The following is a 57,671-nucleotide window of genomic DNA, read 5'->3' as shown; positions in this document are numbered from 1 at the left end:
GGTTCCGCGCGCCGCGTGACCATCTCCAAGGACGACACCACGATCGTCGACGGTGCCGGCAGCTCCGACGAGGTCCTCGGCCGCGTCAACCAGATCAAGGCCGAGATCGAGTCCACGGACTCGGACTGGGACCGCGAGAAGCTGCAGGAGCGCCTGGCGAAGCTCGCCGGCGGCGTCTGCGTCATCAAGGTCGGCGCCGCCACCGAGGTGGAGCTCAAGGAGAAGAAGCACCGCCTCGAGGACGCCATCTCGGCGACCCGCGCCGCGGTCGAGGAGGGCATCGTCTCCGGCGGTGGCTCCGCGCTCGTCCACGCCGTGAAGGTGCTGGAGGACAACCTGGGTCTGTCCGGCGACGAGGGCACGGGTGTCGCGGTCGTCCGCCGCGCCGCCGTCGAGCCGCTGCGCTGGATCGCCGAGAACGCCGGCCTCGAGGGCTACGTCATCACCTCGAAGGTGGCGGAGCTGGAGAAGGGCAACGGCTTCAACGCCGCCACCGGCGAGTACGGCGACCTGGTCAAGGCCGGCGTCATCGACCCGGTCAAGGTCACCCGCTCCGCGCTGGAGAACGCCGCTTCCATCGCCTCCCTGCTGCTCACGACCGAGACCCTGGTCGTCGAGAAGCCGGCCGACGAAGAGGCCGACGCCGGTCACGGCCACGGTCACGGCCACAGCCACTGACCTGCCGAGTAGCTGAACGGGCCCCGGTCGCCACCGTCAACGCGGTGGTGACCGGGGCCTTTTCCGTGCTCAGGGCCTTTTCCGTGACCGGGACTACTGCATCGCGCCGAGTTCCTTCATCAGGCGCATGGCGTCGTAGTGCCACCAGCCTTCCTTGATCATGCCGTTCTCGCACCGGAAGACCGTCGTGCCGGTCATCGTGCAGGTCTTGCCGGTCGGGGCGATCCCCATGAACTCGCCCTTGTGCTTGCCGGTCCAGGTCCACATGGTGGTGACGTAGTCCTCCTGCGCCATCTGGGCGTCCCGCGTGAAGGTGAAGTCGAAGGCGCTGCGCCACATCTGCACGTCCTCGCGCATGCCGTCGGGGCCCCTCTTGTCCATGGGGTTGCCGATGTCGTGATCGCGGTAGTCCGCCGCGAAGATCTCGTCGGCGGCGGACATGTCGCCCTTCATCGCGAGGTCGTCGAACATGCGGTTCGCGAGCAGGGTGTTGAGGTGTTCGTCGCGGATGACGTCCAGGTTGGTGAACCGGGGCATCCCGTCGCAGAGGGCCACCATCTCCTGGAACATCTTGTCCGTCTCCGGGAGATGAGAGTTCTTCATGGCATCTTCGTACGACGGGAATTCGACGACGTCGACGAAGTGCGTGTCGGATTCCCGGTCCCGGCCCACCACGGTGTGGGACACGGTGCGCTTGCCCTGCGTCTTCGCCAGGTACCGGTCGAAGACCTCGTTGACCGCCTCGGGCATGCTGGTCTCGTAATCGACTATTTGTACGAATGTCATGGCGTCTCCCGGGCTGGATTGGATACGTCCATTTTAGGGAGATTTCACCCGATTGGCCGGTTTTCGGGACCGGCCTACCCGTTGGTCACTTGGCGCTCACCCGGACTACTGGGGGCCGTACTTGCGGCCCGTACGCGAGGACACCCCGCCCAGCAGCCCGCGCGGCGTCAGCTTCACCACGCCCATCAGCGCCTTGTACCGCGGATCCGGGATCGAGACCGTCTTGCCGCGCGCCAGGTCGTCCAGGGCCGAGGCCACCAGCTTGTCCGCGTCCAGCCACATCCAGTTGGGGATGTTGTCCGTGCCCATGCCGGCGCGCTCGTGGAACTCCGTCCGTACGAAGCCGGGGCACAGCGCCATCAGCCGTACGCCGGATCCCGCCAGGTCCTTCGCCGCGCCCTGCGTGAACTGCACGACCCAGGCCTTGCTCGCCCCGTACGTGCCGCGCGGCACGAAGGCCGCCACCGAAGCCACGTTGACGACGCCGCCGCGGCCGCGCGAGCGCATCGATGCGGTGGCCGCCGAGGTCAGCCGCAGGACGGCCTCGATGTGCACCTTCAGCATCGTCAGCTCGTCGGCCATGGAGACCTCGAGGTAGCGGCCCTTGTTGCCGAAGCCCGCGTTGTTGACCAGCAGGTCCACCGGGTGCGTCCGGTCGCCGAGGCGCTGCTCGACCGCCGCGATGCCCTCGTCGGTGGACAGGTCGGCGGTCAGTACCTCGGCCTCGATGCCGTGCCGGTCGTGCAGCTCGGTGGCCTGCTCGCCGAGCCGCTTCGTGTCGCGGGCCACCAGTACGAGGTTGTGGCCCTGGGCGGCGAGCCGCCGGGCGAATGCGGCGCCGATGCCCGCCGTGGATCCCGTAATCAACGCAGTCGTCATAGGCGCAACCTAGCCGCCCTGGGTGACAGCTCAAGGGGAGCCCGCCGGGCGGTACCCCTTCGTGACGGTTCCCGCCGCCCGCCGTCGCTTCCCGCTGCGGAACCGCTACTTCCGGCTACATTCGCCCTGCTCCCGGGCGCTCCCGGGCCATTTGCCGGGTCGCTCGCCGGGCTACTTCCCGTACTGGTCCGCGTACTTCTCCCCGTACTTCTCCATGTACGCGCGGACCGTCTCGTGCGCCTGCGGCTCCATCGCCTCGCCCGCCGCCAGCGTGCGCGGGAGCAGCGACCGGTCCGTGGTGAAGGCCCGGAACCAGAGTTCCACCGTCACGTCGTGGTCCGGGCGGTGGACGATCTCGATGCCGTCGCCGGGGGAGACCGGACCCTCCTGGACCACGCGCAGGTACGCACCCGGCCGCGCGGCCTGCGCGTACCGCTTGACCCAGGCCCTCTCGCCGAGGGCGCTCTGGAAGGTCCGGCACGGGATGCGGGCCGAGGCCACCTCGAGGACGAGGTCCGCGCCGATCCGCCAGCGCTCCCCGAGCAGCGCACCGGTCAGGTCGATGCCGGAGGTGGTGAGGTTCTCGCCGAAGAGCCCGGCGGGCAGTTCGCGGCCCAGCTCGCCCTCCCACCAGTCCAGGTCTTCGCGCGCGTAGGCGTAGACGGCCTGGTGCTCCCCGCCGTGGTGGCGCAGGTCGCAGACGGCGTCGCCCTCGAGGCCGCTGCCGCCGACGCCCTTGGGCCCCGGGGCGGAGACCCGGACCGGGCCGGGCGCCGGGCGCTTGCCGATGCCGGTGAATCCGCCCGCCGCGTCGGTGTAGTCGACGGCCGTCGCGCGGCCGAGGTTCACGGAGAGGACGCGCGTGGGGGCTACGGGGGCGATGAGGAGGGCCATGGAGCACACGCTAACCCAGGTTCTCAAAGGAGCGCAGGAGTATTCGCGCTCTGCTCAAAGCTGGGCTTATGCTCGGAGGATGATCGAGGCACGTCATCTCCGGGTGCTGCGCGCCGTGGCCGGTACCGGGTCCTTCTCCGCCGCCGCCCGCGAGCTCGGGTGCACCCAGCCCGCCGTCTCCCAGCAGATGAAGGCGCTGGAGCAGTCGGCCGGCACCCCGCTGCTCGTCCGGGCCGGCCGCGAGATGCGGCTGACCCAGGCCGGTACGGCCCTGGTGCGGCACGCCGCCGGGATCCTCGCCGGGCTGACCGCCGCCGAAGAGGAGGTCGCGGCGATCGCCGGGCTGCGCGCGGGCCGGGTCCGGCTGGTGTCCTTCCCCAGCGGGAGCTCCACCCTGGTGCCGACCGCGCTGGCCGCGATGCGCGCCGAGCACCCCGGTACGCGGATCTCGCTGGTCGAGGCGGAGCCGCCGCGGTCGGTGGAGATGCTGCGCGAGGGCGACTGCGACCTGGCGCTGGCCTTCCGGTACGGCGGGGCCGCGGGATCGGCCGCCGAGTGGGAAGACCTCGTGGTGCGGCCGCTGCTGACGGACCGGCTCGTCGGGCTGGTCCCGGACGGGCACCGGCTGGCCGGGGCCGAGCGGGTGGGCATGGCGGACCTCGCCGACGAGCCCTGGATCGCGGGCTGTCCGCGCTGCCGCCGCCATCTCGTGGAGGTGTGCGAGGAGGTGGGCTTCACCCCGCGCATCGACTTCGCGACCGACGACTACCCGGCCGTGGTCGGCCTGGTCGGCGCCGGGCTGGGCGTCGCGGTGCTGCCGGAACTCGCGGTGGAGTCCGTACGGGCCAAGGGCGTGAGCACGGTGGCCGTCGAACCTGCCGTGGAGCGGGAGGTCGTGGCGCTGACCCTGCCCGACCTGGCGCGGGTGCCGGCCGTGGCGGCGACGCTGGCCGAGCTGGAACGGGCCGCCACGCGCTGACCCATGCCCGTACGGCGGTACGGGGATACGGCCGAACGCGTGGCGTTCCGGTTCACGTACAGGTCGAAGAAACGTTCCTTCGTGCGTTTCGGCGAATCTCGCGGATCAGTGCGGGGGGATGGGGCCGATCGTGCTCGACGCGGGGATCAGGCGATGGCGTGCGCGCCCCATCAGCTCTTCGCGCTCGTCTTCGGTGAGCCCGCCCCACACCCCGTAGGGCTCGCGGACGGCCAGTGCGTGCGCGGCGCATTCCGAGCGCACCGGGCATCTCATGCAGACCTCTTTAGCCGAGGCCTCGCGCGCACTCCTCGCCGCGCCCCGCTCGCCTTCCGGGTGGAAGAAGAGGGAGCTGTCGACCCCTCGGCAGGCGGCGAGCAGCTGCCAGTCCCAGAGGTCGGCGTTCGGTCCGGGGAGGCGGGAGAAATCTGCCATGGGTAGTCCTCTTGGTGCCGGTACTGAGACGGATACGGTCCAAGTCTCCACACCTACTGTCGGAGTAGATGTAAATATGACTCATTGGGAATCTAGCCTCAGACACGTGCCAAACGGAAGAAAAGCCGCCAAATAGGGCATAGCTCCAGATGGAGGACACGCGGCGAGTGGCACCCGCGTCGTGATCGCTTCCTCACGTAGAGTGCCGAAGGTGTCCGTCCGACCCGTAACTCTTTCGAGTGACCATCGTTGAGAGTGCGAAGGCGGTTGAACCAAGAAGTTCCCGGACAGGTGTCCGAGGGCATCGACCGCACAGGTGACGATACGTACCAGCCTGGAGGCTCAAGGTGACGCGCATCAGCAGCTGCGGAGGGCGGTCATGACTTCCGTCCTCGTCTGCGACGACTCCCCGCTTGCCCGAGAGGCGCTCCGTCGCGCGGTTGCCACCGTGCCCGGCGTCGAGCGTGTGACGACGGCTGCCAACGGCGAGGAAGTCCTCCGCCGCTGGGGTGCCGACCGCTCCGACCTGATTCTGATGGATGTACGGATGCCGGGGCTCGGCGGTGTGGAGACGGTGCGCCGGCTGCTCTCGGCCGACCCGGGCGCCCGCATCATCATGCTGACGGTCGCCGAGGACCTGGACGGCGTGGCCCTCGCGGTCGCCGCCGGCGCCCGGGGCTATCTGCACAAGGACGCCTCGCGCGCCGAACTGCGGGCCACGGTCACCCAGGCCCTCGCCGACCCGACCTGGCGACTGGCCCCGCGCCGGCTCCGCTCGGCCGAGATGGGCGCCGCGCCCACGCTCACCGCGCGCGAGATCCAGGTCCTGGAGGGCATGAGCCACGGCCGGTCCAACGCGGAGATCGGGCGCGAGCTCTTCCTCTCCGAGGACACGGTCAAGACGCACGCCCGCCGGCTGTTCAAGAAGCTGGGCGCCTCGGACCGGGCGCACGCCGTGGCGCTCGGGTTCCGCTGGGGTCTGGTCCGCTGACCGCGAGCCCGCAGGCCGGACGCTGAGAGCGGTCCCGTCCGCCACCGGCGGGCGGGGCGGCATGCAGCGGACCCGTCCGGACCCGTCCGGTCCCGTGTCCCGTACGGTCCGTCCCGTCTGTTTCCGTCCCGTCGTACCCGGTGCGCACCAGGGGATCGGCGGGGCACAATCCGGGGGACGTGTCGCTTCGCGCGCGATGCCGCATGCTTGAGGTGTGGCGCATTTTCTGGGATGGGGCCTCGGGGAGTACTCGGTCGAGCGGGAGGGGAGGGCGCAGTGATGGGTTCAGGCGCACCCGCTCATAACGCTTCGACGCACAACACGGGCCGTGGCGGCGCGAATGCTCCGGCGCCAAGGCACCATGGATTGATGCGCGACGACGAGGCCGTGGGGTCACCCGCGGCCACAGGCTCCACCGGCGCCGCCAAGGGCGGCAGCGCCGGGGCTGTCAGCGCGCTCGTACGCCGTGCGGTGAACGGTGACGAGCAGGCGACGCACGACCTGCTCGCCTTCGTGCACCCGCTGGCCATCCGCTACTGCCGCACCCGGCTCTCGCGCCTTCCGGGCGACGCCCGCCACTTCGTGGAGGACCTGGCGCAGGAGGTGTGCGTCGCCGTCCTGATGGCGCTCCCGCGGTACCGGGACACCGGGCGCCCCTTCGAGGCCTTCGTCTTCGCCATCGCCGCGCACAAGGTCGCCGACCTGCAGCGGGCCGCCATGCGGCACCCGGGCAGCACGGCCGTGCCCTCCGACGAGATGCCCGAGCGGCCGGACGACTCGCTGGGTCCGGAGGAGCGGGCGCTGCTGAGCAGCGACGCCGCCTGGGCCAAGAAGCTGCTGGCCAACCTTCCGGAGAACCAGCGCGAGCTCCTCGTACTGCGGGTGGCGGTCGGGCTGACGGCCGAGGAGACCGGGCAGATGCTCGGGATGTCCCCGGGTGCGGTGCGGGTGGCCCAGCACCGTGCGCTCAGCCGCCTGCGCGCGCTCGCCGAGCAGTAGGCAGGCGTCGCCGGGTTTTCGCCGGCGATCAATAGGAGGAAGACACGAAACTTGGGCTTGACCCAGCTCGTGGAATGAGACGCGTCGCGATCCCGTTAGCATGGAGACCCGCGCTGAGCAAGACCATTTGGGAAGGTGTCATGACTGTGAACGCCGACGGAGTGCCCGACAAATTCGCCACACTCGGCCTCACGTATGACGACGTCCTGCTGCTGCCGGGCTCGTCCGACATGGCGCCGGACGAGATCGACACCTCCTCCCTCATCTCCCGGAACGTGCGCGTCAACGTTCCGCTGCTGTCCGCCGCCATGGACAAGGTCACCGAGGCCCGCATGGCCATCGCGATGGCCCGCCAGGGCGGCGTCGGCGTACTGCACCGCAACCTGTCGATCGCCGACCAGGCGAACCAGGTGGACCTGGTCAAGCGCTCCGAGTCCGGCATGGTCACCGACCCGATCACGGTGCACCCCGACGCGACGCTGCGCGAGGCCGACGAGCTCTGCGCGAAGTTCCGCATCTCCGGCGTCCCGGTCACCGACCCGGCGGGCAAGCTGCTCGGCATCGTCACCAACCGCGACATGGCCTTCGAGTCGGACCGCAGCCGCCAGGTGCGCGAGGTCATGACCCCGATGCCGCTGGTCACGGGCAAGGTCGGCATCTCCGGCGTGGACGCCATGGAGCTGCTGCGCCGTCACAAGATCGAGAAGCTTCCGCTGGTCGACGACGCGGGCATCCTCAAGGGCCTCATCACGGTCAAGGACTTCGTCAAGGCCGAGAAGTACCCGAACGCCGCCAAGGACAAGGACGGCCGCCTCCTGGTCGGCGCCGCGGTCGGCGTCGCCGGCGACGCGTACGAGCGCGCCCAGGCCCTGATCGAGGCGGGCGCCGACTTCATCGTCGTCGACACCGCCCACGGCCACTCCCGCCTGGTCGGCGACATGGTCGCCAAGATCAAGTCGAACTCCTCCGTCGACGTCATCGGCGGCAACGTCGCCACCCGCGACGGCGCCCAGGCGCTGATCGACGCCGGCTGCGACGGCATCAAGGTCGGCGTCGGCCCCGGCTCCATCTGCACCACCCGCGTCGTCGCCGGCATCGGCGTCCCGCAGGTCACCGCCATCTACGAGGCCTCGCTCGCCGCGAAGGCGGCCGGCGTCCCGGTCATCGGCGACGGCGGCCTGCAGTACTCCGGCGACATCGCGAAGGCGCTCGTCGCGGGCGCCGACACGGTGATGCTCGGCTCGCTCCTCGCGGGCTGCGAGGAGTCCCCGGGCGAGCTGCTCTTCATCAACGGCAAGCAGTTCAAGTCGTACCGCGGCATGGGCTCGCTCGGCGCGATGCAGTCCCGTGGCGACCAGCGCTCCTTCTCGAAGGACCGCTACTTCCAGGAGGGCGTGGGCGGCGACGACAAGCTCATCCCCGAGGGCATCGAGGGCCAGGTCCCGTACCGCGGCCCGCTCTCCGCGGTCGTGCACCAGCTCGTCGGCGGCCTGCGCCAGTCGATGTTCTACGTCGGCGGCCGTACGGTGCCGGAGCTGCAGGACCGCGGCCGCTTCGTCCGGATCACCTCGGCGGGCCTCAAGGAGAGCCACCCGCACGACATCCAGATGACGGTCGAGGCGCCGAACTACAGCCGCAAGGGCTGAACCGACAGCGCATGAGGGGGCGGGTCCATCCGGACCCGCCCCCTTCGCCGTGCCCGAGCGTGCGTCCGTACAGCGGTCACCGGAACGCGGGGCGCCGGGGTTCGGGGATACTGGACGGGCAGACCCAGAGGAAAGGCCACCACACGTGACTGAGATCGAGATCGGGCGCGGCAAGCGCGGCCGCAGGGCGTACGCGTTCGACGACATCGCCATCGTCCCGAGCCGGCGTACGCGGGACCCGAAGGAGGTCTCGATCGCCTGGCAGATCGACGCCTACCGCTTCGAGCTCCCGTTCCTGGCCGCCCCCATGGACTCGGTCGTCTCCCCGCAGACCGCCATCCGCATCGGCGAGCTCGGCGGCCTCGGCGTGCTGAACCTCGAAGGCCTGTGGACCCGGTACGAGGACCCGCAGCCGCTGCTCGACGAGATCACGGAGCTGGACGAGGAGTCCGCCACCCGTCGTCTCCAGGAGATCTACTCCGCCCCGATCCAGGCGGACCTGATCCGGCAGCGCATCAAGGAGGTCCGCGACTCCGGTGTCGTCACCGCCGCCGCGCTCTCCCCGCAGCGCACCGCCGAGTTCTCCAAGGCCGTCGTCGACGCGGGCGTGGACATCTTCGTGATCCGCGGCACCACCGTGTCGGCGGAGCACGTCTCCGGCGCCGCCGAGCCGCTGAACCTGAAGCAGTTCATCTACGAGCTCGACGTCCCGGTCATCGTCGGCGGCTGCGCCACGTACACCGCGGCCCTGCACCTGATGCGCACCGGCGCCGCGGGTGTCCTGGTCGGCTTCGGCGGCGGCGCCGCGCACACCACGCGCAACGTGCTCGGCATCCAGGTCCCGATGGCCACCGCCGTCGCGGACGTGGCCGCGGCCCGCCGCGACTACATGGACGAGTCCGGCGGCCGCTACGTGCACGTCATCGCCGACGGCGGCGTGGGCTGGTCCGGCGACATCCCGAAGGCCGTCGCCTGCGGCGCCGACGCCGTGATGATGGGCTCCCCGCTGGCCCGTGCCACCGACGCGCCCGGCAAGGGCCACCACTGGGGCATGGAGGCCGTCCACGAGGACGTGCCGCGCGGCAAGAAGGTCGACCTGGGCACGGTCGGCACCACCGAGGAGATCCTCACCGGCCCGTCGCACATCTCGGACGGCTCGATGAACCTCTTCGGCGCGCTGCGCCGCTCGATGGCCACCACCGGCTACAGCGAGCTCAAGGAGTTCCAGCGGGTCGAGGTCACGATCGCGGACTCGCAGCACAGCCGCTGACCCGTACGCGCGCCAAGGGCCGGCTCCCCCGAGGGGGAGCCGGCCCTTGGCCGTTCATCCGGTCAGTTCTTGCCCTTGAGCCGGCGGTCCAGGCAGACGCCCCACGGGATCAGGAAGACGCCCGCGAGGAGCAGCCACTTGAGCAGGTCCTGCGCGACGTCCTGGGGTATGTGGTCGTGATCGTCACCCAGGGCGAGGGCCGTCAGGAGCGCCGACCCGCCGACGAGCAGCCCGGGTACGCCGAGCACCCACAGCAGTGCGGTGTACCAGACGGAGCGCCGGGCGGGCGCGGCCGCCGGTGCGGGCCCGGCCGGCTGCGGGATCCGCGACGGGTGGCGGGGCGGCATCGCGACCACCGCCGAGGGCGGGACGGCCGCGTCGATCACCGCCAGTTCGGCGGGGGTGATCCGGTGGTAGAGGGGCGGCTCGACGGTGACGGTGAAGCCGTCGTGGCCGACCAGGTGGCGGGCGCCGTCCGGGTAGACCTGCATCAGGGAGCATGCGTCGTAGCGGACGGTGACCCGCTGGCCCGGCGAGACCCGGCTGACGCCGTCCTCGGCCAGGCGCAGGAAGACGCCCGGGTCCGCCACCGCCGGGTGGCGCCGGCCGCTGACGATCTCCGGGGAGTCGGTGGGCGCGGCTGCCGGCCCGGCCCAGTCCACGCCCCGGCCGGGCACCTGCCACAGGGCGTCGTCCCACACGGCGCGGGCGACCCGGTGCAGGTCGGCGACGGTGACCGCCTCGATCTCGGCCTTCGCCTCGGCGACGGTCAGGTTGCGGTGGCCCAGCAGCAGGTTCACGGCATGCCCGGGGAGCATGGAGCCGGCGAGCTCCGGCGTCTCGAACTGCGCCAGCGCGGATGCCCGTACGGAGTCCAGGTCGGCCTGTTCGATCCGGCCGGCCCGGAGCTTCGCGAAGACGTCGACGAACGCGCCGACCAGGGCGTCCTGCTTCTGCGGGAGTGCGTCGGCGTACGCGGTGACGGTCGCGGAGTCGGCGTCGCGCGGGGAGTAGTCGCCGAGCGCGGTGTAGGAGTAGCCGCCCTTCTGGCGCAGCTCGCGGAACAGCTCCTTGCCCAGGACCTCGGCGAACAGGCCCGCTTCGGTGGAACGGGGGACGACGGCGGTCAGGACGACGCCGCGCTCGTCGCCCTGGAAGTAGGCGGGGGTGGCGGGCAGCGCGGAGGTGGCCGCCGGGGCCGGGTGCCACTCGCCGCTCGGGAGCGTGAGGTCGAGACCCTCGGGGACGGTGTCGCCGGTGATCCACAGGACGGCGTTCCGGGCGGTGAACCGGGTCTGCGCCCACGCGCGGACGTCGTCCGCGGTCAGGCGGTACAGGCCCGTCTCGGCGTAGCCGGTGAGTCCGTACGAGCGGGAGCCGTAGCGCCACAGGGTGGCGGCGTGGGCCGGGCCGCGGCCCTTGCCGGCGGCCTCGGTGCGCAGGATCTCCTTCTCGGTCTCCAGCCGGTCCATCGGGAGGTCGCGCAGCGCCGCGCACACGCCGTTGAGGTACTCGACCACGTCGGCGGGGGTGCCGGTGACGTGGAAGTGGGTGTACGCGGCGGCGGTGGCGCCGTTGTGGTGCAGGTCGCCGAGGCCGTGCCGGTGCAGCGCGAGGTGCTCGACCAGGTGGGTGATGCCGCTGGTGGCGAGGGTCTCGTCGGCGCGGCCGACGCGGAAGAGGAGCCCGGCGGTGAGGAGCCCCGAGCGGGGCGCGAGGACGGTGCGGATGCCGTCCACGGTGGTGGTGGTGATGCCGTCGGCGTCGGTCGTGGGTGCCGTGGTGTCCGTGTCCATCGTGTCCCCCTCAGCCCTTGGCCAGGGCGGTCTTGCGGTGGCGGGTGAACGCGGCCTCGTGGTCGGAGCCGCCGATGTAGCCCCACGGGAACTCGCTCGCGCGGTCGCCGAGGGCGCGGAAGTGCGCAGCCGCCTCGGCGTGCCGGCCGGCCGCGCAGTGCGCGGCGGCGAAGGCGCTGTGCGCGCCGACGAGCTGGTCCGCCTCGGCACGGGCCGCCGGGTGCAGGACCGAGCGGGCGGCGGCGTCGAGGAGGGCCTGCCGGGTGTCCGCGCCGCGCAGATACGTTTCCGCAGCCCGGTCGCCCGCCCGCTCCCGCAGCTCCACGTACTGCTCCATCTGCGCGATCGCCACCAGGGCGCCGTTCGGGCTCCCGGGCGGCGCGGCCTGCGCGCACTCCTCGGCGAAGCGGTGCGCGGACTCCCATGTTCCGCCCCACTTGGGGCAGATCTGCTGGAGCAGCTGCTGCTGGCCGGAGTAGTGGTGCGGGTGGTGCTCGGCGAGCCGGGCGTAGCGGCGCCGGGTCTCGCCCGGGCCGAGTTCGAGGCCGCGCGAGGTGATGACGCGCAGGTACCAGGCGAGCGCGTACCGCGGGTGCTCGGCGCAGACGTCGATGAGCAGCATCTCCGCGCGCCGCAGGTGGGCGTGGAACGCGTCGAACTGCTGCCGCGTCACGTGCTGGGCGCGGTACCCGGAGCGGATGGCCCAGCCGGCCTGGATCAGCCGGTCGGCGAGCAGGGACCGGGCCAGCGGGTCCCGCGGGTCGCGCTCCACGGCCTGCTGCAGGAACCCGTCGCAGTCGGAGATGTCGGCGACGACCCGGCAGGCGAGGGCGCGGTCGTCCTCGTCGGGGTGCGCCTCGAAGACGGCCGACACGGCGGCCCGGTCGTGGCGCAGGACGGCCTCGCGCAGGGCGCCGAGGGCGGGGACGCGGTCGGCGGGTTCGAAGACGGGCCGGCCGGGCGGGGGGTGAGCAGACACGCGCGGATCATATGGCCGCGGCACCGGTCGCCAACAGGGATTTCTGCCGAACGTGCCTGCTCAGGGAGTCCCTTGGAGCGATCAGTCGCTGATCTTCTTGGCCGTGCCGAAGGCGACGAAGCCGCCGATGACGAGGAAGACGTAGTCCATCGCCTCCGCGCCCTCCTGCCAGATGTCGTTGAGGCCGCCGACGCCCGCGTGGCTCAGGACGTCGCCGAGGCCGACGTTGCCGTAGTCGGCCAGCGCCAGCGCGATGTAGAACAGCTGGCCGAGGTAGACGGCGCCGAGCGAGAGGATCGCGCCGACCACGGGGAGCACGGGGTTCTTGCCGCCGAGCTTTCCGGCGGCGAAGCCGACCAGGATGCCCACGCCGACCGCCGCGTAGCCGACCTGGCGGTCGATCGCGTTCATGATCCCGCCGTACGCAGCGGCCGCGGCCAGGGCGGCGACCACGGCCGCGACGATGCCGAGGCCGATGTTGCCGGTCCGGGCGGGCTCGGCCGGGTACGGGACGGCCGGGGTCACGGAGTCGGGCGCGGGCGGCTGGATGTGCTGGCTCATGGAGAAATCCCCCCCAGGGATTCGGGCATACGCGTGGGCGTGCGCAGGAAACGCAGGGCACCGAGGACGTATGTGCGAGATAAGTCGCCGCAGGCTAGCAGTCGGCTGCGACATCCGGAGAAGGGATTTGGGCGTGGTCAGAGCCGGTGCGCCGCGCCCGCCGGGCTGGCGCCGCGGGTGTCCAGCAGCAACTGTGCCTTCACCGCCAGACCTTGGAGGTCGTACGTGCGGTGGTGCTGGAGCAGGATCGTCAGATCGGCGTTCGCGGCGGCCTCGTACAACGATTCGGCACGGGGGACGGGCTGGTCCCTGACGCGCCATCCGGCGATGTACGGGTCGTGGTAGCTGATCAGCGCGCCGAGGTCGAGGAGGCGGCTGGCGATCTCGCAGGCCGGAGAGCCCTCCTGGTCGCCCAGATCCGGCTTGTACGTGACGCCGAGCAGCAGGACCCGGGCCCCGCGGGCCGATTTCCCGTGCTCGTTCAGCAGGGTGGCGGAGCGCTGGATGACGTACTGGGGCATCCGGCTGTTGATCTCCTGCGCCAGCCCGACCATGCGCAGGGGGTGGCCCGGGGTGCGGGTGGTGTGGGGGAGGTAGTTGGGGTCGAGGGGGACGCTGTGGCCGCCGACTCCCGGGCCGGGCCGGAAGGCCTGGAATCCGTACGGCTTGGTCTCGGCGCAGCGGATGACGTCCCACAGGTCGACGCCGAGGTCGTGGCAGAGCACCGCCATCTCGTTCATGAGCGCGATGTTGACGTGCCGGTAGTTGGTCTCCAGGAGCTGTACGGTCTCGGCCTCGCGCAGGCCGCGCGCGCGGACCACCTTCTCGGTGAGGCGGGCGTAGAAGGCGTGCGCGGACTCGGTGCAGGCGGGGGTGAGCCCGCCGATCACCTTGGGGGTGTTGGCGACGCCGTGGGTCCGGTTGCCCGGGTCGAAGCGGCTGGGGGAGTACGCCAGGTGGAAGTCCCGGCCGGCGCGCAGCCCGGAGCCGGCCTCGAGGATCGGGCGCAGGTAGTCCTCGGTGACGCCGGGGTGGGCGGCTGATTCGAGGATGACGGTGGTGTGCGGGCGCAGCCGGGCGGCGAGCGTGCGGCCCGCCTCGCCGACGGCGGAGAGGTCGAGCGCGCGGTCGGCGCCGAGCTGGGTGGGGGCGCAGATGACGGCGGTGCGGACCCGGCCGAGTTCGGCGGGGTTGGTGGTGACCCGGAAGCCGGCGGCCGACATGCGACGGACCTCGGCGGCGGTGAGGGTGGAGTCCGTGACCGGACCGCTGTCGTAGCCGACCGTCTCGATTCCGGCGGCGACGGCCGCCTGGGCCAGCGGGAGGCCGAGGTGGCCGAGTCCGATGACGGCGAGATCTGCGGGCATGGGGTGCCGTCCCTTCCCTGGCATGCATGAGGGGGCTGGGTGCGCAAGTCCTGTGGACCGTGCGGGTCCAGGTGTGGAGCTGGCGCGATGTCAGACTAGGCGTATATATGACCGATGTGTCGTATTACGGGGTGATGGTCGCCGTTGTGTTGTCCACAGGCGGTGGCTGAGTCGGGTGCGGCGGGTCAGAATCGAGGGCGGGGGATGTGAGTGGGATCACCCGCACCGAGCGGGTAACACCCGCACCGAACGGGAGGCAGCCGTGAGGACAGCGACACTGGGGCCGGTCCAGCGCGAAGAGGCGCTCGCCCGGATGGCCGAGCGGGAACTGGACGTGCTGGTGGTGGGCGCGGGCGTGGTGGGCGCCGGCACCGCCCTCGACGCCGCGACCAGAGGCCTCTCGACGGGGCTGGTGGAGGCCCGGGACTGGGCGTCCGGCACCTCCAGCCGGTCGAGCAAACTGATCCACGGCGGCCTGCGGTACCTGGAGATGCTGGACTTCGCGCTCGTGCGGGAGGCCCTGAAGGAGCGCGGCCTGCTGCTGGAGCGGCTGGCCCCGCACCTGGTGAAGCCCGTGCCGTTCCTGTACCCGTTGCAGCACAAGGGCTGGGAGCGGTTCTACGCCGGATCGGGCGTCGCGCTGTACGACGCGATGTCGGTGTCCAGCGGGCACGGGCGGGGGCTGCCGGTGCACCGGCACCTGTCGCGCAAGCGCGCGCTGCGGGTCGCTCCGGCGCTGCGCAAGGACGCGCTGGTGGGGGCCCTGCAGTACTACGACGCCCAGATGGACGATGCGCGGTACGTGGCCACGCTGGTGCGCACGGCGGCGGCGTACGGGGCGCAGTGCGCCAACCGGGCGAGGGTGGTCGGCTTCCTGCGCGAGGGGGAGCGGGTCGTCGGGGCGCGGGTGCAGGACGTGGAGGGCGGCGGCGAGTACGAGATCCGCGCGCGGCAGATCGTGAACGCGACGGGGGTGTGGACGGACGACACGCAGGCCCTGATCGGGGAGCGGGGGCAGTTCCACGTCCGGGCGTCGAAGGGGATCCACCTGGTCGTCCCGAAGGACCGGATCCACTCCTCGACGGGCCTGATCCTGAGGACGGAGAAGTCCGTGCTCTTCGTCATCCCGTGGGGGCGGAGCTGGATCGTGGGGACCACGGACACGGACTGGGACCTGGACAAGGCGCATCCGGCGGCGTCCAGCGCGGACATCGACTACCTGCTGGAGCGGGTGAACTCGGTGCTGGCGGTGCCGCTGACGCGGGACGACGTGCAGGGGGTGTACGCGGGCCTGCGGCCGCTGCTGGCCGGGGAGTCGGACGCGACGAGCAAGCTCTCGCGCGAGCACACGGTGGCGCATCCCGCGCCGGGGCTGGTGGTGGTCGCGGGCGGCAAGTACACGACGTACCGGGTCATGGCGAAGGACGCGGTGGACGAGGCGGTGCACGGGCTGGACCAGCGGGTCGCGGAGTGCGTGACGGAGGACGTGCCGCTGGTGGGAGCGGAGGGGTACCGGGCGCTGTGGAACGGGCGGGCCGGGACGGCGGCCCGGACGGGCCTTCATGTGGTGCGGGTGGAACACCTGTTGAACCGGTACGGCTCGATGACGGACGAACTGCTGGACCTGATCGCGGCGGACCCCGGGCTGGCGAAGCCGCTGGGCGGGGCGGACGACTACCTGCGGGCGGAAGTGGTCTACGCGGCCTCGCACGAGGGGGCGCGGCACCTGGACGACGTGCTGACGCGGCGGACGCGGATCTCGATCGAGACGTTCGACCGGGGGACGCGGTCGGCGAGGGAGTGTGCGGAGCTGATGGCTCCGGTCCTGGGGTGGGACAAGCAGCAGATCGAGAAGGAAGTGGAACACTACGAGAAGCGGGTACAGGCGGAACGGGAATCGCAGCGTCAGCCGGACGACCAGACGGCGGATGCGGCGCGGTTGGGGGCTCCGGACATCGTTCCGTTGTAACTCCGGGATGCAGAGGGGGGAACCGCGGACCCGGGGCGCCCGTCCGTTGCGGAGTGAGGAACAATGAGGGTTCCGCCGGGGCGGGTTACCGCGCGGGTTCTCCCGGGGCGGGCCACCGGGGACCCCGGAGGCTGCCGGGGCAGCCGGAGCAGGCGGCACGATCGCAGAGGGGACGCATGTCGAAGCCGGAGCACACCGAGTCGCCCACCGAGTCGCCTGCGGCGAAGCAGGACCGGGCGAAGCCTGTGTCGGCGGAGCCGGAGTCGCCGACGGCGAAGCCTGACGCGCTGCAAGCTGCAAAGCCTGACGCGCCGCAAGCTGCAAAGCCTGACGCTGCGAAGCCTGCCGCCCCGCCTGCGGCGAAGCCGGACCTGGGCAAGCCCGCTGCTGCCGCCGAGCCGGCGGAGCCGGAGGCCGAGAAGCCTGCTGCGGCAAAGGCGGATCTGAGCAAGCCCGCGGCTGCTGCCGGGTCGGCGGCTGCTGCCACTGGCGCCGCCGAGGCGGGTAAGTCCGCCCCGGGCGGGGCCGGTAGCGGTGCGCCCGCGGGCGCGAAGCCTGCCGGCGCGCCTGCCGCGGCGTCTGCCGAGCCGGCCGAGCCGGAGGACAAGAAGCCTGTTGCGGCGAAGCCCGCGGCGGCGGGGAATTCCGTCGTCGAGAAGGCCGATGCCGTTGCGGCCGCCGTCAAGGCGGCTGCCGCCAAGGCCGCCGAGGGCGCGGGAGCCGAGGGGCGGCTGCTCGCGCGGCGCTACCGGCTGCGCGAAGTGCTCGGCAAGGGCGGCATGGGCACCGTCTGGCGCGCCGAGGACGAGACCCTCGGCCGGACGGTCGCCGTCAAGGAACTCCGCTTCACCAGCGGCGTCGACGAGGACGAGAAGCGCCGCCTCATCACCCGCACCCTGCGCGAAGCCAAGGCCATTGCCCGGATCCGCAGCGGCGGCGCCGTCACCGTCTTCGACGTCGTCGACGAGGACGGCCGCCCGTGGATCGTCATGGAGCTCATCGAGGGTCCCTCGCTCGCCGAGTTCATCCGTGAACAGGGCCCGCTGACCCCCCACCGCGCCGCCGAGGTCGGCCTCGCCGTACTCGACGTGCTCCGCGCCGCGCACGGCCAGGGCATCCTGCACCGGGACGTGAAGCCGTCCAACGTGCTCATCGCCCGCACCGGCCGCGTCGTCCTCACCGACTTCGGCATCGCCCAGGTCGAGGGCGACCCCTCCGTCACCTCCACCGGCATGCTCGTCGGCGCCCCCTCGTACATCTCCCCGGAGCGCGCCCGCGGCCAGAAGCCCGGCCCGCCCGCCGACATGTGGTCCCTCGGCGGACTGCTCTACGCCGCCGTCGAGGGCGTGCCCCCGTACGACAAGGGGTCCGCGCTCGCCACCCTCACCGCCGTGATGACCGAGCCGGTGGATCCGCCCAAGAACGCGGGTCCGCTGACCGAGGTCATCTACGGCCTGCTGGCCAAGGACCCGGCCCGTCGCCTCGACGACGCGCGCGCCCGGGCGATGCTCACCGCCGTCGTCAACGCGCCGGAGCCGGCCCCCGCCCCGGTCCTCGCCCCGGCCGTCGAGGAGACCCGGCAGATCTCGCTGGCCGACGCCAAGGAGGCCGCGGCCAAGGTCACCGCCGAAAAGGCCGCCGAGAAGGCGGAGAAGAAGGAGCGCGAGCGGCTCGAGCGCGAGCAGCGCGACCGGGCCCGCGCTGCGCTGAAGGCGACCCGCAAGGCTGCGGCAGCCGCAGCGGCCACGACGGCGGCCTCGGCGGCCGAGCCCCCGGCGACGGGCAAGCGCTCGCCGGTCGCGGCGCCGCTCACCGACGTCATGTCCCGCCGCACCATCGCCCTCGCGATAGCGGGTGTGGTCGTCGTGCTCGCCGTCATCGGATCCCTGATCGCGTACGCGTTCAGCGGTGACGACCCGTCCGGCAAGAAGGAAGAGGGCAAGGGCGGCCCGGGTACGACGGCTTCCGGCACGCCGAACCCCAGCGCGTCCGGCAAGACCGGCGACACCAACGCCACCGCGGGCAAGGGCGGCAGCGGCAGCACCACCGGCACCGGCACCGGCACCGGCGGCACCGAGCCGAGCCAGGGGCAGTCCCCGGGCGGGCAGCAGGGCCAGGGGCAGGGCCAGGGCCAGAGTCAGGGCCAAGGTCAGAGCCAGGGCCAGGGCACCTCGCCGGGCGGTCCCGGAGGCGGACTGCCGGACGGCTACGCCAAGGTGACGGACCCTGGGTTCCACTTCTCCATGGCGATGCCGTCGGGCTTCAAGGTGACGGGCATAGCCGGTGAGAACTCCGGCGCCATATACAGCCGCGACGGCGGCTTCCCCCGCATCCAGGTCGACTACACGGCCAGCCCCGGCAACGACGCCCGCGCCGCGTGGGCGGAAGCGGTCGCCGGAACGGCGAGCTCCAGCACGAACTACCGGACGATCCGGATCGACGCGACGGAGTACAACGGCTACCCGACCGTCGCCGACTGGGAGTTCGAGCGGGAGCAGAAGGGCATCAAGGTCCGGGTGCTCAACCGCGGCTTCAAGGTGGACGCGAAGCACGGATACGCCATCATGATCAGCTGCGCGGCGGACCAGTGGGACGGTCCGGAGTGCACGACGATGCGCAACACGGCGTTCGCGACCTTCCAGCCGCTCGGCTGAGCAGCCGCTCGCCACGAGCCTTCCCAGGCCCGGGACGCGGGCGCCCTGCGCGACGTATCGTGGCTGCGGGGCCATGGGACACCTGCGCCCCCAGCACTCGGGGGAGGCGGAGTGGAGGACTACGCGGGCCGGATCCTGGCCGACCGCTACCGTCTGCCGCTGCCGCCGTCGGACGAGTACGAGCTGGTCGAGACCCGCGCCTTCGACACGCGCAGCGGGCAGGAAGTCCTGGTACGGCAGGTGCCGTTGCCGGAGCTCGTGGATGCCGAGCTGCTGGACGGCGATGCGACCACCGGGGGCGCGGCTCGGGCCCCGATGACGGCGGGGCGCCGGGCGGCCGGCGATCTGCCGGCCGTGCGCAGGGCCATCGCCGCCGCGCAGGCGGCCGCGTCCGTGCCGGACCATCCGCGGCTGGACCAGGTCTTCGACGTGTTCGCCGAGGGCGGGTCGCTGTGGATAGTGAGCGAGTTGGTGCCCGCGCGTCCGCTGGCCGCGCTGATCGCCGATGAACCGCTCAGCCCGTACCGGGCGGCGGAGGTCGCCGCGGACGTGCTGACCGCCTTGCGGGTGCTGCACGCGCACGGCTGGACGCACCGGAACATCACGGTCCGGACCGTGTTGATATGCGAGGACGGGAGGGTCGTGCTGACGGGGCTGGCGGCGGGTGCCGCCGAGGACGCCCTGTGCGGCTACGACCCGGTCCCGCCGAACCCGGGCGAGTCCGCCGGCCGGACCCCGCCCCCGCCCGACGCCGCCCCGGCCCGGGGCTGGGGCTCGCCCCCCGCGGCTTCCCCGAACCCCGGGGCCGGTCCGGTCCGGGGCACGCCGCCCCCGGCGTCACCGAACTCGGGTACGGCCGCCTTAGCCGCGGGTCCGGTCCGGGACGCGGCGCCGAACCCCGGCGGGGATCAGGGCTGGGGCACGCCGCCCGGTGCGGGGACGGACTCCCAGGGGCCCACGGACTCCCAGGGGCCCGGTGCGGGGCTTGCCGTACGGGACTCCCAGGGCGGGGACCCGGACGGGTCGGCGGGCGCCGGGCGGGATGCCCGTCCGGCCGCCGGCGGTTACGCGCCCCTCGTGGCGCCCGGGTACGACACCGGACCGCGCTACTCCGACCACATCACCCCCCGTGCGACGGGGGAGCGGCCCGACCCCAAGGCCGCCGCCCGGGCCGGGGCCATCGCCGCGTACCGAGCGGGAGCACAGGCCGCCGCCGCGCGGGTCACCGAGCAGCGCAAGGGCGGATCCGAGCCCGCGCCGGAGCCGAGGCCGCAGGGGTCGAACCTCCCGCAGGGGTACTCGTACCCGTACGGCGGCCCGGAGACCGGTACGAGCGCGCCGTGGCACGGAGCCACCCCGCGCCGGCAGGCCGCCCTTCCCGCCGCCGAACAGCCGGAGCCGGAGCCCGAACCCGCGTCGCCGCCCGACCCGGCGTCGCCCCGTCCCGCGCTGCCCGCACAACTCGCCCTGCCCCAGGGCTACCACCAGGCCGACCCCCCTCCCTCGCTGCAGGGTGCCGAGGGCCCGAACATGGCCTCGTACCTGCCCCCGGGCGACCCCGGCCCTGTTCGGCAGAACGGGGCCGAGGGCCCCGACACGGCCTCGTACCTCCCCGGCCGTGCCCCGCGGCAGGAGACCGGAAGCCCGGATACCGCCCCGTACGCGCTCCCCGGCGAGCCGGATGCCCCACTCCGGCCCGGCCCGCCTCGGCTGCAGGGGGGAGGGGCTCCGGATGCGGCCTCGTACCCGTCCCCGGGCCGGCCCGGGGACGGCGGGGGTTGGGGGGCCGGGGGGATCCGGAGCGGGCTGGATGCCGAGCGGGCGCGGCAGACGCGGATGGCCGTCGTCGGGGCCGTCACCGAGCGGTGGGCCCCCGAGCAGGCCGGGCCCGTCACGGGCCCCTGGCAGCTGGCCGCCCCCGTCGGGCCCGCCACCGACCTCTGGGCGCTCGGCGCGTTGCTGTACCGGGCCGTCCAGGGCCACGCCCCGTACCCCGAGGAGAGCGTCACCGAACTCGTCGAGATGGTCTGCGCCGAGTCCCCGGCCTTCGCCGAGGAGTGCGGCCCGCTGCGCCCGGTCGTGGAGTCGCTGCTGCGCCAGGACCCCACCGAGCGCCCCGACTTCGAGGAGCTCCGCGGCTGGCTGCGCTCGCTCGTACGGTCCGCCCCCGAGCCGGACGGCGGCCTCGCCGCGCTCCCGATGCCGGAGCCGGATCCCGCGCGGCTGCCCGTCGTACGACGGCGGGGCGACCTGCACGGGCGGCACCGCAATCCCGCCCCCTCCCGCAAGCCGCGCTCCCTCGGGCGGATCCTGCTCGTCGGCATCCTCGCCCTGCTCGCCGGGGCCGTGGCCTACGCCATGCTCTTCCTGCCCGGGGACGGGAGTCGGGGGGACGCCGACGACAAGACCCCGGTGGCGCAGCAGTCCCCGCCGCCCTCCGCTTCCACCTCGGCTGCGGCTTCGCCCCAGCAGAGCCAGACCCCCCAGACCCCGCAGACCGGGGCCCCCGCCCCCGCCCCGCCCGGGTACACGACCCAGCAGGACCCCGAGCACTTCGAGATCGCCGTTCCGGGCGGCTGGGAGCGGCGCGGCATGAACGAGGCCGGGCAGGTCCGCTACACCGACGGGGAGTACGTCCTGACGGTCGTCCCCGGCCGGGACAAGGTCGACGGCAATCCGGATCCGGCGACGTACCAGAAGGACAAGGAGCCGGAGCTGGCCCCGTACCGGTCCTCCACCTGGGCCAGCGGCGGCGACGTCAAGACCACGAAGGTCGGCAACCAGCTCCGCGTCACCGGCCGGTACACGTGGATCGACGGCAACGGCCGCAGCGTCGTCGCCCGGAATTTCGTCGTGGCGCTCGGCGGCAGCTACCACGTCGTCATGGTCACCGGTCCGCAGGACGGGGAGGGCAAGGTCACCGAGGTCTTCGAAAAGGCCACGGCGAGTTACAAATCCGGTGGCTGAGGCCGACTGACGGTGACTCAGTACGGCGATTGCGTCACAGTGCTGCCGGAACCGTGCCTTCACGGTTCCAGGAGCCCCGGGCGCTCCGTAATCTGGCCCGAAGTGCACAGAGTGGCGGGGTTTCGTGGAACAGCAGACAGGTGCGGGTGCGGTGCTCGCTGGCCGGTACCGGCTCGTGGAGCCCATCGGCAGCGGCGGCATGGGCAAGGTGTGGCGCGCGCATGACGAGCTGCTCCACAGGACCGTCGCCGTCAAGGAACTGACGGCGGGTCTGTACGTCGCCCAGGCCGACCGGGAGGTCCTGCACGCCCGGACGCAGAAGGAGGCCCGGGCCGCGGCCCGGATCCAGCACCCGGCGGTCGTCGTCGTCCACGACGTGCTGGAGCACGACGACCGGCCGTGGATCGTCATGGAGTACATCGACGGCCCCTCCCTCGCGGAAGCGGCCAAGGCGGCCGGCCGGATCGAGCCCACCGAGGCGGCCCGGATCGGGCTGCACGTACTGGGCGCGCTGCGCGCCGCGCATGCGGTCGGCGTCCTGCACCGGGACGTGAAGCCCGGCAACGTGCTGCTCGCCAAGGACGGGCGGGTCCTGCTCACGGACTTCGGGATCGCCGCGATCGAGGGCGACTCCTCCATCACACGGACCGGCGAGATCGTCGGCTCCATCGACTACCTGGCTCCGGAGCGCGTCACCGGCGGCACCCCCGGTACGGCCTCCGACCTGTGGTCGCTGGGCGCGACCCTGTACACGGCCGTCGAGGCCCGTTCGCCCTTCCGCCGCACCTCGCCCATCTCCAGCCTGCAGGCCGTGGTCAACGACGAGCCCCCGGCGCTGCGGCAGTCGGGGGCCCTGGGGCCGGTCATCACCGCCCTGCTGCGCAAGGATCCGGACGAGCGCCCCTCGGCCCAGGAGACCGAGCGGATGCTGATCGAGGCGATGGAGGGCCGGGAGCCGAAGGCGGCGCACGCGTACGTGCCCACCCGCGCGGTGACTCAGGACGAACTCACCGACGCCCACGCCCAGGAGCCCGAGAACGGCACGCGAGCCGGTGCCGGAGCCGGAGCAGGTACCGCGACCGCGCCCGTCCCGCCCGCCGGCCCCACGCCCGATCAGGCGCGCACGGCGGCCCTGCCCGAACAGGCCGGGCCCGCACCCGCAGCGGGGAGCCCGGCCACGGGCTGGATCAAGCGGGCCGCGGCCATCGCCCTCGTGGCGGCGCTGGTCGGCGGCGGCGCCGTGTTCGGCGTGCTGAAGTTCACCGGCGACGCGGATGCGGGCGGCGGCTCCGACAAGAACGCGAGCGCCCCCGACGAGCAGGACGGCGACGGCGAGGACGCCCCTCCGGCGGGCTACAGCGAGGTCACCGACCCGGTGGCGGGCTTCACGCTGTTCGTGCCGAACGGCTGGAAGCGCCAGACGAACGGCGACCAGATCGACTACACCCCGGACAACGGCAAGCACCTCATCCGGATCGCCGTCGACCCCACCCCGGACTACGAGAACCCGTACGCGCACCTGCTCGACCTGGAGAAGCAGGTGGCGAAGCGGACGGACTACAAGAAGCAGCTGCTGAACCAGAACACCTTCCGGGGCAGCGTCCGGGGCGCGCTGTGGGACTTCAAGTGGACCGAGAAGGTGAGCTTCCCGGGCCCGCGGCGGGCCATCGAGCAGATGTACATGACCCCGGACAACACCGAGTACGCGATCTACATGTCGAGCCCCGTCGCCGACTGGGACACCACCCGCCAGCAGTTCGACGTCGTGCTCAGCGGCTGGGAGCCGCCCGCCAAGCGGTCTTGATCCTTCCGGCCCGATTCCGGCATCCTGCCAGCGATCGCTGGCGGAAATGGCAAAATCCGGTTACCGACGGGTACCCAAAGGCTGTCCGGCGGAATACGCTCACCGCCATGACGGACTCGCAGGCCCCGGCCCCCCTCCGCAGCGCACCGCAGCCCACCAACCCGGTCGCCCCCGCCCCGGCCGGTGCCCGTACCGCCGCCGACGTGGTGACCCCCGACCTGGTCGCCCGGCTCACCCGCGGAGTGATCGGCTCCGGCCGGACCGCCAACCACACCCCGTTCACCGGGGCCAAGCTGGCGGACCTGCCCGAGGCCACCCCCGAGGACGTGGCCGGGGCCTTCGACCGGGCCCGCGCCGCCCAGGGCGCCTGGGCAGCGGTCCCCGTACGCGAGCGGGCCGCCGTACTGCTCCGCTTCCACGACCTGGTCCTGGCCCGCCAGGCCGAGGTGCTCGACCTCATCCAGCTGGAGACCGGCAAGGCCCGCCTGCACGCGCACGAGGAGGTGCAGGCCGTCGCCGTCGCCGCCCGGCACTACGGCCGCAAGGCCCCCGCGTACCTGCGCCCCAAGGGCCACACGGGCGCCATGCCCACCCTCACCAAGGTCACCGAGCTGCGCCAGCCGCGCGGGGTCGTCGGCCAGATCGCGCCCTGGAACTACCCCCTCGAGCTGTCCGTCGGTGACGCGCTGCCCGCTTTCGCCTCCGGCAACGCCGTCGTCATGAAGCCCGACACCGAAACCGCGCTCACCGCCCTGTGGGCCCGTGACCTGCTGATCGAGGCCGGACTGCCCGCCGAGGTCTTCCAGATCGTCCTCGGCGACGGACCCGTCGTCGGCCCCGAGGTGGTCCGGCACGCCGACTACGTCTCCTTCACCGGCTCCACGCGGACCGGCCGCGAGGTCGCCCAGGGCGCGGCGGCCCGCCTCGTCGGGGTCTCGCTCGAGCTCGGTGGCAAGAACGCCATGCTCGTGCTGCACGACGCCGACATCGAGAAGGCCGCCGCGGGCGCCGTCCGCGCCTGTTTCTCCTCCGCCGGCCAGCTCTGCATCTCCATCGAGCGGCTGTACGTCCACGCCTCGATCGCCGACGCGTTCGTCGAGCGCTTCGCCGCCCGTACGAAGGCCATGCGGCTCGGCGCCTCCCTCGCGTACGGCGCGGACATGGGCTCGCTGGTCGGCGAGCGCCAGCTGGAGACCGTCCAGCGGCACGTCGACGAGGCCGTCGCCAAGGGCGCCACCCTGGTCGCGGGCGGCACCGCCCGCCCCGACATCGGCCCGCTCTTCTACGAGCCGACCATCCTCGACGGCGTCGAGGCGCCGATGGCGGTCTGCGGCGAGGAAACGTTCGGCCCGGTCGTCTCCGTCTACCGGTTCACCGACGAGGACGAGGCGATCGCGCAGGCCAACTCCACCGCGTACGGGCTCAACTCCAGCGTCTGGACCAAGGACGCCCGCCGCGGCCACGCCGTCGCCGCCCGCCTGCGCACCGGCACGGTCAACATCAACGAGGGCTACGCCCCCGCCTACGGCAGCGCCCAGGCGCCCATGGGCGGCATGAAGGACTCCGGCCTCGGCCGCCGCCACGGCTCCGAGGGCATCCTCAAGTACACCGAGGCCCAGACCGTCGCCCACCAGCGGCTGCTCCCGATGGCGCCCTCGCTGGGCATGGACGACGAGAAGTACGCGGCGTTCATGACCCGCAGCCTGAAGGTCATGAAGGCTCTTCGTCTGCGCTAGGGGGTGTCTTGCCGATCAGGCCCCGCCCGAACCCGATCCGCCGGACACCCCCAGACCCAACCGGGAGGCACAAGCAGTGTCGTACGACCAGGATTACGACTACGACGTCATCGTCATCGGATCGGGCTTCGGAGGGTCGGTCTCGGCGCTGCGGCTGACCGAGAAGGGGTACCGGGTCGGCGTCCTGGAGGCCGGGCGCCGGTTCACCCGCGAGAGCCTGCCCCGCAACAGCTGGGACCTGCGGAACTACCTGTGGGCCCCGGCCCTCGGGCTGTACGGGATCCAGCGGATCCACCTGCTCGGCAACGTGATGGTGCTCGCGGGCGCCGGGGTGGGCGGCGGCTCGCTCAACTACGCCAACACCCTGTACGTGCCGCCCACAGCCTTCTTCGAGGACCGGCAGTGGGCGTCCATCACCGACTGGCACGAGGAACTCGCCCCGTACTACGACCAGGCCAAGCGGATGCTCGGCGTACGCCTCAACCCGACGCTGACCCCCTCCGACGTCCACCTGAAGGCCGCCGCCGAGAAGATGGGCGTCGGGGACTCCTTCCACATGGCCCCGGTCGGCGTCTTCTTCGGCGACGGCGCGGACGCCGAGGGCGGCTGCGAGGCCCGCCCCGGCCAAGAGGTCCCCGACCCGTACTTCGGCGGCGCCGGCCCCGCCCGCAAGGCCTGCACCGAGTGCGGCGAGTGCATGACCGGCTGCCGGCACGGCGCGAAGAACACCCTGAACGAGAACTACCTGCACCTCGCCGAGCGCGCCGGCGCCGTCATCCACCCGATGACCACCGTCACCGCGCTCGCCGAGCACCCCGACGGCGGCCACCGGATCCGCACCGTCCCCACGGACGCGCGCCGCCGGGGCGTCGCCAAGGAACTGCGCGCCCGGTACGTGGTCGTCGCGGCGGGCACGTACGGCACCCAGACCCTGCTGCACACCATGAAGGACAACGGGCTGCTCCCGCGGATCTCGCAGCGGCTCGGCGAGCTGACCCGGACCAACTCGGAGGGCCTGGTCGGCGCGCAGACCGACGACCGCCGCTACCGCAGGCGACACGGCGCGGGCCCCGGCAAGGAGCAGCGCGCCGACTTCACCCGGGGCGTGGCGATCACCTCGTCCGTGCACCCGGACGCGGACACCCACATCGAGCCCGTCCGCTACGGCAAGGGCTCCAACGCCATGGGGTTCATGACCGTCCTCCAGGTGCCGTTCGGCCGGCACCGGGTCCGGGCCTGGTTCGCCCGGACCGCGAAGCACCCGGTGCAGCTGGCGCGCTCGCTGTCCAACCGGCGCTGGTCGGAGCGGACGATCATCGGGCTGGTCATGCAGTCGCTCGACAACTCGCTGACGACGTACCGCAAGCCCGGCGGCCTCGGGAAGGGCCTGCTCACCGCCCGCCAGGGGCACGGCGCGCCGAACCCGGTGCAGATCAAGGAGGCCACCGAGGCGGCCACCCTGCTGGCCGAGGAGATCAACGGCTTCCCGGGCAGCAACATCGGCGAGCTGATGGGCACCCCGCTGACGGCGCACTTCCTCGGCGGCTGCCCGATCGGCGCCTCCGCCGAGGAGGGCGTGGTGGACCCGTACCACCGGCTGTACGGGCACCCGGGCATCTCGGTGGTGGACGGCTCGGCGGTCTCCGCGAACCTCGGGGTGAACCCGTCGCTGACGATCACGGCGCAGGCCGAGCGGGCGATGTCGTACTGGCCGAACAACGGCGAGCAGGACCCGCGGCCGGAGCAGGGCGGGGCCTACGCCCGGCTGGCGGCGGTGGAACCGGTCCGTCCGGCGGTCCCGAAGGAGGCGTTCGGCGCGTTGCGGCTGCCGATGCTGCTGCCGGTTCCGGAGGTCCCGCCGCGTGCGACGGAACCGGAAGCCGCGGAATGACCGCGGCGGGTACGGCGCTCCCCCTCCGAGCGCCGTACCCGCCGCGGTAAATAAGTGACAGATGTTCAAGCTTGATGGTTGTACCGGAATCCGGCGGCGGTCCCTGTGGCGTGCGTCACGTGGTGAGGTGTGCAACTGGGATGCCTGTTCGACGGTCTGGGGGTGCATGAGAAAGCGCATCTCCCTGCTGGCCGCATGCGGCCTGGCGGCCGTGGGACTGGCCGCCACCCCGGCGAACGCCGCCGACCCCGTCTTCACCCTCACCGGCCCGGGCGCGGTGGGCCTGCGGCCGTACCCGGCCCAGGGCGGGGCGGCACAGAAGACCTCGGTCGAGTTCCGGGTCGACAACACGACCGGGAAGGTCTTCGAGGGCCAGATCACCTTCGTGATCGATCTGACCGGGCTCAAGGGCATCGCGGACGTGGCGCTGGCCGAGGGCCGGGGCGAGGGCTGCGAGGTCAGCGCCACCGCCGTCACCTGCAAGGACAGTGTGCTCTGGGACCACGACAGCTCCGTCGTGACGCTGGACCTGCGCGCCGCGAAGAACAGCACGGTCGGCGCGACCGCCGACCTGACGATGACCGGCAAGGCCCAGGGCGCCGGCTTCAAGGCCGCCACCACCAAGGTCAAGGTCGGCGGCCCCGACCTGGTCCTGGAGGACGCCGGGCTGAAGCGGGAGATGACGCCGGGGCAGACGCAGGACCTGCCGATCGTCTTCTCCAACGCGGGCACGGAGTCCGTCCCCGGCGTGGCGCTGGAGATCAACGCCACCCGTGGCATGGGGCTCGTGGAGCAGTACGACAACTGCTTCTACACCGCACCGAACAACGACCCCGAACAGGCCTGGCGCATGGGCTGGGGCAAGACGGTGTGCACGATCGAGGGAGAGATCGAGCCGGGCGCCGTCTACGAGACGGGCCCGCTGACCCTCAAGGCCGCCCCGCACGCCTTCATCGAGTCGATGAGCTACGCGCTGTACGAGAACGGCGCTCAGCCGAAGACCGTGCAGAAGCTCGCCAAGCCGAACACGGGCAAGAAGCTGACGCTCAAGGAGCGGCCGGCCAAGGCCGCACTGCGCTCGGCGGACCTCGACCCGTGGAACAGCTACCACGAGTTCGACTTCTCGGTGAAGAACACCGCCGACCTCGTGGCCGGCGCCGTCTCCCTCAAGGGCAAGGCGGGCGAGACCGTCAAGGCCGACCTGGGCTTCCAGAACAACGGCCCGGCGTGGGTCGCCTACATCCGCTCCGGTGAGGCCGTGGCCGTCACGGACATCGTGATCCCGGCCGGCGCGAAGGCCACCAAGGTGGCGAAGCAGTGCCGCGGGGTCAACGCGGACGGCAGCTACCGCCAGGAGAACCTGGGCGCCCCGCGCTACTTCTGCGAGAGCGGGCACGTCGTCGGCGAGAAGGAGAAGTTCGCCTACTCGTTCGAGCTGAAGATCGAGAAGGTCGTCGAGGACGCCAAGGGTTCGGTCACGGTCGGCGAGTGGTCGCCCGGAGGTTCCAAGCCGCAGGGCTGGGACCCGAACCCCGCCAACAACAAGGCCGCCTTCGTGATCAACGGCAAGGACGCCGGCCCCAAGCCGACCCCGAGCCCGAGCACCGGCACCGCCGGCCCGACGCCCGGCGCCAGCGCCACCCCGACGGTCTCGCCGAGCACCGGCAACAGCCCCAAGCCCACCGGGGGCCTGGCCTCCACCGGCAGCTCCGTCGGCCCGATCGCGATCGGCGCGGCCGCGCTCGTCGCCGCCGGCGGCGCGCTGTTCGTGCTGGGCCGCCGCAGGTCCGCCGGGCGCGCGTAGCGGGCGTACCGCGGTTGCGCGCAGCAGCCGCACAGCCACGTCGACAGAAGAACGGCCGGCCCGGGGCGTCCCCCGGGCCGGCCGTCCTTTTTGGGGGTGACCGGGCTGCTGTCCCCTGCCGTCCGGTCACGCGAAGGAGCGAGGTCCCACGACGCACGTCCCCGACGGGCCGTACGTCTCATCGCTCCGGCGGTGCCACGCGTGGTGCTCGGTCCCGCGCCTGGCTGACGCGGCCATCCACACCAACGAGGCCCGTCCGGGGCCGGTCACGGTCCGGACGAGTGACGAACAGGCGTAAGGCGGGACGGCGTCAGACGCGTCCGCGGCACAGCTCCAGCAGGGTCATGGCGAGCGCGGTACCGGGCTTCCCGAGGGCCTCGCGCCAGTGCTCGAGCACCTCCATCTCGCGCGACAGGTTCACCCGGCGGCCGCCCGAGGAGATCCGGGCCTCCTGGATGACGGTCGAGACGGCCATCCGCTCCTGGATCAGGCCGATGATCCGGTCGTCGATGGCGTCGATGCGCCGGCGGGAGTCGGCGATCAGCTGCGCGGGGGTGGTGGTCACGGTCATGTTCTTACTCCTGTGGGTAGTTCCGGCAGGAGCGGAAACGCCAGAGCGCCCCGGTCCTGTCGGACCGGGGCGCTCTGGGAAGTCAGCGGCTCAAGCGAGCATCACGAGGACCCATGGCGACCGGACCGGCCGGTGCCATAGGTAAAGAGGAAGCTCAGCTGCTTGCGCATGGAGTGGATTATTACCGTCCGTCCCCGTTCCGGCCAACCGGGTTCGCATGATGAGACGGCTCGGCAGGAGCGCCGTGCCGGTACGCCTCCGAAGCGTCGACCGCGGGCCCTGTGACCACGGCGTCGCGGGGCGTCACGGTGACGTGGACCTCGGATGGTGCGACAAAGCGGCGGCTTGCGCCACCGGTAGAATCGACAAAACAGCCACCTCTTCCGCCGGAAGGCCGCCCCGTGCCAGAAGCACCCTCCGCCGCCCACGACAGCGCCCCGGACACGGTTCTCGTCGTCGACTTCGGCGCCCAGTACGCCCAGCTCATCGCCCGCCGCGTCCGCGAGGCACGGGTCTACAGCGAGATCGTGCCCAGCACGATGCCCGTGGCCGAGATGCTGGCCAAGAACCCCAAGGCGATCATCCTCTCGGGCGGCCCGTCCTCCGTCTACGAGGAGGGTGCCCCGCGTCTGGACGACGCCCGCGCCCTGTTCGAGTCCGGGGTACCGGTCTTCGGCATGTGCTACGGCTTCCAGCTGATGGCGACCACCCTCGGCGGCACCGTCGACAACACCGGCGCCCGCGAGTACGGCCGTACGCCGCTCGCCGTCTCCAAGAGCGGCTCGACGCTGTTCGAGGGCACCCCCGTGAACCAGTCGGTGTGGATGTCGCACGGCGACGCCTGCTCCGCCGCCCCCGAGGGCTTCACCGTCACCGCGTCGACGAACGTCGTCCCGGTCGCGGCCTTCGAGAACGACGAGAAGAAGCTGTACGGCGTGCAGTACCACCCCGAGGTGATGCACTCCACGCACGGCCAGCAGGTGTTGGAGCACTTCCTCTACCGCGGCGCCGGCCTCGAGCCCACCTGGACCACCGGCAACATCGTCGAGGAGCAGATCGCGGCCATCCGCGAGCAGGTCGGCGACAAGCGCGCCATCTGCGGCCTCTCCGGCGGCGTGGACTCCGCGGTCGCCGCGGCCCTCGTCCAGAAGGCCATCGGCTCGCAGCTGACCTGCGTGTACGTCGACCACGGCCTGATGCGCAAGGGCGAGACCGAGCAGGTCGAGAAGGACTTCGTCGCCGCCACCGGCGTGCAGCTGAAGGTCGTCGACGCGCAGGAGCGCTTCCTGGGCGCGCTCGCCGGCGTCTCCGACCCGGAGACCAAGCGGAAGATCATCGGCCGCGAGTTCATCCGCGTCTTCGAGCAGGCCCAGCTGGAGATCCTCCAGGAGGAGGGCCCCGCGGTCGCCTTCCTCGTCCAGGGCACCCTGTACCCGGACGTCGTCGAGTCCGGCGGCGGCACCGGCACCGCGAACATCAAGTCCCACCACAACGTCGGCGGCCTGCCCGACGACATCGAGTTCGAGCTCGTCGAGCCGCTGCGCCAGCTGTTCAAGGACGAGGTCCGGATGGTCGGCCAGGAGCTCGGCCTGCCCGACGAGATCGTCCAGCGCCAGCCCTTCCCGGGCCCCGGCCTCGGCATCCGCATCGTCGGCGAGGTCACCAAGGAGCGCCTGGACCTGCTGCGCGAGGCCGACGCCATCGCCCGCCACGAGCTGACCGCGGCCGGCCTGGACCGCGAGATCTGGCAGTGCCCGGTCGTCCTGCTCGCGGACGTCCGCAGCGTCGGCGTCCAGGGCGACGGCCGCACCTACGGCCACCCGATCGTGCTGCGCCCCGTCTCCTCCGAGGACGCGATGACCGCGGACTGGACGCGCATGCCGTACGAGGTGCTCGCGCGGATCTCCACCCGCATCACCAACGAGGTGCCGGACGTGAACCGCGTCGTCCTCGACTGCACGAGCAAGCCCCCGGGCACCATCGAGTGGGAGTAGTCCCCACCGCTGTACGCAGGGCCCGCGAAGCCGTCGTTCCCCCCGGGGAGCGGCGGCTTCGCCGCATGTATGGCCACTTGGCGCGGCCGCCGGTACCTTGCGCGGCGAGCCGAAGGAGGGGGTCATGCCGGATCAGCCCGCGCCCGTACCCGTACCCGCACCCGTCCCCGTGGACCGGCTGCGGTTCTCGATGCCGCCCGCGCACACCGGGGCGGCCGAGGAGCGCGCCTCCCGCAAGGAGCGGCTGGCCGGGGCGCTGCGGCTGTTCGGGCGGCTCGGGTACGAGGAGGGGGTGGCCGGCCATGCCAGCGCGCGGGACCCGGAGTTCGAGGACTGCTACTGGGTGAACCCCTTCGGGCAGGCCCTGTCCTCACTCACCGCCGACGACCTGCTCCTCGTCGACGGGGACGGGCGCGTGCGGCAGGGGGACCGGCGGGTCAACGAGCTGGCCTTCGCGGTGCACGCGGCCGTGCACCGGGCCCGCCCCGACGCGGTGGCGGTGGTGCACACGCACGCCCCGTACGGCAGGGCGCTGGCCGCGCTCGGGGAACTGCTCGCCCCGATCAGCGAGGAGGCCTGCGCCTTCTACGAGGACCACGCGCTCCTCGACGGGTTCGCGGGGCCGGAGGACTCGGGGAGGATCGCCCGCGCCCTGGGCCCGTTCAAGGCGCTGGTCCTGCGCAACCGAGGGCTGCTGACGGTCGGCGCCTCCGTGGACGCGGCGGCCTGGTGGTTCGTCGCGGCGGAGCGCGCCGCTCAGGTGCAGCTGATCGCGCGGGCCGCCGGGAAGCCGGTGCCGATCGACCACCGCAGCGCGCTCGCCGCGCGGGAGCGGTTCGGCACGGATCTCGCCGCCTGGGTCAGCTACCAGCCCCTCTGGCAGACCGTTGCCCCGTGACGCGGGACTGGGCCGGGCGGGTGACGTCAACATCATGAACGGTTAATCACCTGCTCTGACATCGTGCGCAATCCGGAGCACTGCCGCAGTGGTGCACAATTCGCTGGCATTGCACCGTAGTTCAGAGAGGCGGCACGCACGTGGCTGTCCAAGAGATGTCCCGAAGCACCCACGGCGGCACCTGCACCTGTGACGACTGCCCGCACGGCGCGCAGGAGGGGCACCGGCGGGCGGTCGCCGCGTTCACGGAGAAGAGGGACGAGTTCGCCGCGGGCCAGGGCCTGCCCGCGGCAGTGGCCCGGTCCGCCGGGGCGTCCCGGCAGTGGGTCTCCGACGAGCTGACCCTGTCGGCCCGTACGGTCGCCGACCGGGGCCGGGAGGCCGGCACCTCCTGGCTGTACCTGTTCTCCCGGCGGGCCGTGCTCGCCGTGTGGATCGCCGCCGGGGTGCTGCTGCTGGTGCAGGTCGGCACCGCGCTCGGCACCGGCTGGTCCACGGCGCGTACCGCCGGGCTGCTCGCGGCGGTGGTCCTGGCCGGACTGCTCACGGTCGCCGCCCGCGCCCAGTCGCTGCGCGGCGGCCTGCTCGCCCCGCTGGTCGGGGAGGACAACCGGCTGTCCACCTCGAAGGCGGTCCCGACTGCGTGGGTGGTGCTGACGGCGTTCGCCGCGCTGCTGCCCGCGCTGCGGCTGGCGGCCTCCTCGCCCGGCCCGGAACGGCAGGCGCTGTACGCGGGGCTGGCGCTGGGGCGGGCGCTGCCGCTGCTGGCGGTGGTCGCGCTGACCTCGGCCGTGGCGGTGCTGGTGCGCCGGGTGGTCACCGTACGGATCATGGGCCAGCGGATGCAGAAGCTGCCGGCCGACCGGCCGCGCGGGGCGGACCTGCTGACGGACGACGCGGGCCGCGGGAGCTTCCCGGACGCGCAGTACGTGCTGGTCTCCACGGTGGTGCTGGCCTTCGCGGCGGTGTCGATGGCCCGGTTCCCGGACCGGCTGCCACGGCTGCCGTGGGCGCTGGCCATGCTGGTGGCCCTGTCGGCGGCGGTGTACCTGGCGGCGAAGTACGCGGAGGTGACCCGTCCGTTGGTGCTGTCGGTGGTCCGCAGACGGGAGCCCGGCGACCTCGACGCGGCCATCCGGCCGGGCGACGACATCGAGATCCGCGGCGTGGGGTTCGTGCCGCCGGGGGCGCAGACGCCGGAGATGCTGGCCCGGCTGGTCGTACGGGTCGGGGCGGTGCACGTGCACGTTCCGCTGGTGCCGGTCGCGGGCGGGTTCACCAACCCCTCGGACTCGGTCCTGACGGTGCCGGTCCCGGCGGAAGTGGAACCCGGGCGCATCGAGGTCCAAGTGGTCACGGCCGCCGGAGTGGAATCCAACCGCTGCACCATCGACGTGGCCGAGTGAACGGGGTACACATGGGGCGTGACCCGAACTGATGTCCCTTCCGCCGGCCCTTCCGGCCCTACCGGACTGCGGGAACAGGCCGCCCGGTACGCCCTGCTGCCGCTGCGGATCTTCCTCGGCGTGACCTTCGTCTACGCGGGCCTGGACAAGCTGACCGACTCCGCGTTCCTGTCCGCCTCCGGCCCCGGCTCCATCGGCGAGCAGATGCACGGCGTGCGCGACACGTCCGCGATCCCCGCCCTGGTGGACTGGGCCCTGCTCTCGCCCGTCGGCTTCGCCGTCGTGCTCGCCATCGGAGAGCTCCTGGTGGGCCTGGGCGTCCTGGCCGGCCTGCTGACCCGGATCGCGGCCACCGGCGGAGCGCTGATCTCGCTCAGCCTGTGGCTCACGGTGTCCTGGCAGGTGTCCCCGTACTACTACGGCAACGACCTGATCTACCTGATGGCCTGGATCCCGATGATCCTGGCCGGTGCGCCCTACCTGTCGCTGGACTCGGTGATCCGGTCGCGCCGGTCCCGGCGGACGGCGTAGGTCACCACCCCGACCAGCGCGGCCAGGCAGAGCCCGCCCATGGCCATCGGGATGACCAGGAACCAGGGCAGGTCGGCCTCGCCGGTCGCGTCGAGCAGGTACAGCACGCCCGCGGCCAGCAGGACCAGGCCGGCCAGCAGCCGTCCGGGCTGGAACTCATGACGCCGCACGGGCCACCTCCACCTGTCCCACACCCGCGTTCAGGTGCAGCTCGATCGTTCCCCCGGCCTCGGTGCCGGCCGGCGGCTTGAGGGTCGCCTGCTGGGTTTCGCCGCCGCTCTTGATGCGTATCTCCTGGCTGGTGTCCCCGGGCAGCCTGATGTCGCCCAGCCTGACCGACACGTCGGCCTGCGCCGTGACCTCGCGGGGCACGATCACCTTGAGCCGGCCCGCCTCGGCGGTGGCGCGCACGGACAGGGTGGTGCCCTTCGGCACGTCCAGGCGGCTCAGGTCCAGCGTGGCCAGCCCGGTGCCCGCCGTGTACAGGGGTCTGACGTCGGCCACCGCGGCCGGCCGCCATTCCACGGCCTTCCAGTCGGTGCCGATCTCGCGGGGCAGCGCGGACGCCCCGGCGAGCAGCCCGGCGGTCATCAGCGCGAGCAGGACGGTACCGAAGCCGGTGCGGCCCTTGACCGAGCTGACCGCGAGGCCGAGCCCGAAGACCGCCAGGGCCGAGGCGAGCCCGATCTGGAGTGCGTGCGAGAGGGTGCTGCCCTGCCAGACCGAGGCGGTGGCGGCGCCCCCGGCCAGCAGGGCCAGGACGAACACCCGCCCCCCGATGCCGCCGCGCGGAACCCGCGGGGCGGCGGCTCGCTCGGCCGCCGCCGCGGCCTTGCCGCCCGCGATGTTCCGGGCGGCGTTCGCGTCGGCGGAATCGTCCGGCCCCCACAGGTATCCGGTGGCCCCGACGGGGCCGGTGGTGCCGTCCTTGACCAGCGGGTCCCGCCACCAGGAGGGGGCGCCGGGCACGGGCGGAGCCTGGGTCTCCGGCGGACCCGGGCGGTGGGCCGCCTGGGGCTCCGCCTCGGGCGCGGCGGTGCTGCGGCGGCGCTGCGACCAGTACGAGGCCCCGCCGAGGGCCAGGATGACCAGGACGGAGAACACGGCCAGCCCGCCGTTGTCCAGCATCGACAGGAACAGGGCGCAGCCGACCAGGGCCGCGAAGACCGCGGCCAGGGTGGCTCCCTCGACCCGGCCCGTCAGCAGCTTCTTCGCCTCGCTGTCGTCCTCGCCCTCCACCGGCAGCAGCAGCCAGGCGAAGCCGTAGAAGATCAGGCCGACGCCGCCGGTGACCGCGAGGACGCCGAGCACGATCCGGAAGATCGCCGGATCCAGGTCGAAGTACCGGCCGAGGCCGCCGCACACGCCCGCGAGGACCTTGTCGCGCTTGCTGCGCCGCAGGGGCGGCCGGTCGGCGGCGCCAGGCGGTGGCGCCGCGCCGGCCACACCGGCATCGGCCGGCGACGGCGGGGAGTCGTGCTTGGTCATGGACCCATGGTGACGGGCCGCCGCGCCCCGCGGCACCGGGTCCGACCCTGGCGCAACCCTGATATCCCCCCTACAGAACTGGGGGGATGCCCTGATGCCCCGCGTGCCGCGCGCGTGTGACCATCAGGAACATGCCCGTTTCCGCCGCCCCCCGTCCCCCGCACGCCGCAGAAGCCGACGAACCGCCGCAGCGCAAGCTCTACCGCAGCGCCGACGGCCGGATGCTCGGCGGTGTCGCGCGGGGTCTCGCCGGGCACCTCGGGCTGCCCGTCATCTGGGTCCGGCTCGCCTTCCTCGGCCTGTTCATGTGGGGCGACGGGCTCGGCGTGCTGCTCTACGCCGCGTTCTGGGTCTTCGTACCGCTGGGCGTCGGCGGCCGCACCGGCCACCGCTCCTTCTTCGAGACCCTCCCGGACGGCAGCCGCCGCCTGCGCAAGCCCGACAGGGGGCAGATCACCGCCCTCGTCGCACTGTGCATCGGCGCCGGGATCTTCATCGCCAAGGTCCAGGTCGGGGGCGCGTCCGGGCGCTACGTCTGGCCGACGCTGCTGGTCGGCGCCGGCGTGGTCCTCGTATGGCGGCAGGCCGACAACGCCCGCCGCGCCCACTGGGGCGCCGCCGGCGGGCGCAACGCCCGCCTCCTGCAGATGGCCCGCGGGTTCGCCGGGGTCGCGCTGGTCGGAGTGGGCCTGACCGTCTTCATCGTCGTACGCGGCTCCGCGGCGCAGCTCGGCAACGTGCTGACCGCCGCCCTCGCCGTCCTCGTCGGCACCGCCCTGCTGGCCGGGCCCTGGCTGATCCGGATGACCCAGGACCTCTCCGAGGAGCGCCTGATGCGCATCCGCGCCCAGGAGCGCGCCGAGGTCGCCGCCCACGTGCACGACTCGGTGCTGCACACGCTCACCCTGATCCAGCGCAACGCGGAGGACGTGGGCGAGGTGCGCCGCCTCGCCCGCGCCCAGGAGCGGGAGCTGCGGAACTGGCTGTACAAGCCGGAGGGCACCGGCAAGGACGAGGCCGAGGAGCCGGCCACCCTCGCGGAGGCCGTCAAGAAGACGGCCGCCGAGGTGGAGGACCACCACGGGGTCCCGATCGAGGTCGTCGTGGTCGGCGACTGCCCGCTCGACGAGAAGCTCGCCGCCCAGATCCAGGCCGCGCGCGAGGCGATGGTCAACGCCGCCAAGTACGGTGGCGAGGGAGGGCCGGTGCAGGTGTACGCCGAGGTGGAGGGGCAGACCGTGTTCGTGTCCGTACGGGACCGCGGTCCGGGCTTCGACATCGACGCGGTACCGGACGACCGCATGGGCGTACGAGAATCGATCATCGGCCGGATGCAGCGCAACGGCGGGACCGCACGGCTGCGGTCCGCGCCCGACGGCGGCACGGAAGTCGAGCTGGAGATGGAGAGGGCGGCGAACGCAGCATGACCGAAGAGACCGGCAGCGGGGGAGTGGCCAGGAACGTTCGGGTGGTGCTCGTCGACGACCACCGGATGTTCCGTACGGGCGTGCAGGCCGAGATCGGCGAGACCGCCCGGACCGGCGTCGAGGTCGTCGGCGAGGCGGCCGACGTCGACCAGGCCGTCACCGTCATCACCGCCACCCGGCCCGAGGTGGTCCTGCTCGACGTGCACCTGCCCGGCGGCGGCGGGGTCGAGGTGCTGCGGCGCTGCGCCCCGCTGATGTCGGCGGCCGAGGACCCGGTGCGGTTCCTGGCGCTGTCGGTGTCGGACGCGGCCGAGGACGTCATCGGGGTCATCCGGGGCGGCGCGCGCGGGTACGTCACCAAGACCATCACCGGGACCGACCTGGTGGACTCGATCTTCCGGGTGCAGGAGGGGGACGCGGTGTTCTCGCCGCGCCTCGCGGGCTTCGTGCTCGACGCCTTCGCCTCGACGGACGCGCCGCCGGTCGACGAGGACCTGGACCGCCTCACGCAGCGCGAGCGCGAGGTGCTGCGGCTGATCGCGCGCGGGTATGCGTACAAGGAGATCGCCAAGCAGCTCTTCATCTCGGTGAAGACGGTGGAGTCGCACGTCTCGGCGGTGCTCAGGAAGCTCCAGCTCTCCAACCGGCACGAGCTGACCCGCTGGGCGACGGCGCGCCGCCTCGTCTGAGCACGTGCGCCCCTTCGCGCGCGTGTGATCCACGCCGCAGGGGGCGGGGGCAACCGCGCGGTGTCACGCGGCCCTCTTGGGTGGCGTGATGAGCTTGACCGGGACCCCCCTCTTCGCGACGGCGATCGCCCTCACGGCGATCGCCGTCGTCCTGCCGCTGGCCGTGTGGAGCAAGGTGCGCGGCCCCGCCGTCGTACGCGTGTCGACCCGCGCCCTGATGGTGGTGTTCGCCCAGGTCACGGCCATTGCGCTGGTGTTCCTCGCGGTGAACCGGCAGGAGACCTTCTACAACTCCTGGGGCGATCTGCTCGGCACCGGCAAGTACGTCACCGCCGCCCCCGACCTGGGCCCGGACGGGCTCGGCGGGAAGAAGGCCTCGGAGGTCAAGGCGGAGCCGAAGGTGCTCCAGGAGTTCCAGCCGGTCGACGGCCTCGGCGGCCGGGTCAAGAAGACCGAGCTCAACGGCAAGATCTCGGGGGTCAAGGGCGAGGTCATGGTGTGGCTCCCGCCGCAGTACGACGACCCGGCGTTCAAGAACAAGAAGTTCCCCGTGGTCGAGCTGATCCCGGGCATACCGGGGACGGGCAAGTCCTGGTTCCAGGGGCTCAAGGCGCACGAGGTGCTGGAGCCGCTGATGAAGAGCGGCAAGGTGCAGCCGTTCATCCTGGTCTCGCCGCGCGCCATGCTGCTGGGCAACGGCGACACCGGCTGCGCGAACATCCCGGGCAAGGTCAACGCGGACAGCTGGTTCAGCGTCGACGTCCGCAAGATGGTCGTCGACAACTTCCGGGCGTCGGACGAGGCCCGCACCTGGGGCGTCGCCGGGTACTCGGCGGGCGCGTACTGCGCCGCCAAGCTGGGCATCCTCCACCCCGACCGCTACAGCGCGGCCGTCTCCCTGTCGGGCTACAACGACCCGGGCCAGGAGCCCACCTCCCTGGTCGCCCAGAACCCGGAGATGCGGCGCACCCACAACCTGAAGGCCCTGCTCAAGGCCGCGCCCACACCGCCGGCGGTCGCGCTGTGGATGTCGGGGGCCGAGCAGGACGGCTACCTGTCCGGCACGGACCTCAAGGCCATCGCGCAGAACCCGACCACGGTGCACGCGGAGAAGGTGGTCGGCGGCCACAACCTCGACTCGTGGTCGAAGCAGATCCCGCAGACCTTCGGCTGGCTGAGCACGCAGGTCAAGGCGCCGTAGTGCGGCGCCCGCCTCACGCCGGGCGGGAGGCGCCGGCCCAGGGCATGGAGTCGATCGGGGCCACGCGGACCGTCGAGCCGGGGCGCGGGGCGTGGATCATCTGGCCGTTGCCGATGTACAGGCCGACGTGGGTGACCCCGGAGTAGAAGAACACCAGGTCGCCGGGGGCCAGCTGGTCGCGCGAGACGCGCTGTCCGGCGTTGATCTGGGTGTAGGTGGTGCGGGGCAGGGAGACCCCGGCCGAGCGCCAGGCCGCCTGGGTCAGCCCGGAGCAGTCGAACGAGCCCGGTCCCGTCGCGCCCCACACGTACGGCTTGCCGATCGCCCCGTACGCGAAGGCCACCGCGCGGGCGGCGCGCGTACCGTCCGAAGGCGCCGGGGGTGGCGTGGCGCGCGGACCGGCCGGGGCCGCAGGGGCCGACTGGGCCTCGTACGCGGCCCGCTGCTCGGCGGTGAGCTTGGCCAGCAGCCGCTTGGCGGTGCCGAGCTTGCCCTCGACGGTGGCCTTGTGCTCGGCGAGTTCGCCCTCGCGGGCGCGCAGGTCGGCGAGCCGGCCGGCGGCCCGGTCCCTCAGCTGTCCGACCTCGTCGAGCTGGCGCCGTACGGAGGAGATCTCGGCGGCGCTGCGATCGCCGGTCCGGGTCAGGAACGAGGCCCGGGCCAGGTACTCCTGCGGGTCCGCGGCGAGCGCCAGCTGCATGGCGGGTCCCAGACCGCCGCTGCGGTACTGGCCGGCGGCCAGGGAGCCGAGCGCCCTGCGGGCGGTGTTGAGCCGGTCGGTCTTGCGGGCGGTCTCGTCGCGCAGGCCGTCGAGCGCGCGCTGGGCGTCGTCGGCCTTCTCCTTCGCCCCGTTGTACCGCTCGGTCGCCGCCTCGGCCTCCTCGTAGAGCCGGTCCACCTCCGCCTTCACCTGGGAGGGCGTCTGCTGGGGGTCGGCCTGCGAGGTGCCTTCGAAGGCGGTGGCGGTGGCAGCGCCCGCGAGGGCGAGCGTGGCGGCGGTCCGTACGGTGCCGCGGGAGAGCGGGTGGAGCGGGCGCTGCCTGGGCTTTCGGTGACTGGCCACGAGGGCCTCACGTCCTTCCTCGCTCGGGAGCTCGGTGCTTGGAGGAGGACGCTAGACCTGAAGGTAACGGTCGGATGACGAGATGATCGCAAGTGCTCTGACGTGACCCGAGGTGACCGGATGTGGCGCTTGCGGATCAGCGCCAGAGGACGGCGATGAAGATATTGACCACGGTCAGTCCGCCGACCGCGCCGAACAGCGCCTTGTCCACCCGCTCCTCGTCCCGCTTCACGTACACGAGGGCGAGGATCACGAAGAGGACGGCGAGCTTCACGCCGATCTTGATGTTGTTGACGTGGCCGCCGTCCATCTCGCGGAAGCCGACCAGCAGGACGCCCGTGACCAGCATGGTCAGCGCGCCGTGCAGCATCGCGGGCACGAAGCGGGCGGTGCCGGCGCTCATCGCCTTCATCTGCGTCAGGAAACCGCCCAGGAGGGAGGCGATACCGATGATGTGCAGGCCCACGAAGACATTGATGAGTACGTCCATGGCGCCGAGCGTACGGGGGCTCCCGGCCGCCCCGGGAAGCGGGTCCGTCGGTACGCGGGAGGGTCCGTACGAGATCTGCGTACAGTGGCCGCATGCCTGCCGCCGCCGAGCCGATCCACCCCCGCGCCGAGGATCTCGACCTGGCCGAGGTGCTCGCGGCCCTCGGGCATCCCGCCCGCCTCGAGATCGTCCGCAAGCTCGCCTCCGGCGGGGAGGCGTCCTGCGGCGAGGTCGTGCCCGACCTGCCCAGGTCCAGCGTCACGCACCACCTCAAGACGCTCCGCGAGGGCGGGGTGATCTCCCAGCGCCCGCAGGGGCGCAGGCTCTACCTCACGCTGCGCCGGGACGATCTGGAGCTGTGTTTCCCCGGTCTCCTGGAACTCGTGCTGGCGTGTCGGTCCCGACCTTTAGACTCGGAAAGCGATGAGCAGCCTCTTTGACGACAGTTTCCTGGCGGACCTCTCCCCCTCCGACGAGGTCCCTCCGCCGCCCGAGGACCACGCCGCCCCGGAGCCGGGTGCGGACGATCTCTTCGGGGGCCGATTCGACATTGCCGGCGGCAGTGAGGGGCGCGGGGACGCGTACTACCGGGACGGCTCTCCGAAGCCCGTCATCGACCCCGCGACCCTCCTGCACGGGCTGAACGAGCAGCAGGCCGCGGCCGTGGTGCATGCGGGGTCCCCGCTGCTCATCGTGGCCGGCGCCGGTTCCGGCAAGACCCGGGTGCTGACCCACCGCATCGGCCACCTGCTGGCCGCGCGGGGCGTCCACCCCGGCCAGATCCTGGCGATCACCTTCACGAACAAGGCCGCCGGCGAGATGAAGGAGCGCGTCGAGGGCCTGGTCGGCCCGCGCGCCAACGCCATGTGGGTGTCCACCTTCCACAGCGCGTGCGTGCGCATCCTGCGCCGCGAGTCGAAGCGGCTCGGCTTCACCTCGTCGTTCTCGATCTACGACGCTGCCGACTCGAAGCGCCTGATGGCGCTCGTCTGCCGCGACCTGGACCTGGACCCGAAGAAGTTCCCGCCCAAGGCCTTCAACGCCAAGATCTCGAACCTCAAGAACGAGCTCATCGACGAGGACGCGTTCGCGGGGCAGGCCGCCGACGGTTTCGAGAAGACGCTCGCCCAGGCGTACGCGATGTACCAGGGGCGGCTGCGCGAGGCCAACGCGCTCGACTTCGACGACATCATCATGACCACGGTGCACCTGCTCCAGGCGTTCCCGGACGTCGCCGAGCACTACCGGCGGCGCTTCCGGCACGTCCTGGTGGACGAGTACCAGGACACCAACCACGCCCAGTACACGCTGGTGCGCGAGCTCGTCGGCACCGGCTACCCCGACCTGCCGCCGGCCGAGCTGTGCGTGGTGGGTGACGCGGACCAGTCGATCTACGCCTTCCGCGGCGCGACCATCCGCAACATCCTCCAGTTCGAGGAGGACTACAAGGACGCGACGACGATCCTGCTGGAGCAGAACTACCGCTCCACGCAGACGATCCTGTCCGCCGCCAACGCGGTCATCGAGCGCAACGAGAACCGCCGCGCCAAGAACCTGTGGACCCAGGCCGGCACCGGCGCCGTCATCACCGGCTACGTCGCGGACACCGAGCACGACGAGGCGCAGTTCGTCGCCGACGAGATCGACCGGCTGACGGACGCGGGCGACGCCAAGGCGGGCGACGTGGCGATCTTCTACCGGACGAACGCGCAGTCGCGTGTGTTCGAGGAGATCTTCATCCGCGTGGGACTCCCCTACAAGGTCGTCGGCGGCGTCCGGTTCTACGAGCGCAAGGAGGTCCGGGACGTCCTCGCGTACCTGCGCGTGCTGGCGAACCCCGAGGACAACGTCCCGCTGCGCCGGATCTTGAACGTGCCCAAGCGCGGCATCGGCGAGCGCGCCGAAGCGATGATCGACGCGCTCGCGATGCGCGAGAAGATCACCTTCCCGCAGGCGCTGCGGCGCGTGGACGAGGCGTTCGGCATGGCCGCGCGCTCGACCAACGCGGTGAAGCGGTTCAACGTGCTGATGGAGGAGCTCCGCACGATCGTCGACTCGGGCGCGGGCCCGGCGGTGGTCCTGGAGGCGGTGCTGGAGCGTACGGGCTACCTCGCCGAGCTCCAGGCCTCGACCGACCCGCAGGACGAGACGCGCATCGAGAACCTCCAGGAACTCGCGGCCGTGGCGCTGGAGTTCGAGCAGGCCCGGGACGAGGACAACCCCGGGACCCTTGCCGAATTCCTGGAGCAGGTCGCCCTCGTCGCCGACTCCGACCAGATCCCGGACGAGGACGAGGACGGCTCGGGCGTCATCACGCTGATGACCCTGCACACCGCCAAGGGCCTCGAATTCCCGGTGGTCTTCCTGACCGGCATGGAGGACGGGGTCTTCCCGCACATGCGGGCCCTGGGCCAGACCAAGGAGCTGGAGGAGGAGCGCCGCCTCGCGTACGTGGGCATCACGCGGGCGCGCGAGCGGCTGTACCTGACCCGCTCCAGCATGCGCAGCGCGTGGGGCACCCCCTCGTACAACCCGCCGTCGCGGTTCCTCGAGGAGATCCCGGCCGAGTACCTGCAGTGGAAGCGCACGGGCGCCGCGCAGAAGCCGGCGGGCCCGATGCGGAGTTCGGGATCGGGCTACGGCTCGGGCAGCTCGGGCGGCGGGAAGGCCACGTTCGGTACCTCGCCGGAGGCGTTCCTGTCCTCGTCGCGTACGAAGTCGGGGCCGTCCGGGTTCGCGACGCGACGGGCCGCCGACAAGCCGGTCATCGCGCTGGCGGTCGGGGACCGGGTCACGCACGACCAGTTCGGGCTGGGCACGGTCATGGAGGTCAGGGGCGCCGGCGCGGACGCGCAGGCCACCGTCGACTTCGGGGACGACAAGCCGAAGCGCCTGCTGCTGCGCTACGCGCCGGTGCAGAAGCTGTAAGCGGGGGGCCGGGAGTGCCGGGAGGCCGGGGGATCGGTTCCCCGGCCGGTCGGGCTCAGGTCGGGTCCAGGCCGTGGCTGCGGAGCCAGGGCAGGGGGTCGATCGCCGAGCCGCCGCCGGGCCGTACCTCGAAGTGGAGGTGCGGGCCCGTGGAGTTGCCGGAGTTGCCCGAGTAGGCGATGACGTCGCCCGCCTTCACCTTGCCGGACCGGATCTTGGTGCTGCTGAGGTGGCAGTACCAGGTCTCGGTGCCGTCGGGCGAGGTCACTATGGCCATGTTGCCGTAGGCGCTGTTCCACTGGGTGCGCACGGTGCCGTCGGTGGCGGCCATGACCGGGGTGCCGTAGGAGACCGGGAAGTCGATGCCGGTGTGCACGGACATCCACATGCCGCCGGCCTGTCCGAAGCTGGCGCTGAGGCCGTGCTGCCCGACCGGGATGGCGAACTTGGGGCGGGCCGCTTCCTTGGCCGCCTCCTCCTCCGCCTTCTTCTTCTTTTCCTCGTCCTGGCGCTGGCGCAGGTCGATGCGTTCCTGCGTGCGGCTCGCGCGGTCCGCGAAGTCGCCCGCGTCGGCGCTGAGCGCCGTCAGCTGGGTGTCGAGCTTGCTGTTCGCCGCGACGGGCTTCACCGAGGCCGGGTCGGGCGCGGCCATCGTGGTGGTGTCCTCGACGGGCTTGTCCGCGGAGGTGAGTCCGCCGACGGAGGCGGCCGCGACACCGGCGACGCCCATCACGCAGGCGGAGGGCACGGCCACGGTCAGCAGGGCGGAACGCTTCGCCGGGGTGCGGCGCCGGCTGCTGCCGCCGCCGCTTCCGGACGGCGAAGCGGCCGTGGACGCCGACTTGGTCTTGGTACCGGCGCGGCGCGAGCCGCGCGGCACGGGCGCGGCGGCCGGGGTGACCGGCATGGCCTGGGTGGGCAGGTCGTGCACCGGGGCGGCCGCGAGGTCGGCATCGGCATCGAGATCGAGCCCGAAGTCCTGGTCGAGGGCGAGGCCGTGGTCCTGGTCCGGCTCGGGGGCTTCGGTGTCGAGGACCTCGAAGACGGCGGTCTCGCTGTAGCCGTCGGCGGCGGGGGCGGCCTGCGCCTCGTAGGCGTAACCCGTGTCCGCGTGCTGCTGCTGCGGCTGCGGCTGCGCCTCGTGCTGCTGCTGGTACTCGTACTGGTAGTCGTACGAGAAGGTCTGGGTCTGCTGCTCGTGCTGCGGGACGGTGTTCCAGGCGGTGGCGTCGTACGCTCCGGTCTCGGTGCCCGTGGTGCCGTAACCCGGCATCGCCCACTGCCCGGTCTGCGCGGCCTGCCCGGTCTGCTCGTAGCCGAAGGCGGTGGCCTGGTAATCCGTGCTGCCGCTGCCCGGCTGGTTCCAGGCGCTCGCATCCCACTGTCCGGTACCGGCGTCCTCGATGGCGCCGCCCTGGGCGGGGATGGTCGACAGGTAGCCGCCGTCCTGCGGGTAACTGCCCTGAGCGGACCAGGCGGTGGAGTCGTACGTGCCGGTCTCGTAGGAGGCGTAAGAGGCGTAGTCGTACCCCTGGCCCTGCGTTTCGTAGGAAACATAGGCCGCGTCACCGGCGAAAGTGGTGTCAGAAAGGCCGTCGTACCCGGATTCGGGGTACAGGCCCGACGAGGGGCGGTCGTTCACCAACTTCTCTTTCGCCTCGGCAGTGGGGGCCTGGGTGGCCAGGGAACTCGAGGTTCCCTGGGGAGAGCAGTGGCGTGACTGTACCCGGCGGTTACTGGCAACGACAATCTTCGAGTGGATCCGAGCTTTCCGGAACCGGGCATTCGGCCGCCTTTCGGTCGCGGCAAGGCCGAGCCTTGGCCTTGAGTTCGAAATTCGTTCGAGTCCGGGTGGGTTGGCGTTCACGCGACGGAAGCGGCGTCCCTCAGGCTTTCGACGGCGGCCGGAACGGGCCCGTCGAGCGCGCGTCGGACCGCCGCCGTCACGGCGGGGTGGGCGGCCAGCGCGAGGTGTCCGATGCCGGTGACCTGCACGTTCTCCACGAGGAGATCCGGATGCTCGATGCGGGCCGTCTCGGTCGGATCCATCAGCTCGTCGAACTCGCTCCAGAACGCCACGCATCGGGTCCGGCAGCCGGGCGCGGGTGCCCGCAGTTCGGCCATCACCGCGGAATCCGGGCGCATCTGCCGGACCAGCGGGTGGGCGTCCATGAAGGGGGCGACCCGTGTTCCGGAATGCGGTGTGCCGAGCGTGACGAGCGTGCGGACGCGGGCCTCGCCGCCGAGGCACTGGACGTAGTACCGCCCGACCAGCCCGCCCAGGCTGTGCCCGACCAGGTCCACCTGCTCCTGTCCCGTGCGCTCGCACAGCTCCTCGACGCGCCGGGCGAGGTGGCGGGCGGTGACGCGCAGGTCGCGGGTGAAGGGGGAGTAGTTGTACGTCTCCACCTGCCGCCGTCCGCCCGCGGCGAGGGTGCGGCGCAGCAGGACGAAGACGGACCGGTTGTCGGTGAACCCGTGCAGGAGGAGTGCGGGTGTCTGCCCGAGGTGTTTCGTACCGGTTCCGGCGGGCTTCTCCTGACGTATCCCGGTCGGGTAGAGGAGCAGGTGGCCGCCGAGGACCACCGCCTCCAGCACACCGGCCCGCAGTGCTGCCCCGGAAACGGATACGGGTATGGACACCCCCATGGACGGCCCCCCTAAGCCTTGGGGGACGGCGCCTCTGCGGCTGCGGCCGGCCGCGCCACCGTGCCGTGCGGCTGTCGGTACGGTGGCGCGGCGCCCCCGGTGCGGCTCCCCTGGCGGTGAATCAACGCCGTCCCACGTGTGATTTCCCCCTCGTGGTTCACCGTGAAACGGGGGTGTGCGCGATGCTGTACTTAACGTTCGTTCACTCGGGAGGCAGTGCGATGGGTGTGACCGGTCCGATCCGTGTGGTGGTGGCCAAGCCGGGTCTCGACGGCCACGACCGCGGGGCCAAGGTGATCGCGCGTGCGCTGCGGGACGCGGGCATGGAGGTCATCTACACCGGCCTCCACCAGACCCCCGAGCAGATCGTGGACACCGCAATCCAGGAGGACGCCGACGCGATCGGCCTCTCGATCCTCTCCGGCGCCCACAACACGCTGTTCGCGCGCGTCCTCGAACTCCTCAAGGAGCGCGACGCGGAGGACATCAAGGTCTTCGGCGGCGGCATCATCCCGGACGACGACATCGCCCCCCTGAAGGAAAAGGGCGTGGCCGAAATCTTCACCCCGGGCGCAACGACGACGGCGATCGTGGACTGGGTCCGCGCCAACGTCCGTACCGCCGCGTAGCCGCCGGGCCACCGCTGCGCGCAGTCGATGCTGCGCAGCGGTACGCCCGGTCAGGTCACGTCAGGTCGGGGCAGGTCGGTTCGGGTCGGGGGCGCGGGGTCAGGGCGGCGCAGTCAGGGCCGCGGGGTCAGCTCCGCGAGCATCGTGGCGCGTAGGCGCAGCGTGGCGACCAGGCGTTGGAAGGCCTCCGACCAGTACGCGGCCGCGCCCGGGGACGTGTCCGGTGGGCCGTCCGACGCCGTGGCCAGGGACTCCAGGTGGTCGGCCGCCGAGGGATCCAGGCAGCGCTCCGCCAGGCCCATCACCCCGCTGAAGCTCCACGGGTAGCTTCCCGCCTCCCGCGCGGCGTCCAGCGCGTCCACCACCGCCCGGCCCAGCGTCCCCGCCCAGGGCACCATGCACACGCCGAGCAGCTGGAAGGCCTCCGAGAGGCCGTGGGCCCGTATGAACTCCGCGACCCACTGCGCCCGTTCCCCGTCCGGCAGGATCGACAGCAGCTTCGCCCGCTCCGCGAGCGACGCCGTGCCGGGGGCCGTCGCGGGCGGCGCCGACGCCGCGCCGAGCAGGGCCTTCGACCAGTCCGGATCACGCTGGCGCACCGCCGCCCGGCACCACGCCGCGTGCAGTTCCTCCCGCCAGCTCTCGCCCTCGGCCACCGGCAGCGCCACGATCTCCGCCGGGCCGAGCCCGCCGAACCGCTCCCGCCAGCAGGACAGCGGCGCCGCCTCCACCAGCTGGCCCAGCCACCAGGCCCGCTCCCCGCGCCCGGCCGGCGGCCGTTTGACCACCCCGTCCCGGAGCATCCCCGCATCGCACTCGGCCGGCGGAGTCACCCCCTCCGGCCCCACGCAGGCCAGCGCCCGCTCCGCCATCCGCCCGGCCAGCGCGGACTGCGGCAGGGCGGACAGCAGCTCGGCGGCCGTCGCCCGGACGTTGCGGCTCCGGTCGCCCAGGGCCGCCTCCAGGAACGGCTCGTCCCCCGCCGTCAGCCCCACCCGCAGCGAATCGAGGAACATCAGCCGGTCCTCGGCCCGTTCCGTGGCCCAGGTCGTCGACAGCAGCCGCGTCGCAGCCGCCGCCTCGTGCGCCCGTACGGCCCCCAGCAGCGCGACGCGCTCCGCGAACAGCCCCTCCTGCCACAGCCGTTCCACTCCGGCCCGGTCCTCGGGGCCGGGCAGTTCCCCGGCGCCGCCCGCCCCGCCGCGCAGGGCGAACCGCCAGTCCGGGTTCAGGCGGGCCAGCCACAGCCCCCGCGCCCCGGCCAGGGCCAGCGCCTGAGGGCGCAGGTCCGTACGGGCCCGGGCCGCGTCCAGCAAGGCCGGCACCAGCGCGTGCGGCGCCCGGTAGCCGCGCCGCCCGGCGGCGGCCAGCCACTGCGGCAACAGCTCCGTCAGATCCGGGGCCGCTCCGCGCCGGCCGCCGGCGCTGCCCGCGCCGGTCCGGCCGGCCAGCAGCTGGGCGAGCCGCCGCCGGGCCGGCTCCGGCGGAGCCGGGCGCGGATCCCGCGGTGCGGGATCCGGCCGCGGGGCCGCCTCGGCGGGCCGCAGCCCGGCCCGGCGCCGTACGGTCTGCACGGCCGCCGCATCGAGCAGCGCCCCCGGATTCCCTTGCCTCCGCCCGGTCCCCAACAGCGCGGCCCCGACCAGCTCCTCCCACGCGCCGCCGTAGCCTGCGTCCGCGGTCGTGCCGGCAGCCGTGCCAGTGTCCGTGCCCGTGTCCGTGTCCGTCGTCGTCCCCGTCGTGGTCACCGCGTCCCTCCCTCTCGTCGTGCAGTGCTCCGGTCCCGCCCCCTCCGCGGGACCGGAGCAGCTTTCGCGCCCCGTCCGTCGACCCTTCAGCTTGCGTGGTTGTCGTTCACAAAAGCCCCCCGGCTTCGTCGTTCGTGCACGCCGGCGCCCCCGCGCCGACGCTCCCTCCCCTACAAGGGCCCCCCGGCCCCTCACCCCAGGGCGACCGGTTCCGGGCAGCCCGGATGCCATGCAGTCAACGGAGTGAATCCGCGGTGTCCGCATTCGCCGAACACCGTGACCGGGCCGCCGCCCGAGAGCGCGGCCAGCTGCCACAGCCCGGACCGCGACCCGCTGCCGCCGGCGGCAGGCGCGACCGGCAGCGCGCAGTCGCCCTCCGCGTCCGCCAGCTGCCAGCCCAGCTCTCCCGGTATCGGGATCACCGGGCCCAGCACCACCGGCCACGAGTCGAGCCACGGGTCCTCCCGCAGCGCCGCCCCGTACGCCTCCAGTGCCGCCCCCGTAGCGACCCCGGCCGGGACCCGATCGCACGGCGCGGCCGCCGCGGATCTCTCCCCGAGATCCGCCCGCAGCCCCGCCGAACCGGGCCGGAAGCGAGCCTCCGCCTCCAGCACCAGCCCCACGGGCAGTGCCAGCTCCGGAGGCCGCCCCGGCGGACCGAAGTCCAGTACCAGGGCCGGGCGCCCGCTCCCCAGCCCGCGCAGCCAAGTCCGCCGGGTGGTGAGCCGGCCGTCCGGTGACACCGAGTCGTACTGGGCCAGCACCAGCCAGCGGTCCCGTACGACCTCCCCCTCCGCGGCGGTACCCGAAAGCCCCACCCTGCTCCGGACCGTCGCGGCGAGCGGCTCCGGCAGGCCTGCCAACCCGAGCCAACCCCGGTTCAGCAGGTGCAGCAGCGCGCCCTCCTCCAGCATCCGGGCGGGCCATCCGGGACCGCAACTGGGTATCGTCCCCAACTCCCGCACCCGCGCCGCCAGTCCGGGTGCCTGGGCGTCGACCATCCGGGCCGCAGTCTCCTCCCACGGTGCGTACCCCGCCTGCTGCTGGCCGGCCAGGCCCCCGCGCAGCACGTCCTCGAGCCGCTGCTCCAGTTCGCCGACGCCCGCACTGATCCGGGCCGCCCTCCGTTCGGCCCGGCGCTTCGCCGCCTTTTCGTCCACCGGTCTGCCCGCCGCGGCCGCGGGGCGCTCGGTCTTCGCCACCCGTTCCGCCAGCCACCCGGCGGCCCAGTCCGGCGCCTCACCGGGCTCGCCGAAACCCTCCGCCGCCCAGAGCAGCAGCAGCCCGAGCGCGTGCTTGCACGGGAACTTCCGGCTCGGGCAAGAGCACTTGTACGCCGGGCCCCTCAGGTCCACGACCGTCCGGTACGGCGTACTGCCGCTGCCCTTGCACACACCCCATACCGAACCGGAAGCGGAATCTCCGGTCTGTGACCACGGACCCGCCTCGCCCAGCTTGGCCCCCGCCTTGCGTGATGCATCGTCAGGAGCCAGAGCCAGTACCTGTTCCGCCGTCCAGCGGACCGCCTGCTCAGTCATGTGTCCCACCGTAGAGACCCCCACTGACAATCGCTCTGACCTGCAACAACCATGTGGGCGAGGGGCGTTGTCAGTGGCGTGGTGCACGGTTGTTCCAGCAGTCGGGAGCGGCTGCCGAGCATTGGAGGGGGACCATGACCATGCCCGAGAACGGCAAGGGCGCCGAGGCGCTGCGACCGCACGCCGAAGACGCCTTCGCGGAGGAACTGAAAGCCCTCGCGGCCGCCGACGACAAGCCCCGCCCGACGCGCTGGAAGCTCTCCCCGTGGGCCGTTGCGACCTACCTCCTGGGCGGCACCCTCGACGACGGCACGGTCATCACGCCCAAGTACGTCGGCCCGCGGCGCATCGTCGAGGTCGCCGTCACCACCCTCGCCACCGACCGCGCCCTGCTCCTGCTCGGCGTCCCCGGCACCGCCAAGACCTGGGTGTCCGAGCACCTGGCCGCCGCCGTCAGCGGAGACTCCACCCTCCTCGTCCAGGGCACCGCCGGCACCCCCGAGGAGGCGATCCGGTACGGGTGGAACTACGCCCGCCTCCTCGCCCACGGGCCCAGCCGCGAAGCGCTCGTACCGAGCCCCGTCATGCGGGCCATGGCCGAGGGCATGACCGCCCGCGTCGAGGAGCTGACGCGCATCCCGGCCGACGTCCAGGACACCCTCATCACCGTCCTGTCGGAGAAGACGCTCCCCGTACCGGAGCTCGGCCAGGAGGTGCAGGCCGTGCGCGGCTTCAACCTCATCGCCACCGCCAACGACCGAGACCGCGGGGTCAACGAGCTCTCCAGCGCGCTGCGCCGCCGCTTCAACACCGTCGTGCTGCCGCTGCCCGCCACCGCCGACGCCGAGGTCGACATCGTCGCCCGCCGCGTCGACCAGATGGGCCGCGCCCTCGACCTGCCGGCCGTGCCCGAGGGCCTGGAGGAGATCCGCCGCGTCGTCACCGTCTTCCGCGAGCTGCGCGACGGGGTCACCGGCGACGGCCGTACGAAGGTGAAGTCGCCCAGCGGCACCCTGTCCACCGCCGAGGCCATATCGGTTGTCACGGGCGGCCTGGCCCTCGCCGCCCACTTCGGGGACGGCGTCCTGCGCCCGTCCGACGTGGCCGCCGGGATCCTCGGCGCCGTGGTCCGGGACCCGGCCGCCGACAAGATCGTCTGGCAGGAGTACCTCGAGGCCGTGGTGCGCGAGCGGGACGGCTGGAAGGACTTCTACCGCGCCTGCCGGGAGGTGACGGCATGAACGGTGTGAGCAGCCCCGCCGCCGAGCGGCGGGGGCCGCTGCTGCTGGGCGTGCGGCACCACGGGCCCGGCTCGGCCCGCGCGGTGCGGGCCGCCCTCGACGCGGCCCGCCCGGCGGCCGTGCTGATCGAGGGCCCGCCGGAGGGGGACGCGCTGCTGCCGCTGGCCGCCGACCCGGGGATGCGGCCGCCCGTCGCGCTGCTCGCGCACGCCGCCGACGATCCGGGCCGGGCCGCGTTCTGGCCGCTGGCCGCGTTCTCGCCGGAGTGGGTCGCCATCCGCTGGGCGCAGGAGCAGGACGTACCGGTTCCGGTGCGGTTCATCGACCTTCCGGCCGCGCACACGCTGGCCGCGCAGACCGACACCGACACCGGCACCGGCACCGACCCGGATGCGGCCGGGTCCGTACGGCCGGACCCGCTCGCGGTGCTGGCCGAGACCGCCGGGTACGACGACCCGGAGCGCTGGTGGGAGGACGTGGTCGAGCACCGCGGCGCCCTACGGGCGGACCCTCTCGCCGCGTTCGAGGCCCTCGAGGAGGCGATGGGGGCGCTGCGCGAGGCGTACGGGGACGGCGGCCACGCGCGGGACCCGGTGCGCGAGGCGTACATGCGGCAGCGGATGCGGGCCGCCCGCCGGGAGTTCGGGGACGCGTACGCCGTGGTGTGCGGAGCCTGGCACGTGCCGGCGCTGCGCGCGAAGACCACGGCCGCCGCGGACAAGGCGCTGCTCACCGGGCTGCCCAAGGTCAAGGTGGAGACCACCTGGGTGCCCTGGACCCACCGGCGGCTCGCCCGGGCCGGCGGGTACGGCGCGGGCATCACCTCGCCCGGCTGGTACGCGCACCTCTTCGCGGCCCGGGACCGGCCGGTGGAGCGGTGGCTGACCAAGGTCGCCGGGCTGCTGCGGGAGGAGGACCGGCAGGTCTCCCCGGCGCACGTCATCGAGGCGGTCCGGCTGGCGCAGACGCTGGCCGCGGTGCGCGGGCGGCCGGTGGCCGGGCTGACGGAGACCCTCGAGGCGGTGCGGGCCGTGATGTGCGACGGCTCCGACATGCCGCTCGCGCTCGTCGAGGACCGCCTGGTCGTCGGCGACGTGCTCGGCGAGGTTCCCGACGGGGCGCCCGTCGTCCCGCTGCAGCGGGACCTGACCCGGCAGCAGCGTTCGCTGCGGCTCAAGGCCGAGGCGCAGGAGCGCGATCTGGAGCTCGACCTGCGCAAGGACACCGACGCGGCCAAGTCGCTGCTGCTGCACCGGCTGCGGCTGCTCGGCATCGACTGGGGCACGCCGGCCGCCTCGCGGGGGAGCACCGGGACCTTCCGCGAGACGTGGCGGCTGCGCTGGGATCCTGAGCTGTCGGTGCGGGTCGCCGAGGCCGGGATCTGGGGCACCACCGTCCGGGCGGCCGCCACCGCCAAGGCCGAGGCGGACGCGGCCGGGGCGGCGGAGCTCGGCGAGGTGACGGCGCTGGCCGAGCGGTGCCTGCTGGCCGGGCTGTCCGAGGCACTGCCCGCCGTGCTGCGGGCCCTCGCGGACCGGGCCGCACTGGACACCGACGTGGCGCGGCTCGCCAAGGCCCTGCCGGCGCTGGCCCGTTCGCTGCGGTACGGGGACGTACGGGGGACGGACGCGTCGGCGCTGGGCACGGTCGCGGGCGGGCTCGCGGAGCGGATATGCGTGGCGCTGCCGGCCGCGTGCGCGGCGGGTCTGGACGGGGATGCGGCAGCGGAACTGCGCGGCCATGTGGACGGGGTCCACGGCGCGATCGGACTCCTGGAGGAGGAGGGCCTGCGGGAGCGCTGGTCGGCGGTGCTGCGGGCGCTGGCCGGGCGGGACACGGTGGCGGGGGTGATCCGCGGGCGGGCGGCCAGGCTGCTCCTGGACGACGGGCGGCTGTCGGCGGAGGAGACGGAGCGGCTCATGCGGCTCGCGCTGTCCCCGGCGGCGTCCCCGGCGGATGCGGCGGGCTGGATCGACGGCTTCGCGGGGGGCGGGGGCACGCTGCTGGTCCACGACGAGCGGCTGCTGGGGCTGATCGACGCGTGGCTGAACGGGGTGCCGGAGCGGGCCTTCACCGACGTACTGCCGCTGCTGCGCAGGACGTTCGGGTCGTACGACCCGGCCGTCAAGCGAACGCTGGGCGAGCTGATCCGCCGCGGCCCGTCGGCGGGGCCCGCGCCGTCTCAGGCCCCCGCGGGTTTCGCCCCCACCCTGGACCCCGCCCGCGCGGACGCGGTCCTCCCCGTCCTCCGCCTCCTCCTCCCGACCCCGGGATGACGCGCCAGGCTCCCGGACCCCGTCCCCGCGCCTCAAACGCCGGCGTGGCTGGAATCGGCCGGTGGGGCCGGGATGTGGTGCGGCGGCATTGCGCGTAGGCGGACAGGACGAGCGGCGTCGGCATGGGTCGGTGGCCGGGACGAGTAGGGGGACGGGTAGATGAGCGGTACGGAGATCTCGGTGGTGCGCGGCGACGCGGAGGCGCGGTTGCGGCGGTGGCGGATGGTGCTCGGGGGGGACGGGGACGGGACCGGGTGCGTGCTGGGCGGGCGGGATGTGGGGATGGATGCCGCGCTCTCGGCGCTGTACGGCGGCGCCGGCGGAGGGGAGCGCAGCGGGGGGCTCGGGGGGTCCGCGCCCGGCGTGGCCCGCTGGCTCGGGGACATCCGTACGTACTTCCCCAGCTCCGTCGTCCAGGTCATGCAGCGGGACGCCATCGAGCGGCTCGGCCTCGCCTCCCTCCTCCTGGAGCCCGAGATGCTGGAGGCCGTCGAGCCCGACGTCCATCTCGTCGGAACGCTGCTTTCCCTCAACAAGGCCATGCCCGAGACGACGCGGGAGACGGCCCGCGCCGTCGTCCGCAAGGTGGTCGAGCAGCTCGAGAAGCGGCTCGCGTCCCGCACCCGCGCCACCCTCACCGGCGCCCTCGACCGTTCCGCCCGGACCGGCCGCCCCCGGCACGCGGACATCGACTGGGACCGGACCATCCGGGCGAATCTGAAGAACTACCTGCCGCAGTACGAGACCGTCGTCCCGGAGCGGCTCGTCGGGTACGGGCGCGCCGCCCAGGCGGTGAAGAAGGAGGTGATCCTCTGCATCGACCAGTCCGGATCGATGGCCGCCTCCGTCGTCTACGCCTCCGTCTTCGGCGCGGTCCTCGCCTCGATGCGTTCGATCGCGACCCGGCTCGTCGTCTTCGACACCGCCGTCGCGGACTTGACGGATCAGCTCGACGATCCGGTCGACGTCCTGTTCGGCACACAGCTCGGCGGCGGCACCGACATCAACCGCGCCCTCGCCTACTGCCAGTCGAAGATCACCCGCCCTGCCGACACCGTCGTGGTCCTGATCAGTGACCTCTACGAGGGCGGCATACGCAACGAGATGCTGGGCCGCGTCGCGGCGATGAAGGCGTCGGGAGTCGAGTTCGTGACCCTGTTGGCCCTGTCCGACGAAGGCGCTCCCGCCTACGATCGCGAGCACGCGGCAGCCCTTGCGGCACTGGGTGCTCCGGCCTTCGCCTGCACCCCCGACCTGTTCCCGGAGATCATGGCCGCGGCCTTGGAGAAGCGCCCCCTGCCCGTCCCGTGAACCGCCCCCCGAACCGTCCCCGGTCCGCGCCTGCGCACCTGGCGGATCGCACGAATATCCAGCTCAACCGTGAGGGGATCTGTGACAGGTATCACCGCTCAGGTGTGATCTGCGATTTAGGGACCCACGTCCCACGGGGATAACCTGCGGGACGGACATGCCGCGTCCACGGTCACCGTGTGCGCCTCCCTAGTGACAGCGCCGTCACGTTGCCCTCCGCGGCACGCCCACGCAGACAACCGCGAATCACTGCGAATCTTTGAAGACAAGGGACGGACGCGCGTGGACCTGTTCGAGTACCAGGCGAGGGACCTCTTCGCCAAGCACGGTGTACCGGTGCTGGCCGGTGAAGTCATCGACACGCCTGAGGCGGCTCGCGAGGCCACCGAGCGGCTGGGCGGCAAGTCGGTCGTCAAGGCGCAGGTGAAGGTCGGCGGCCGCGGCAAGGCCGGTGGCGTCAAGCTCGCCGCCACCCCGGACGAGGCCGTCGCCCGTGCGACGGACATCCTGGGCATGGACATCAAGGGCCACACGGTCCACAAGGTGATGATCGCCGAGACCGCTCCCGAGATCCTCGAGGAGTACTACGTCTCGTACCTGCTGGACCGCACCAACCGCACCTTCCTGGCCATGGCCTCGGTCGCGGGCGGCATGGACATCGAGCAGGTCGCCGAGGAGACCCCGGAGAAGCTCGCCAAGGTCCCGGTGAACGCCAACGAGGGCGTGACCATCGAGAAGGCCCGCGAGATCGTCGCGCTGGCGCAGTTCCCGGCCGAGGTCGCCGAGAAGGTCGCCGAGGTCCTCGTGACCCTGTGGGCGACCTTCATCGCCGAGGACGCGCTCCTCGTCGAGGTCAACCCGCTCGCGAAGGTCGCCTCCGGCGACGTCATCGCCCTCGACGGCAAGGTCTCGCTCGACGAGAACGCCGAGTTCCGCCAGCCGGGCCACGAGGAGTTCGTGGACCACGCGGCCGCGAACCCGCTCGAGGCCGCCGCCAAGGCGAAGAACCTCAACTACGTCAAGCTCGACGGTGAGGTCGGCATCATCGGCAACGGCGCGGGTCTCGTCATGAGCACCCTCGACGTCGTCGCGTACGCCGGCGAGAACCACGGCGGCGTCAAGCCCGCCAACTTCCTGGACATCGGCGGGGGCGCCTCCGCCGCCGTCATGGCCAACGGTCTCGAGATCATCCTCGGCGACCCGGACGTCAAGTCCGTCTTCGTCAACGTCTTCGGTGGCATCACCGCCTGCGACGAGGTCGCCAACGGCATCGTCCAGGCGCTGGCCCTGCTGGAGGAGAAGGGCGAGGCGGTCACCAAGCCGCTCGTCGTCCGTCTCGACGGCAACAACGCCGAGCTGGGTCGCAAGATCCTCTCGGACGCCAACCACCCGCTGGTGCAGCGCGTGGACACCATGGACGGCGCGGCCGACAAGGCCGCCGAGCTCGCGGCTGCGAAGTAAGGGCAGAGGTCACAGACTCACATGGCTATCTTCCTCAACAAGGACAGCAAGGTCATCGTCCAGGGCATGACCGGTGCCACGGGCATGAAGCACACCAAGCTGATGCTGGCTGACGGCACCAACATCGTCGGTGGCGTGAACCCGCGCAAGGCCGGCACGACCGTCGACTTCGACGGCACCGAGGTCCCGGTCTTCGGCTCCGTCGAAGAGGCGATGAAGGCGACGGGCGCCAACGTCTCCGTCCTCTTCGTCCCGCCGGCGTTCGCCAAGGCCGCCGTCGTCGAGGCCATCGACGCCGAGATCCCGCTGGCCGTCGTCATCACCGAGGGCATCGCGGTGCACGACTCCGCCGCCTTCTGGGCGTACGCGACCGCCAAGGGCAACAAAACCCGGATCATCGGCCCGAACTGCCCGGGTCTGATCACCCCCGGCCAGTCCAACGCCGGCATCATCCCGGGCGACATCACCAAGCCCGGCAAGATCGGTCTCGTGTCCAAGTCCGGCACGCTGACCTACCAGATGATGTACGAGCTCCGTGACATCGGCTTCACCTCCGCCGTCGGCATCGGTGGCGACCCGGTCATCGGCACCACGCACATCGACGCCCTGGAGGCCTTCGAGGCCGACCCGGAGACCGAGCTGATCGTCATGATCGGCGAGATCGGCGGCGACGCCGAGGAGCGTGCGGCGGACTTCATCGCGAAGAACGTCACCAAGCCGGTCGTCGGCTACGTCGCGGGCTTCACCGCCCCCGAGGGCAAGACCATGGGCCACGCCGGCGCCATCGTCTCCGGCTCCTCCGGCACCGCGCAGGCCAAGAAGGAGGCCCTCGAGGCCGCCGGCGTCAAGGTCGGCAAGACGCCGACCGAGACGGCGAAGCTCGCGCGCGAGATCCTGAACGCCGCGAAGTAACGCTTGTCGCTGCCGTACGTACGTACGTGCGTGTGCGGCTGTACGGGGGTGGGGGGGGGGGGGGGGGGGGGGGGGGGGGGGGGGGGGGGGGCGTGGGGGGGTGGGTGGGTGGCAGAGGATCGGTGGTGTTGCGCGAGG

General features: G+C 72.5%; 44 protein-coding genes and 1 pseudogene (1 of these 45 only partly in view). 28 read left to right on the top strand and 17 right to left on the bottom strand.

The genetic code is table 11. The annotated features are described in order from the left end of the window. On the top strand, positions 1 to 678 hold the 3' portion of the coding sequence (groL, locus tag ACZ49B_RS07215) for a chaperonin GroEL (RefSeq protein WP_468301383.1). The gene continues 951 nt to the left of window position 1, outside the view; the window shows 678 of its 1,629 coding nt (coding positions 952–1,629); the start codon falls outside the window, past its left edge; it ends in the stop codon at positions 676 to 678. Between the two features lie 93 nt (positions 679 to 771). On the opposite strand, the gene ACZ49B_RS07210 is transcribed toward groL, so the two are convergent. The 3 genes from ACZ49B_RS07210 to ACZ49B_RS07200 all read right to left on the bottom strand — a co-directional run bounded on the left by ACZ49B_RS07210 (position 772) and on the right by ACZ49B_RS07200 (position 3,237). Then, positions 772 to 1,464 carry an ester cyclase gene (locus ACZ49B_RS07210; protein WP_468301380.1) on the bottom strand — a complete coding sequence of 231 codons (693 nt, stop codon included), beginning with the start codon at positions 1,462 to 1,464 and terminating at the stop codon, positions 772 to 774. Positions 1,465 to 1,569: 105 nt separating this feature from the next. Continuing rightward, a complete protein-coding gene (locus ACZ49B_RS07205; protein ID WP_468301377.1) occupies positions 1,570 to 2,343 on the bottom strand; it encodes an SDR family NAD(P)-dependent oxidoreductase in 774 nt (257 codons plus the stop codon). 171 nt (positions 2,344 to 2,514) lie between these two features. Next, positions 2,515 to 3,237 (bottom strand): MOSC domain-containing protein, encoded by a 723-nt coding sequence (locus ACZ49B_RS07200; protein WP_468301373.1) that lies wholly within the window; start codon positions 3,235 to 3,237, stop codon positions 2,515 to 2,517. Positions 3,238 to 3,316: 79 nt separating this feature from the next. Between ACZ49B_RS07200 and ACZ49B_RS07195 the strand changes: the two genes are divergently transcribed. Beyond that, the gene (locus ACZ49B_RS07195) at positions 3,317 to 4,216 is read left to right on the top strand and encodes a LysR family transcriptional regulator (protein WP_468301370.1); all 900 of its coding nucleotides are present in this window, start codon (positions 3,317 to 3,319) and stop codon (positions 4,214 to 4,216) included. Between the two features lie 105 nt (positions 4,217 to 4,321). On the opposite strand, the gene ACZ49B_RS07190 is transcribed toward ACZ49B_RS07195, so the two are convergent. Further along, the gene (locus tag ACZ49B_RS07190; RefSeq protein ID WP_053786417.1) at positions 4,322 to 4,648 is read right to left on the bottom strand and encodes a WhiB family transcriptional regulator; all 327 of its coding nucleotides are present in this window, start codon (positions 4,646 to 4,648) and stop codon (positions 4,322 to 4,324) included. A 379-nt stretch (positions 4,649 to 5,027) separates the two neighbouring features. Here ACZ49B_RS07190 and ACZ49B_RS07185 point away from each other — a divergent pair, with 379 nt between their 5' ends. The 4 genes from ACZ49B_RS07185 to ACZ49B_RS07170 all read left to right on the top strand — a co-directional run bounded on the left by ACZ49B_RS07185 (position 5,028) and on the right by ACZ49B_RS07170 (position 9,554). After that, positions 5,028 to 5,639, top strand: a complete 612-nt coding sequence (locus ACZ49B_RS07185) for a response regulator transcription factor (protein WP_003948568.1) — start codon at positions 5,028 to 5,030, stop codon at positions 5,637 to 5,639. A 369-nt stretch (positions 5,640 to 6,008) separates the two neighbouring features. Next, positions 6,009 to 6,638, top strand: a complete 630-nt coding sequence (locus ACZ49B_RS07180; protein WP_468301366.1) for a sigma-70 family RNA polymerase sigma factor — start codon at positions 6,009 to 6,011, stop codon at positions 6,636 to 6,638. Positions 6,639 to 6,778: 140 nt separating this feature from the next. Next, positions 6,779 to 8,284: an IMP dehydrogenase gene (gene guaB, locus ACZ49B_RS07175; RefSeq protein WP_468301363.1), complete on the top strand. Its 1,506-nt coding sequence runs from the start codon at positions 6,779 to 6,781 to the stop codon at positions 8,282 to 8,284. Positions 8,285 to 8,429: 145 nt separating this feature from the next. Then, entirely contained in the window at positions 8,430 to 9,554 is a 1,125-nt protein-coding gene (locus tag ACZ49B_RS07170) for a GuaB3 family IMP dehydrogenase-related protein (protein WP_468301361.1), read from the top strand. A gap of 62 nt (positions 9,555 to 9,616) precedes the next feature. On the opposite strand, the gene ACZ49B_RS07165 is transcribed toward ACZ49B_RS07170, so the two are convergent. The 4 genes from ACZ49B_RS07165 to ACZ49B_RS07150 form a co-directional block, all read right to left on the bottom strand. After that, complete coding sequence (locus tag ACZ49B_RS07165) at positions 9,617 to 11,350, bottom strand: M16 family metallopeptidase (protein ID WP_468301358.1); 1,734 nt, start codon at positions 11,348 to 11,350, stop codon at positions 9,617 to 9,619. Positions 11,351 to 11,360: 10 nt separating this feature from the next. Then, positions 11,361 to 12,329 carry a hypothetical protein gene (locus tag ACZ49B_RS07160; RefSeq protein ID WP_468301355.1) on the bottom strand — a complete coding sequence of 323 codons (969 nt, stop codon included), beginning with the start codon at positions 12,327 to 12,329 and terminating at the stop codon, positions 11,361 to 11,363. Between the two features lie 81 nt (positions 12,330 to 12,410). Further along, the gene (locus ACZ49B_RS07155) at positions 12,411 to 12,890 is read right to left on the bottom strand and encodes a hypothetical protein (RefSeq protein WP_468301351.1); all 480 of its coding nucleotides are present in this window, start codon (positions 12,888 to 12,890) and stop codon (positions 12,411 to 12,413) included. Between the two features lie 137 nt (positions 12,891 to 13,027). Next, positions 13,028 to 14,257: a nucleotide sugar dehydrogenase gene (locus ACZ49B_RS07150; protein ID WP_468301348.1), complete on the bottom strand. Its 1,230-nt coding sequence runs from the start codon at positions 14,255 to 14,257 to the stop codon at positions 13,028 to 13,030. A 262-nt stretch (positions 14,258 to 14,519) separates the two neighbouring features. Here ACZ49B_RS07150 and ACZ49B_RS07145 point away from each other — a divergent pair, with 262 nt between their 5' ends. The 7 genes from ACZ49B_RS07145 (at position 14,520) to ACZ49B_RS07115 (ending at position 29,082) form a co-directional block, all read left to right on the top strand. Beyond that, entirely contained in the window at positions 14,520 to 16,226 is a 1,707-nt protein-coding gene (locus ACZ49B_RS07145) for a glycerol-3-phosphate dehydrogenase/oxidase (RefSeq protein WP_468301345.1), read from the top strand. Between the two features lie 176 nt (positions 16,227 to 16,402). After that, on the top strand, positions 16,403 to 18,880 hold the full coding sequence (locus tag ACZ49B_RS07140; RefSeq protein ID WP_468301342.1) for a serine/threonine-protein kinase: 2,478 nt from the start codon (positions 16,403 to 16,405) through the stop codon (positions 18,878 to 18,880). 111 nt (positions 18,881 to 18,991) lie between these two features. Continuing rightward, complete coding sequence (locus ACZ49B_RS07135; RefSeq protein WP_468301339.1) at positions 18,992 to 21,847, top strand: protein kinase family protein; 2,856 nt, start codon at positions 18,992 to 18,994, stop codon at positions 21,845 to 21,847. Positions 21,848 to 21,971: 124 nt separating this feature from the next. Continuing rightward, positions 21,972 to 23,651, top strand: coding sequence for a serine/threonine-protein kinase (locus ACZ49B_RS07130; RefSeq protein WP_468301336.1), 1,680 nt, complete (start codon positions 21,972 to 21,974; stop codon positions 23,649 to 23,651). Between the two features lie 107 nt (positions 23,652 to 23,758). Further along, entirely contained in the window at positions 23,759 to 25,387 is a 1,629-nt protein-coding gene (locus ACZ49B_RS07125; RefSeq protein ID WP_468301333.1) for a succinic semialdehyde dehydrogenase, read from the top strand. A 76-nt stretch (positions 25,388 to 25,463) separates the two neighbouring features. Further along, a complete protein-coding gene (locus tag ACZ49B_RS07120) occupies positions 25,464 to 27,278 on the top strand; it encodes a GMC oxidoreductase (RefSeq protein ID WP_468301330.1) in 1,815 nt (604 codons plus the stop codon). A 166-nt stretch (positions 27,279 to 27,444) separates the two neighbouring features. After that, positions 27,445 to 29,082, top strand: coding sequence for a site-specific integrase (locus ACZ49B_RS07115; RefSeq protein WP_468301327.1), 1,638 nt, complete (start codon positions 27,445 to 27,447; stop codon positions 29,080 to 29,082). A 310-nt stretch (positions 29,083 to 29,392) separates the two neighbouring features. Here ACZ49B_RS07115 and ACZ49B_RS07110 read toward each other — a convergent pair. Beyond that, positions 29,393 to 29,689, bottom strand: a pseudogene (locus tag ACZ49B_RS07110) (chorismate mutase); the annotation flags it as partial. 365 nt (positions 29,690 to 30,054) lie between these two features. Here ACZ49B_RS07110 and guaA point away from each other — a divergent pair. The 4 genes from guaA to ACZ49B_RS07090 all read left to right on the top strand — a co-directional run bounded on the left by guaA (position 30,055) and on the right by ACZ49B_RS07090 (position 34,482). Beyond that, complete coding sequence (gene guaA / locus ACZ49B_RS07105; protein WP_468301324.1) at positions 30,055 to 31,647, top strand: glutamine-hydrolyzing GMP synthase; 1,593 nt, start codon at positions 30,055 to 30,057, stop codon at positions 31,645 to 31,647. A 124-nt stretch (positions 31,648 to 31,771) separates the two neighbouring features. Beyond that, positions 31,772 to 32,545: a class II aldolase/adducin family protein gene (locus ACZ49B_RS07100; protein ID WP_468301321.1), complete on the top strand. Its 774-nt coding sequence runs from the start codon at positions 31,772 to 31,774 to the stop codon at positions 32,543 to 32,545. A 155-nt stretch (positions 32,546 to 32,700) separates the two neighbouring features. Beyond that, complete coding sequence (locus tag ACZ49B_RS07095; protein WP_468301585.1) at positions 32,701 to 33,951, top strand: hypothetical protein; 1,251 nt, start codon at positions 32,701 to 32,703, stop codon at positions 33,949 to 33,951. Positions 33,952 to 33,969: 18 nt separating this feature from the next. Beyond that, the gene (locus ACZ49B_RS07090) at positions 33,970 to 34,482 is read left to right on the top strand and encodes a DoxX family membrane protein (protein WP_468301318.1); all 513 of its coding nucleotides are present in this window, start codon (positions 33,970 to 33,972) and stop codon (positions 34,480 to 34,482) included. Here the strand turns inward: ACZ49B_RS07090 and ACZ49B_RS07085 are convergent. Together ACZ49B_RS07085 and ACZ49B_RS07080 are read right to left on the bottom strand one after the other, a co-directional pair. Next, positions 34,428 to 34,652 carry a hypothetical protein gene (locus ACZ49B_RS07085; protein WP_468301315.1) on the bottom strand — a complete coding sequence of 75 codons (225 nt, stop codon included), beginning with the start codon at positions 34,650 to 34,652 and terminating at the stop codon, positions 34,428 to 34,430. The two genes, ACZ49B_RS07090 and ACZ49B_RS07085, sit on opposite strands and share 55 nt — an antisense overlap. Continuing rightward, positions 34,639 to 35,970 carry a PspC domain-containing protein gene (locus ACZ49B_RS07080; protein ID WP_468301312.1) on the bottom strand — a complete coding sequence of 444 codons (1,332 nt, stop codon included), beginning with the start codon at positions 35,968 to 35,970 and terminating at the stop codon, positions 34,639 to 34,641. The genes ACZ49B_RS07085 and ACZ49B_RS07080 overlap by 14 nt, the downstream gene beginning before the upstream one ends. Positions 35,971 to 36,101: 131 nt before the next feature. On the opposite strand from ACZ49B_RS07080, the gene ACZ49B_RS07075 reads away from it, so the two are divergent. The 3 genes from ACZ49B_RS07075 (at position 36,102) to ACZ49B_RS07065 (ending at position 39,287) form a co-directional block, all read left to right on the top strand. After that, entirely contained in the window at positions 36,102 to 37,397 is a 1,296-nt protein-coding gene (locus ACZ49B_RS07075) for an ATP-binding protein (protein WP_468301310.1), read from the top strand. Beyond that, the gene (locus tag ACZ49B_RS07070; protein ID WP_030290583.1) at positions 37,394 to 38,086 is read left to right on the top strand and encodes a LuxR C-terminal-related transcriptional regulator; all 693 of its coding nucleotides are present in this window, start codon (positions 37,394 to 37,396) and stop codon (positions 38,084 to 38,086) included. Before ACZ49B_RS07075 ends, ACZ49B_RS07070 begins: the two co-directional genes overlap by 4 nt. 88 nt (positions 38,087 to 38,174) lie before the next feature. Further along, positions 38,175 to 39,287: an alpha/beta hydrolase gene (locus ACZ49B_RS07065; protein ID WP_468301307.1), complete on the top strand. Its 1,113-nt coding sequence runs from the start codon at positions 38,175 to 38,177 to the stop codon at positions 39,285 to 39,287. A gap of 13 nt (positions 39,288 to 39,300) precedes the next feature. On the opposite strand, the gene ACZ49B_RS07060 is transcribed toward ACZ49B_RS07065, so the two are convergent. Further along, positions 39,301 to 40,350, bottom strand: coding sequence for a C40 family peptidase (locus ACZ49B_RS07060; protein WP_468301305.1), 1,050 nt, complete (start codon positions 40,348 to 40,350; stop codon positions 39,301 to 39,303). A gap of 136 nt (positions 40,351 to 40,486) precedes the next feature. Next, complete coding sequence (locus ACZ49B_RS07055) at positions 40,487 to 40,840, bottom strand: hypothetical protein (protein WP_053786395.1); 354 nt, start codon at positions 40,838 to 40,840, stop codon at positions 40,487 to 40,489. A 92-nt stretch (positions 40,841 to 40,932) separates the two neighbouring features. Between ACZ49B_RS07055 and ACZ49B_RS07050 the strand changes: the two genes are divergently transcribed. Both ACZ49B_RS07050 and pcrA read left to right on the top strand, forming a co-directional pair. Continuing rightward, positions 40,933 to 41,280 carry an ArsR/SmtB family transcription factor gene (locus ACZ49B_RS07050; protein WP_468301302.1) on the top strand — a complete coding sequence of 116 codons (348 nt, stop codon included), beginning with the start codon at positions 40,933 to 40,935 and terminating at the stop codon, positions 41,278 to 41,280. Further along, on the top strand, positions 41,264 to 43,768 hold the full coding sequence (gene pcrA / locus ACZ49B_RS07045) for a DNA helicase PcrA (RefSeq protein WP_468301299.1): 2,505 nt from the start codon (positions 41,264 to 41,266) through the stop codon (positions 43,766 to 43,768). The genes ACZ49B_RS07050 and pcrA overlap by 17 nt, the downstream gene beginning before the upstream one ends. Before the next feature lie 55 nt (positions 43,769 to 43,823). On the opposite strand, the gene ACZ49B_RS07040 is transcribed toward pcrA, so the two are convergent. Both ACZ49B_RS07040 and ACZ49B_RS07035 read right to left on the bottom strand, forming a co-directional pair. Next, positions 43,824 to 45,410, bottom strand: coding sequence for a M23 family metallopeptidase (locus tag ACZ49B_RS07040; RefSeq protein ID WP_468301296.1), 1,587 nt, complete (start codon positions 45,408 to 45,410; stop codon positions 43,824 to 43,826). A gap of 221 nt (positions 45,411 to 45,631) precedes the next feature. Continuing rightward, positions 45,632 to 46,417, bottom strand: a complete 786-nt coding sequence (locus ACZ49B_RS07035) for an esterase/lipase family protein (protein WP_468301293.1) — start codon at positions 46,415 to 46,417, stop codon at positions 45,632 to 45,634. A gap of 221 nt (positions 46,418 to 46,638) precedes the next feature. On the opposite strand from ACZ49B_RS07035, the gene ACZ49B_RS07030 reads away from it, so the two are divergent. Further along, a complete protein-coding gene (locus ACZ49B_RS07030) occupies positions 46,639 to 47,046 on the top strand; it encodes a cobalamin B12-binding domain-containing protein (protein ID WP_468301290.1) in 408 nt (135 codons plus the stop codon). A 113-nt stretch (positions 47,047 to 47,159) separates the two neighbouring features. On the opposite strand, the gene ACZ49B_RS07025 is transcribed toward ACZ49B_RS07030, so the two are convergent. Both ACZ49B_RS07025 and ACZ49B_RS07020 read right to left on the bottom strand, forming a co-directional pair. Then, positions 47,160 to 48,794, bottom strand: a complete 1,635-nt coding sequence (locus ACZ49B_RS07025; RefSeq protein ID WP_468301287.1) for a DUF5691 domain-containing protein — start codon at positions 48,792 to 48,794, stop codon at positions 47,160 to 47,162. Positions 48,795 to 48,985: 191 nt separating this feature from the next. Beyond that, entirely contained in the window at positions 48,986 to 50,332 is a 1,347-nt protein-coding gene (locus tag ACZ49B_RS07020; protein ID WP_468301284.1) for an SWIM zinc finger family protein, read from the bottom strand. Between the two features lie 134 nt (positions 50,333 to 50,466). Here ACZ49B_RS07020 and ACZ49B_RS07015 point away from each other — a divergent pair, with 134 nt between their 5' ends. The 5 genes from ACZ49B_RS07015 (at position 50,467) to sucD (ending at position 57,533) form a co-directional block, all read left to right on the top strand. Next, positions 50,467 to 51,573: an ATP-binding protein gene (locus ACZ49B_RS07015; protein ID WP_468301282.1), complete on the top strand. Its 1,107-nt coding sequence runs from the start codon at positions 50,467 to 50,469 to the stop codon at positions 51,571 to 51,573. Next, positions 51,570 to 53,849, top strand: a complete 2,280-nt coding sequence (locus ACZ49B_RS07010) for a DUF5682 family protein (protein ID WP_468301279.1) — start codon at positions 51,570 to 51,572, stop codon at positions 53,847 to 53,849. Before ACZ49B_RS07015 ends, ACZ49B_RS07010 begins: the two co-directional genes overlap by 4 nt. Positions 53,850 to 54,008: 159 nt before the next feature. Continuing rightward, entirely contained in the window at positions 54,009 to 55,160 is a 1,152-nt protein-coding gene (locus ACZ49B_RS07005) for a VWA domain-containing protein (RefSeq protein ID WP_468301276.1), read from the top strand. Positions 55,161 to 55,442: 282 nt separating this feature from the next. After that, positions 55,443 to 56,621: an ADP-forming succinate--CoA ligase subunit beta gene (sucC, locus tag ACZ49B_RS07000; protein ID WP_030290619.1), complete on the top strand. Its 1,179-nt coding sequence runs from the start codon at positions 55,443 to 55,445 to the stop codon at positions 56,619 to 56,621. Between the two features lie 21 nt (positions 56,622 to 56,642). Then, positions 56,643 to 57,533 (top strand): succinate--CoA ligase subunit alpha, encoded by an 891-nt coding sequence (gene sucD, locus ACZ49B_RS06995; protein WP_468301273.1) that lies wholly within the window; start codon positions 56,643 to 56,645, stop codon positions 57,531 to 57,533. Positions 57,534 to 57,671: the final 138 nt, after the last annotated feature.

Source organism: Streptomyces sp. NPDC031132 (assembly GCF_055570595.1).
The sequence above is the reverse complement of the archived record's forward strand: the minus strand, read 5'-3'. Positions and strand labels throughout refer to the sequence as shown.

What these genes read in the sequence shown, in the direction of transcription:
- ACZ49B_RS07210 (WP_468301380.1), bottom strand. Translation starts at nt 1,464, where the DNA reads ATGACATTCGTACAAATAGTCGATTACGAGACCAGCATGCCCGAGGCG.
- ACZ49B_RS07205 (WP_468301377.1), bottom strand. Translation starts at nt 2,343, where the DNA reads ATGACGACTGCGTTGATTACGGGATCCACGGCGGGCATCGGCGCCGCA.
- ACZ49B_RS07200 (WP_468301373.1), bottom strand. Translation starts at nt 3,237, where the DNA reads ATGGCCCTCCTCATCGCCCCCGTAGCCCCCACGCGCGTCCTCTCCGTG.
- ACZ49B_RS07195 (WP_468301370.1), top strand. Translation starts at nt 3,317, where the DNA reads ATGATCGAGGCACGTCATCTCCGGGTGCTGCGCGCCGTGGCCGGTACC.
- ACZ49B_RS07190 (WP_053786417.1), bottom strand. Translation starts at nt 4,648, where the DNA reads ATGGCAGATTTCTCCCGCCTCCCCGGACCGAACGCCGACCTCTGGGAC.
- ACZ49B_RS07185 (WP_003948568.1), top strand. Translation starts at nt 5,028, where the DNA reads ATGACTTCCGTCCTCGTCTGCGACGACTCCCCGCTTGCCCGAGAGGCG.
- ACZ49B_RS07180 (WP_468301366.1), top strand. Translation starts at nt 6,009, where the DNA reads ATGCGCGACGACGAGGCCGTGGGGTCACCCGCGGCCACAGGCTCCACC.
- guaB (WP_468301363.1), top strand. Translation starts at nt 6,779, where the DNA reads ATGACTGTGAACGCCGACGGAGTGCCCGACAAATTCGCCACACTCGGC.
- ACZ49B_RS07165 (WP_468301358.1), bottom strand. Translation starts at nt 11,350, where the DNA reads ATGGACACGGACACCACGGCACCCACGACCGACGCCGACGGCATCACC.
- ACZ49B_RS07155 (WP_468301351.1), bottom strand. Translation starts at nt 12,890, where the DNA reads ATGAGCCAGCACATCCAGCCGCCCGCGCCCGACTCCGTGACCCCGGCC.
- ACZ49B_RS07150 (WP_468301348.1), bottom strand. Translation starts at nt 14,257, where the DNA reads ATGCCCGCAGATCTCGCCGTCATCGGACTCGGCCACCTCGGCCTCCCG.
- ACZ49B_RS07140 (WP_468301342.1), top strand. Translation starts at nt 16,403, where the DNA reads ATGTCGAAGCCGGAGCACACCGAGTCGCCCACCGAGTCGCCTGCGGCG.
- ACZ49B_RS07125 (WP_468301333.1), top strand. Translation starts at nt 23,759, where the DNA reads ATGACGGACTCGCAGGCCCCGGCCCCCCTCCGCAGCGCACCGCAGCCC.
- ACZ49B_RS07115 (WP_468301327.1), top strand. Translation starts at nt 27,445, where the DNA reads ATGAGAAAGCGCATCTCCCTGCTGGCCGCATGCGGCCTGGCGGCCGTG.
- ACZ49B_RS07100 (WP_468301321.1), top strand. Translation starts at nt 31,772, where the DNA reads ATGCCGGATCAGCCCGCGCCCGTACCCGTACCCGCACCCGTCCCCGTG.
- ACZ49B_RS07095 (WP_468301585.1), top strand. Translation starts at nt 32,701, where the DNA reads ATGTCCCGAAGCACCCACGGCGGCACCTGCACCTGTGACGACTGCCCG.
- ACZ49B_RS07080 (WP_468301312.1), bottom strand. Translation starts at nt 35,970, where the DNA reads ATGACCAAGCACGACTCCCCGCCGTCGCCGGCCGATGCCGGTGTGGCC.
- ACZ49B_RS07075 (WP_468301310.1), top strand. Translation starts at nt 36,102, where the DNA reads ATGCCCGTTTCCGCCGCCCCCCGTCCCCCGCACGCCGCAGAAGCCGAC.
- ACZ49B_RS07070 (WP_030290583.1), top strand. Translation starts at nt 37,394, where the DNA reads ATGACCGAAGAGACCGGCAGCGGGGGAGTGGCCAGGAACGTTCGGGTG.
- ACZ49B_RS07065 (WP_468301307.1), top strand. Translation starts at nt 38,175, where the DNA reads ATGAGCTTGACCGGGACCCCCCTCTTCGCGACGGCGATCGCCCTCACG.
- ACZ49B_RS07055 (WP_053786395.1), bottom strand. Translation starts at nt 40,840, where the DNA reads ATGGACGTACTCATCAATGTCTTCGTGGGCCTGCACATCATCGGTATC.
- ACZ49B_RS07050 (WP_468301302.1), top strand. Translation starts at nt 40,933, where the DNA reads ATGCCTGCCGCCGCCGAGCCGATCCACCCCCGCGCCGAGGATCTCGAC.
- pcrA (WP_468301299.1), top strand. Translation starts at nt 41,264, where the DNA reads ATGAGCAGCCTCTTTGACGACAGTTTCCTGGCGGACCTCTCCCCCTCC.
- ACZ49B_RS07035 (WP_468301293.1), bottom strand. Translation starts at nt 46,417, where the DNA reads ATGGGGGTGTCCATACCCGTATCCGTTTCCGGGGCAGCACTGCGGGCC.
- ACZ49B_RS07030 (WP_468301290.1), top strand. Translation starts at nt 46,639, where the DNA reads ATGGGTGTGACCGGTCCGATCCGTGTGGTGGTGGCCAAGCCGGGTCTC.
- ACZ49B_RS07020 (WP_468301284.1), bottom strand. Translation starts at nt 50,332, where the DNA reads ATGACTGAGCAGGCGGTCCGCTGGACGGCGGAACAGGTACTGGCTCTG.
- ACZ49B_RS07015 (WP_468301282.1), top strand. Translation starts at nt 50,467, where the DNA reads ATGACCATGCCCGAGAACGGCAAGGGCGCCGAGGCGCTGCGACCGCAC.
- ACZ49B_RS07010 (WP_468301279.1), top strand. Translation starts at nt 51,570, where the DNA reads ATGAACGGTGTGAGCAGCCCCGCCGCCGAGCGGCGGGGGCCGCTGCTG.
- ACZ49B_RS07005 (WP_468301276.1), top strand. Translation starts at nt 54,009, where the DNA reads ATGAGCGGTACGGAGATCTCGGTGGTGCGCGGCGACGCGGAGGCGCGG.
- sucD (WP_468301273.1), top strand. Translation starts at nt 56,643, where the DNA reads ATGGCTATCTTCCTCAACAAGGACAGCAAGGTCATCGTCCAGGGCATG.